The organism is Streptomyces sp. NPDC048270, from assembly GCF_040652335.1.
Lineage (GTDB): Bacteria > Actinomycetota > Actinomycetes > Streptomycetales > Streptomycetaceae > Streptomyces.
The window spans coordinates 1-57,201 of the sequence record NZ_JBEZLV010000029.1 but is presented as its reverse complement, the minus strand read 5'-3'; the positions used below and the strand labels follow the sequence as shown (position 1 = coordinate 57,201).

Genomic DNA, 57,201 nt, shown 5'->3' with positions numbered 1-57,201 from the left:
CAGCAGGGTCTCGGAGGGGACCTCCGGGCCGAGGTAGCGCACGACCGGGCCCATGTCGCGGTGCGTCAGCTTGTACCAGGCGCGGGCGAAGGCGTCCGCGAACTGGTCGGGGTTCTCGTAGAAGCGCCGCGAGATCTGCTCGTAGACCGGGTCGAAGCGCAGCGACAGGTCGGTGGTGAGCATGGTCGGAAGGTGCTTCTTCGAGGCGTCGTGCGCGTCGGGGACGATCGCCTCGGCGTTCTTCGCCACCCACTGGTTCGCGCCGGCCGGGCTCTGGGTGAGCTCGTACTCGTACTCGAAGAGGTGCTTGAAGAAGTCGTGGCCCCACTGGGCGGGGGTGGTGGTCCAGGTGACCTCGAGACCACTGGTGATCGTGTCGGCGCCCTTGCCGGTGCCGAAGGAGTTCGCCCAGCCGAAGCCCTGCGCCTCGAGCGGGGCGGCCTCGGCGTCGTCGCCGACGTGGTCCGCCGGGCCGGCGCCGTGCGTCTTGCCGAAGGTGTGGCCGCCGGCGATGAGGGCGACGGTCTCCTCGTCGTTCATCGCCATGCGGCGGAACGTCTCACGGATGTCGCGGGCCGCGGCGACCGGGTCCGGGTTGCCGTTGGGGCCCTCGGGGTTGACGTAGATCAGGCCCATCTGGACCGCGCCGAGCGGGCTCTCCAGCTCACGGTCGCCGGTGTAGCGCTGGTCGTCGAGCCAGGTGGTCTCGGGACCCCAGTACACGTCCTCGTCGGCCTCCCACACGTCGGCGCGGCCGCCGGCGAAGCCGAAGGTCTTGAAGCCCATCGTCTCCAGGGCGACGTTGCCAGTGAGGATCATGAGGTCGGCCCAGGAGATGGACTGGCCGTACTTCTGCTTGACCGGCCACAGCAGGCGGCGGGCCTTGTCGAGGTTGACGTTGTCCGGCCAGGAGTTCAGGGGGGCGAAGCGCTGCTGGCCGGCGCCGGCGCCGCCGCGGCCGTCGCTGATGCGGTACGTGCCCGCGCTGTGCCAGGCCATACGGATCATGAGCGGCCCGTAGTTGCCGAAGTCGGCCGGCCACCAGTCCTGCGAGCTGGTGAGCACCTCGGCTATGTCCCGCTTCACGGCCGCGAGGTCGAGGGCCTCGAAGGCGGCCGCGTAGTCGAACTCCTCGCCGAGGGGATTGGCCACGGCGGGGTTCTTGGCGAGGATCTTCAGGTTGAGGCGCTCGGGCCACCACTGGCGGTTTCCGCCGCCCTGGGTGGGGTGCGGGGCGCGCTCGTGGGCGACGGGGCAGCCTCCCGTGCCCTCCGTTTTGGCGTCTACGACGATTGCATCGTGGTTCTCAGTCATGGGAATCCTTCCGGACCAGGCGGACAGCGGTGCTCGACGCCGAGTGGTCACCGTCCCGGACGGTCTCGAATGACTCCTGCCGCTTTGGGGTCATTCATCCTCTTGGCTATCAACGAAACCGATCCTACGATGGACAGAATCCAAGTCAAGACGGACACCAAGCCAATATCCCATCGGATCTCCGACGCACCCGCGACCACGGACATCCCGCCGAGCCTGAAAAGGGTGAGCCGATATGAGTGATCTGCTGGAACGGCTGCGGAGCCGCGGCTGGCGGATGACGTCCCAGCGGCGTGTCGTCGCGGAGGTCCTCGACGGCGAGCACGTGCACCTCACGGCCGACGAGGTGCACGCCCGCGCGGCGCGGCTGCTGCCCGAGATCTCCCGGGCGACCGTCTACAACGCCCTGGGCGAGCTGGTCACCCTCGGTGAGGTCGTGGAGGTCTCCACCGACGGCCGGGCCAAGCGCTACGACCCGAACGCGCACCACCCGCACCAGCACCTGGTCTGCTCCGGCTGCGGCCTCATCCGCGACGTCCACCCCACGGGCAGCCCGCTGGCCGGGCTCCCCGCGGAGGAACGATTCGGCTTCACCGTGTCCGGGGTCGAGGTCACCTACCGGGGGCTGTGTCCGGCCTGCGCGTAGCGGCGCCGTCGGCCGCCACGGCGACCGGCAGCTCCCGTACGGCGTGGAACCTGAAGCTGGTCGACCAGGGCACCTCCTGCGCCGGGCAGGCGAGCCGGAGGGACGGCAGGCGGCGCAGCAGCGTGCCGAGGGCCAGGGTGACCTGCATCCGGGCCAGCGGCGCACCGAGGCAGTAGTGCAGCCCGTGGCCGAGCGCGAGGTGGGCCTTGTCCTCCCGGTCGAGGTCGAACCGGTCCGGTGCGGGGTAGCGCGCCGGGTCGCGGTGGGCGGCGGCGAGGGAGAACAGCACCGTGTCCCCGGCGGGGATCCGCACCCCGCCGATGTCGACGGGCTCGGTCGGGAACCGCCGGATCGCGGTGTGGTTCGGGTGCGAGTGGCGCAGCAGCTCCTCCACGGCCTGCGCCATCAGCTCGGGGCGGTCCCGCAGCGCCGCCAGCTCCCGCGGGTGCGTGAGCAGCGTGAGCAGGCCGTTGCCCAGCAGGTGCTGGACGTTCTCGCTGCCGGCCATGAGGAGGAGGAAGGCCAGCGACACCAGCTCGTTCTCGGTGAGCCGGTCCTCCTCGTCCCGGGCCGCGATCAGGTCCGAGAGGATGTCGTCACCGGGCCGGGCGCGGCGCCGGGCCACCAGGTCGAGCAGGTAGCCGTGGATGGCCCCGATCGCGGAGACGAGGTCCTCCTGGGACGCCGGGGCGAGCATGGCCCCCACCCAGTCGGAGAACGCCCCCCGCTCGGCCTCGGGCACGGCGAACAGCTCGCCGATGACCGTGAGGGGCAGGGGCCGGGCGAACTCCGCGACCACGTCGGCCCGGCCCTCGGCCGCCAGGCGCTCCGCCAGCCGGTCGACCCCGGCGTCCACCGCCGCCTGGACCGAGCCGCGCAGGGCTTCCACGTGGCGGGGGGTGAACCCCTGGGACACCAGGCGGCGCAGCCGCAGGTGGTCCTCCGCGTCGATGTTCAGCAGGTTCGCGTCGAGGGCCGGGGGCAGGGCGAAGCCCTTGAAGCCGGTACCGGAGTGCCGCTTGTTGACGGACAGCCGGGGGTCGACGAGGCCCTGGCGGACATCGGCCTCCCGGGTCACCAGCCACACCGGCGAGCCGTCCGGCAGGGCGACGCGGTGCACGGACCCCTGCTCGCGCAGTCGTGCGTACATGGCGTGCGGGTCGGCCGGGAAGCCGGGCCCGAAGGGCTGGGGGAGGGCCGTGGGGGCGGTATTCAGGGTCATGCGGGTTCCTTGGGTGGTGTTGCGGGGGACTTGGGGCCGCCGGCGTGGCGGACGGCGAGGGGGGAGGACATGGCGCGGGCCAGCCTGCGCTGGAAGGCGAGTTCGGCCGCGAGGTCGCCGGGGGCCGCTGCCATGGGCGTCCTGGGCCGGCGCTGGGGCGGGAGGTCGCGGCGCTTCGCGTCGATCGCGTTGCTGAGCTGGGCCGCCTCCACCACGGCCGCCAGCTCCTCGCCGCGCAGGCCGGCCCGCTCGGCGTCGTGCCGGGCCAGCTCGGCCACCTCCGCGTCCATCCAGGTGCGCAGGGCCCACTGCGCGTCGCGGATCTCGATCACCATGCGGTACAGGCGGGTGCGCAGGTCCAGGGCTCGGGTGAACGGCAGGACCGGTTCCGGCACGTGCTCGGTCAGGCTCCGGTGCAGGGGGCCCAGCGCGCGCAGCGCGGTCCGGTGTCCCAGCCGGTCGCGCAGGGAGGTGAGGTGAGGGCCCCAGTCCGGCAGGATCCAGCCGATCGTCTGGACGATCACCGCGATGGCCACCCCGATCTGGGCGACGGGCTCCCAGGCGCGTCCGTCGTGCCCGAGCTGGGCCGCGACGACGTCGGCGGTCCGGGCGCCGGTGTAGACGAGCGCGAAGGGCAGGGTGAGGGCGACCATGCGCAGGCCGCGGCGCAGCCACGGGGACGGCGCGATCCTCGCGTACCGCGCTCCCATGACGCCGACCTGCACCTGGTTCGCCGTGAACGCGGCGAGGTAGACGAGCAGGTAGGCCGGGGTGAACCCGGCCCGGGCGACCGCGAAGTCGTGCGGTGCCTCGCCGTGGGCCGAGGCGGCGAAGAACAGCACCGCCATGGTGACCAGGACCAGTCCCAGGGCGATCACGCGGGGGACCGCCTTGCGGCGGGCCGCCTCCGGCCCGTGCCGGAAGTGCAGCAGTACGAGCTGCTGGCAGACGGTCATGACGACCACGCAGCTCTGGGTCAGCAGGCCGGAGAAGTTCTCGATGCCGGCGAGCTCGCTGACCCGCACCCAGACGGACGGGGTGGACACGGTGAAGATGACGAAGAGCAGCAGGAAGTTGGCGACCAGGGCGACCTGGGGGACCGAGCGGTCCGTCCTCAGGACCCGGGCCTTGTAGCCGAGGGCGATCAAAGCGACGGCCGAACACAGCGGATAGAGAAGGGTGTTCACGCCGGGCCCCGTGCCGCGGGGGACTCCAGCGAGCTCAGCCGCTCGGCGATCTCGCGGGCTTGCGGCGGCACGGTCCAGGTGGGTTGGACGTTCCAGGTGCCGATGATCCCGCCGATCAGCGAGCCCACCAGCTCGGCCTCCTGCTCGGCCTCGGAGTCGCCGTGTTCACGGCCCATGACCCGCCGTACGAGCGCGGGGTCGAGCGAGGGCATCAGCAGGCGCGAGGCGTCGGCGCCCATCACGGGCGAGGTGTCGTGGTCGCACACGACATGGCCGATCTCGTGGAGGATCACCTGCTGCTGGTGGACGGGCACCAGGCGCTCCTCGGCGAAGATGTAGTCACGGGTCTCGGTGGCGACCCACAGGCCGTGCGGCCCGGCAGAGGGGAGCGGGAGGGTGACGATGTGCACCTGCCGGTCGCGCAGGGTGCCGACGTGGGCGCACAGTTCGCCGATGGACAGTTTCTCGCCCGGCGGCAGACGCAGGCCCCGCACCTTCTCCCGGCACCGCTCGGCCAGTGGGTTGGCGGCCGGGCCGCCGCGTCTTGATCGCCAGCGCACGACGATCACAGCACGTCGACGCTGAGTGCCGCACCGCTGGACATCCTGATCCCCCCGAGTGATCGTCAGGATTTCTACCCCAGCACAGTTGCCCCGGCTGGTACAGGCGGGTTTGCGCCAGTAGGACCCGTCGAGGTCTTCGAGAGGGGTCGTGCGTCAGCCGCCGACAGGGCTCCCGGCTTCCGGCGGCTGCTCCGCAAGGCCCTCCAACTCCCGCACTCGCTCTATCAGTTCGTTGATCGACCGCATGCTCCTCTCCGACAGACCGGCGGTGCGCAGCGCGACCCGCTGGACCTGGGCGTCGCGCATGGCCGCCAGGAGGGCCAGCTCGGAGTCGACGGTGGCGGTCACCTCGTCGTCGAAGAAGTAGGCGGGCGGCACGCCGAAGAACCTCGCGAGCCCCTCGATGTGCCGCAGCGTCGGATTGTCGCGCTGGCCCTTGCGCAGCAGCCAGATGTAGCTGCCCGAGATGGGGACGCCGGACGCCGTGATGGCACGGGCGACCTCCTCGCCCGTGTAAGGCCCGCGGCCGGCCGGGGCCGTGGTGTCGAACAGGTGGTTCAGCTTGTCGGCCAGGCTGCCGGTCGGCTTGTCGTCGGGGTTGGTCATGCGCCGTGCCTCCATCTTCGAAGGCGCATTTTACCTTCGTACCTGAGGGGTCATCCGGTCGCCGGGGTCCGTGCGCCCGCGGCGGGCCCGTTGGCCACCGGCCAGGGGGAGTTCCCGCTCATGGTGGTCGCGGCCGACCTGGCTAGCCGAGAACGGCTTCGCCGAGGTGGGTGAGGCGGTGGACGACGAGGTTGCTCGTGCGCTCCGTCGCCACCAGCCCGGACCGCCGGAGCACGCTGACGTGCTTGCTCGCGGACGGCTTCGAAATGTGCAGGCGGCGCGAGATGTCGCCGGTGGAGCCGGGCACGCGGACGCTTTCGAGGACGCTCGCCCGGGTGTGCCCGAGCAGCTCCCGCAGGGCGGCGGCCCCGTCCTCCTCCGCCTGCCACAGGGCGGAGGCCGCCTCGGTGTCGAGCGGGACGTTGTAGACCAGTGTGGTCAGCCCCTGCCGGCCGGCCTCCGGGTCGAGGACGAGCGGGCGGCTGGCGAACAGGGAGGGGGCGAGGGCGATCCCGTCGCCGGTGAGGCGTATCTCCCGGGCGTTCTGCCCGTTGTCCACCCGTAAGCAGGGCGCGTCCCAGTCGATCGTCGGGTGGAGCCGGCTGAGCGCGCTTTCCACCCCGCCCGCCAGGGCCGTGCGCCCGAACAGCTCCCGCTCCGTCTCCAGATGGCTGCGGATGCGCCCCCAGAACGGCTCGACGGCCATGGCGTGGAAGTACCCGCCGGCGGGGGAGGGGCCCGCCGCGGCGATCGTGGAGGTGCGGTGCAGTCTTCGCTTCACCTTCCGGCGCCACTCGCTGAACTCGTCCTGGAGCGGCTCCGCGTATCTCTGCTCGGCGAGGCGCGATTCGAACTCCGCCCCCAGCGTGCCGATGAAGCGTATGCGCGACAGGTCCTCGACGGTCAGTCGGAGGGTGACCAACGCATTCCTCCTGATGTCAAAGCCAATGCACGCGGCTCCCCGCGCGCCCCCCTACCGTGCCCATCCACATGAGTTGATGGCTGTCGGCCAGCCTACAGTGATCAACCGGCCTCGGGGCAGGGCGCTTTCGAGCCCAGCCAGGTCCGGTACCCCGGGAGGACGGCGCGTGACCGGGCTCAGCACGGCCGACCGGGCGATGGCGCCCAGCGGCGCCGAGCAGGCCGGCGGGGTGGCGGGCCGTCCACACAAGTCGAAGGCCACGCCCCCGGCGGGCCGGGCCGGGCCCTGACGGAGGCCGGCGGCCCAGCGGAAGATGGCCATCGCCCGGACCTCCAGGACGCCTTCGTCGGGTTCCACTCCCGGACCTTGCCCAGGCAGCGGGCCGAGAAGGTGCGCCGGGGGACCGGTTGCGCAGCCCTCCGTGGAGTGGCTGACGATCTCGTGGAGCGGCTGACGATCTCGGTGTTCTCCCCGCGGCCGCCGTCCGCGCGACGCCGAAGGCCTGCGCGCGGACGGCGCCGTCCTTGCCGCCGCTGGACTGCGATGCAAACGTGGGGAGTTGCCTCAGCGGTCGGCGTCCTCCGGCCATCCGTACCCCGTGCGGGGCGCGGGAGGCACCGCGCCCATCGCGGTCAGGTCCCGGTCGGCGGCCCGCATCAGCCGGTCCGCCAGGTCGCGCATCGCCCGGCCCGCGGCGAGCTCGTCACCGATCGCGGGAACCTGCGGGTCCTCGGGGTTGCGCCGCGCGGCGCCGCGGCCGACCATCGTCGACGTGCCGTTGTCGAGCACGGCCCGCGCCTTGGTCGTACCGCCCTCCTCGATCAGGTAGACGCCCACCTGCCATTCCTCGGCGTGGGTCATGACGTACCTCCTCACACCCCGGCGCTGCCCCTGTCTCCAGGATGCCTCCGCGTGCGCGGTACGGGCCACCGCGGCTCCTCGGCGGCCTCCACCGCGGCCGGGACCGGCCGGGAGCCGAACAGGACGTCGCTGTGCGGGGAGCGGGCCTTGACCGGCGCCGCGACGGCCGGGCCCGGGCCGCCCGCACGGTCCGGGTCCGCGGCGCCCGCCGGGTCCGGATAGAGCAGGGCGTGGCACCGGCGGGCCTCGGCGTCGGCGTCGGCGCGGGCCACCAGGACGTGCTCGGCCCGGCCGTCCGCGTGCACCGTGGTGACCAGGCAGAGGTCGTCGTGGCGCCGCGCGCCGCCGAGCCGCGCCGCCGTGCCCCGGTCCCCGGCCGGCACCACCAGGTAGGGGCCGCTTGCCGAGTCGAACTCCGTGGTCCGCAGCCCGTCCGCCAGCAGCCCCCGCGCCGCCGCCCGGCGCTCCGGCCCGGACCGGAAGCGCCATACGTCGCTGCCCTTGTGCGCGACGACCGCGGCGGCCTCCGGGCCCTCGCCGACCACGGTCCCCGCCCCGCCCGCCCCGCCCGCACCGCCGGCCCAGGGGAACGGGCGGCAGTGCAGCCGCACGCCCCCGCGCTCCGCCCAGTCCACGGCGCTCTCGTGGACGACCTTGGCGCCGTGGCGCGACATCCGCCGCACGCCCTCGTAGCTGATCTCGTCCAGGGTGCGCGCGGCCGGCACCAGGTAGGGGTCCGCGGTGCACACGCCCGGCACGTCGGAGAAGAGCACGCAGGTACCGGCGCCCAGCGCCCCGGCCATCGCCGCCGCCGACAGATCGGAGCTGTTGCGGCCCAGCATGACGGTCCGGCCGGCCGCGTCGACCGCCTGCCCGCCCGGGACGACCAGGACCGGGCTGTCCTCCAGACCCGACAGCAGCACCGCCGGATCGGCCCGGACCAGCCCCGCCCGGTCGGCGGGCCCCTCGCCCAGCAGTCCGGTGCCGGCGGCCGTCAGCGGCAGCGCGGGCACGCCCACGGCGTCCAGGGCGGCCGCGAGCAGGGCGACGCTCACCGTCTCGCCGCTGGTCAGCAGCATGGCGGCGACCGGTGCGGGCGGATCGTCGGCCAGCGCCCCCAGGGTCTGCTGGAGCCGCCCGGTGGTACCGGACATCGCACTCACCACGACGACCACGGGGCGCTTCTCCTGCGCGGCCCGACGGGCCGTGTACCGGGCCACCCGCGCGAAGCCGTCCAGGTCGGCGAAGGCGGATCCGCCGAACTTCATCACCAGCGGACCCCGGTCCGGCCCGGGGCCGCCGGACGGCCCGCCGCTCACCCCAGCCACCCGTTCTTGACCCCGAGTTCCACGATCTGCAGGGCGTTGAGCGCCGCACCGACCCACAGGTTGTCCGCGACCACCCACACCGCCACGGCCCGCGGGTCCTCCGGCTCCACCCGGATGCGCCCGACGTGCACCAGCGCCCGGTCCTCGGGCCGGGCGAAGACGGAGCGCGGCATCGGGTACGAGGGGCTGTCCGACCGGGTGTAGACCCGCAGCCCCTCGGTGGCCGCCAGCGCCTTCTCGACCGCGTCGGCGGTGACCGGCTCGCGCAGCCTGACGTGCACCGCCTCGGAGTGGCAGTGGAAGACCGGCACCCGCACCGCCGTGGCGCTCACCCGCAGCTGGGGCAGGCCGAGTATCTTGCGCGGTTCGCGGACGAGTTTGCGCTCCTCGTGGGTGAGCCCCTGGTCGTCCTGGAGGCCGATCTCGGGCACGAGGCTGAAGGGCAGCGGCTGCCCGAACCGCCCGCCCGGCGTGCCCTGCGCCCCGGGGTCGTCCAGGATCCTGCGCGATCCCTCGGCCAGCTCCTCCAGCCCCCGCACTCCGCCCCCGCTCGCGGCCTGGTAGGTGGCCACCACGACGCTGTCCAGCGTGGCGAGTTCGTGCAGCGGCTGGAGGGCGCGCACCATCTGGATGGTCGAGCAGTTCGGATTCGCCACCAGGTTGGAGGCCGGCCGGACCGCGAGGGCGCCCGGGTTGACCTGGGGGACGACGAGCGGCACGTCGGGCCGCATGCGGAACGCGGAACTGTTGTCGACGATCAGCACCCCGGCCGCGGCCAGCCGCTCCGCCTCCCGGCTGCTGACGTCCGCCCCCGCGCAGAAGACGGCCACGTCCAGATCCTGCGGGTCGAGTTCCTCGACGGTCACCAGCGGGGCCAGCGGCAGGGAGAGCGCGAGCTCGGCGCCCAGGTCCCGCCCGACGCTGCGCGCCGACCCGACCGGTACCACCCGCTCCACCGGCACGATCCCGCTGTCGAGCAGGGCCAGGCACTCCCTGCCCACGGCGCCGGTGGCGCCGACTATCGCGATGCGCAGCATTCCCGTCCTCCTGTTCGCGCCCACGTGGGCGCGGCGTGTGTCGGTCAGGTCAGAGAACCCCGGAAGGCACGCCGGTAGGCGTTCGGGGTGGTGTTGAGCGAGCGCACGAACTGGTGCCGCAGGGCTGCCGCGTTGGGGAATCCCGTACGGGCGGCCACGGCCTCCATCGTCTCGTCCGTGTTCTCCAGGAGCCGCTGGGCGCTCAGGACCCGCTGCGCCAGCAGCCAGCGGTACGGGGTGGTGCCGGTCTCCATCCGGAAGCGGCGGGCGAAGGTGCGCGGCGACATGCAGGCCAGGGCCGACAGCTGCTCGACACTGATCTCCTGGTCCAGGTGCTCCTCGGCCCAGGCCAGCACGTCGCGCACCCCGTCCTCCCGGTACTCCGCCACCGGCCGCTCGATGTACTGCGCCTGGCCGCCGTCCCGGTGCGGGGGGACGACCATGCGCCGGGCGATCGCATTGGCGACGTCGCTGCCCTGGAGCTTGCGCACCAGGTGCAGCGCGGCGTCGATGCCCGCGGAGGTGCCGGCCGAGGTGAAGACCGGATCCTCGTCGACGTAGAGCACGCCCGGTTCGACCTCCGCCTTCGGATACCGCTCGGCGAGCGCGGCGGCGTACCGCCAGTGCGTGGTGCAGCGCCGCCCGTCGAGCAGCCCGGCCGCCCCCAGCACGAAGGCCCCCACGCAGACGCTGAGCACCCGTGCGCCGCGCGCCACCGCCTGGCGCAGGGCCTCCAGGAGGTCCGGTGGGAAGTCCCTGGTGTGGAAGTCGTCCCCGACGGGGATGGCGATGAGATCCGCGTCCGCGAGCCGGTCGAGGCCGTACGGCGTGCTGATGGTGAATCCCGGGACCGCTCGCACGGACGCGGATTCCGCGGCGACCAGCGCGAAGTCGTAGGCCGGCAGCCCCTCCTCCTGGCGGTCGATCCCGAACACCTCGCATACGACGCCCAGCTCGAACGGGTGGACGTTGTCGAGTAGCACAGCGGCTACGTTCTTCAGCATGGGATCCAATGTGGCAGGGATTCGTGGTGTTCTGACAGTCCCACCACTGTCAGGTGGCCAAAAGCTCCCGCACACTGACGGCATGCATCCCGCAATCACTCGCCGATCGAGACGATACCGCCGCGGATTCCCATGACGACGGCCTGTGTCCGATCAGAGGCGCCCACCTTCGAGAAGACGGCGGACAAATGATTCCGCACCGTCTTCTCCGATATGCCGAGCGAACTGGCCACCCGCCGGTTCGATTTGCCCTGCGAGACGAGGACGAGGATCTCCCGCTCGCGCGCCGTCAGGGAGGAAAGGGGTTCCCGGGACGTCGGATCCGCGGGGATGCCCACGGGGTCGGGTTCCGTCCGCTGCTCGTCGCCGGTGTCCGTACGCAGGTCCTCGATCATCTGCTCCTGCGCTTCCAGCGCGTCCTGCACCTCGCCGAGGGCCTTGTGCATCCTGTCGACCGCTTCGGCAAGCGCCGTGACGGGCTGCGGTGGCGCACCGCAGGATTCACAGCACCTCTTGCCACTCAACTTCACGACTCGCCTCTGCACGACACGTGCCATCAGGTGCACTCCCTTAATGCAGATAATGCAGATGTGATAACCGAACCGCTCTTTTCTTTTCGGTGATGGCTCAAGAAGGAAGCTGCGTGTGGATGGCGACGGTCTTGCACCGCGTGTATTCCCGCAGCGCCTCCAGCCCTTTCTCCACGCCTATCCCCGAGCGCTTGTATCCCCCGAAGGGGAGCTCCACGCCGCCGGCCGCGCTGTAGTTGTTCACGAACACCTGCCCCACCCGCAGCCGCTGGGCGAGCCAGTGGGCGGTGGTCACGTCGGACGTCCACACTCCGGCCGCCAGCCCGTAGGTGGTGTTCTCCGCGAGCTCGACCGCCTCGTCCAGGGTGTCGAAGACCGACACGCACAGGACCGGGCCGAAGATCTCCTCGTGGAACACCCGGTGCTCGGGTGTCACGTGGTCCAGGATGGTGGGTTCCACGTAGAACCCCCCGGCGTGGGCCGCGCCCCCGGGCGCCTTGCCGCCGGTGCGGACCACGGCGTGCCTGCTGCCCTCGGCCAGGTAGCCGAGCACCCTGTCGCGCTGCTTCGCGGAGATGAGCGGCCCCATGTCGGGATCGCCGGTCCCCGGGCCGACGCGCAGGGCGCGGAACGCCTCCGTGAGGGCCGCCACGAGTTCCCCGTGCACGGACCGGTGGACGAGCAGCCGGCTGCCGGCCGAGCAGTTCTGCCCCGCGTGCTCGGTGATCGAGTCGACGATCTGCGGCACCGCCCGTGCGGCGTCGGCGTCGGGAAGGACGATGTGCGGGGACTTGCCCCCGAGCTCCAGGGTGACCGGCACGATGTTGCGCGCGGCCGCGGCCATCACGGCCTCGCCGATCTCCCGCGAACCCGTGAAGGCCAGCCGGTCCACGCCGGGGTGCGCGGCCAGTGCTGCACCTGCCTCCTCTCCGTAGCCCGGCACGACGTTCAGCGCGCCCGCCGGAAGTCCTGCTTCCAAAACGATGTCCGCCAGGCGGAGCGAGGTCAACGGCGCGTCCTCCGCCGGCTTGAGCACACAGCAGTTTCCGGCCGCGAGGGCGGGTGCGACGGTCCTGGCGGCGATCTGCAGGGGGTAGTTCCACGGGATGATGTGCCCGCACACCCCGTAGGGCTCCCGCAGGGTGAAGGCGAACCGGTCCGCTCGGTGCAGGATCGTTTCGCCACCCAGTGCCTCCACGGCACCGGCGTAGAAGTCGAAGTAGCGGGCGGCGACGTCGGCGTCGACCAGCGACTGGCTCAGCGGCTTGCCGGTGTCGAGGGTCTCCAGTCTGGCCAGTTCCGAGCGTTCGGCCCGGATCGCCGCGGCGATCCGGCGGCAGGCCCCGGACCGCTCCGCGACCGTGGCGAACCGCCAGGCGGACTCGTACGTGTGCCGCGCTGCGTCCACGGCGTCCGCCACCTCGGCCGCGCCGCAGCGGGCCACTCGGGCGAAAGGCCGGCCGTTCGACGGATCGAGGACGTCGATCCACGCAGTCGCGGGGACCTTCTTTCCCGCGATGACGGCCGTGTACTCGGTTAAGTCTGCTTCGCTCACGGGGGCCTCAAGCTCCTTGCGTGGGGGACCGCAACACTCGTCGTCAGCCGGTCATCGAACCGCCGAGAATTCTCTTCAGATCACGAGCGGCGACATCGCGCGGGCAGCACACCAGAAGGCGCTGCTGTTTGAGCGCACCATCGACAAGTGCAGGGAGATCCTTGCCCGAATAGCCGAAGGACGCAAGGCCGCCCGGACCGCCGGTGTCCGCAACCAACTGCTGCAATGTGGCCGGAAGTACATCCGCACCGTGGGCCGTCGACACTCCGCGAAGATCGGCGCCGAGCAACTCGGCCGCGCGCAGGTGCCGTTCGGGAGATGTCGGATAGGTGAATTCGAATGCGGCCGGAGCCGTCGAGACGACCGCGGCGCCGTGCGGCACCATTGCGTGATCGACCGCGTATCCCTCCGGCCGGTAGTCCCGCACGAGTCCGGCTATCGGATAGGCGCAGGCGTGTGGAATATGGGTTCCGGCATTGCCGAATCCCATTCCGGCATAGCTCGCCGCCTGGCTCATCCCGATCCGGGCTTCCAGATCGTCGGGATTGAGCACGGCCCGCCGCAGGTAGCGGCCGACCAGCCGCAGCGCCTGCTCCACCCACACGTCGCTGATCGGATTGGCGCCCACGTACAGCGGCCGGTCGCCGGGCGCGGGGTAGGGCGGGCGCCGGTCGTAGGGGCGGGCGGTATACGACTCGCAGGCGTGCGTCAGCACGTCGTACCCCGAGGACGCGGTGACCTCCGGCGGCAGGGTCAGGGTGTTGGCCGGATCGATCAGGGCCAGCGACGGCAGCAGCCGCAGGTCGCTGATCCCCGTCTTCACGTTCAGGCCGCTGACGCCGAGGGCGACCATGGCGGTGCACTCGCTCCCGCTGCCGGCCGTGGTGGGAACCGCCACCAGCGGCTTCAGCGGCCCGGGGATCCGCGCCCCGACGCCGATCGGCGCGTTCAGGTAGTCGCGCACCGGCCGGCCGGGGTAAGTGAGCAGCAGGTTCAGCATCTTGGCCGTGTCGATCGCGCTGCCGCCGCCGAGGCCGATGAAGCCGTCCACCCGGAGGGACGCCAGTTCGCGGGCGGCAAGGGTGACGCTCTCGTCGGTGGGCTCCACCTGGGTGCGGTCGAAGACCGTGACCGCGATCCCCTCCTGCTCGACGAGTTTGGCGACCCGGGCCGGCAGGCCGAGGCCGGCCAGGGTCCGGTCGGTCACCAGCAGGACCGACCGGACCCCGGCCCTGCGCAGTTCGTAGCCGATTTCCCGCGTGGCGCCGACACCGAATTTCAGTGGTGGGGCCTGCCAGCCGATGATCCTCTCGTGCTCTGGAGAACTTCCTCCGACCCACGCAACCGGCTCCACCGTCTGCCCTCGCCCTCTTGACCGATCGGCAACATTACGTTGCATATTCATTCCGAATTTGATCAGGTGAGGGCCACACTAGTCCGGCCAATTCCCCCTCACCATAGGACTCTCGTCCCATACGGGAAGGGGCGGGGTGTCCGAATTCCCACCCCGCCCCTTCCCGCCCCGCCCCCCTCGGGCCCCCCTGTCAGGCGGGTTCCACCGTCAGCTGTGCCTCGATCTCCTTGACACGCACCGTGTCCGCGTCAACGGATTCCTGACTCGGGCCCGCGAGGATGACCCAGCCCAGGCTGGTGAACAGGTCCTCGGTACACGGCACCAGCTCGCCGTTGGCGTACGGCACGCCCAGCCGCTGGAAGGTGGGCAGGGCCCGGACCGCGTCCAGGGCCTCGGCGTTGCGCAGGATCCCCTCGCGCGGGCTGGACAGCCACACCACGCGCACCGGCTGCACGATCTCGTACCCGGGCGTGAACGTCCCGTCGAGGTGGTGGCGCACCGTGCGGTCGATCTGGCAGTCGCCGGTGGCCAGGCGCGCCGAGTACTGCAGGCAACTCCCGGCCAGCCGCGCGGCCGTCTCGATGAGCCGCGGGCCGTCGGCCGTGAGCATGACCTCCGTGTGCGTGCAGCCGGTACGGATGCCGACCGCCTGCGCGACCTGCCGGGTGTACTCGCCCAGCAGCACCGCGACCGGGTCCTGCGGGGCCAGGTAGTCGACCGCGTCGTAGATCCCGATCCGGTCGTTCTTCGCCGACTTGCTGTAGCGGCTGACCGAGACCAGGCCGAACTTCCCGTCGACCGAGTACGTGTCGACGATGTACTCCGTCCCCTCGGCGAACTCCTGCACCAGGACGGTGTCGTTGCGGATGTCGAAGCGGTTGACCGAGCCGAGGAGCCGCTCGAAGTACGGCCGCCAGTCCTCCCGCGCGCCGACCTTGTGCACGTCGTCCGTGCCCCCGCTGCGGCGGGGCTTGAGCACCAGCGGCCGGCCCTCGAGGCCGTTGTCGCGGATCCACGCGGCGACCTCTTCGGGGTCGTCGGTGGCGATCTGGCGCAGATGCGGGATGCCGGCGGCCGCGACCGCCTGGCCCATGGGCCATTTGTCACGGCGGGCTTCGGACAGCTCGAACACGTTGCCCGTGCCCGGCATCAGCCGCTCGACCAGGGCGTCCACCAGCATCACCGCGGACTCGTTCCCCGGGACGATGGCGACCGGGTCGTAGCCCTTCACCGTCCGCAGGAGCTCCTCGAAGTCGCCGTCGTGATGGTGCGTACGGAAGAAGGCGTCCGGATTCCACGTGCGCCGGTAGGAGTTCAGCGGTCCGGGCGTGCTGAGCACGGCCACCGGTTCGATGTCTCGCTCCCGGAAGGCGTTCGCGTACTCGGCCGCGCCGGAGTAGGGGTCGACGAGGATCGCGTAGCGGGGCATTTCATTTCCTCCTGAGTAGTGCGCGGGCGCTGCCTGCCTCACTTGCCGACCGTGGCCTCCGCGCCGGTGCCGAGGCCCTCGCCGGACCCCGCCCCGCCGTCCGGCTCCGCACGCGGCGGCTTGCGGTCCGCGGCGCCGGTGGGACGCACGCCCAGCCAGGCGGCCCCCACCGCGAGCAGCCCGACGGCCCCGCAGCCGAGCCACAGGCCGTCCCCGAACCGGTTCCAGAGCATGACGCCGAGGAACGGGCCCACCGCGGTGCCGAGTCCGTACAGCGAGTTCGACGCGCCCAGGTAGCGGCCGCGCAGCTCGGGCGGTCCGGCCTGCGCCGGGTAGGCGAAGAAGAGCGTCGGATAGCCGATGATCTCGCCGAGCGACCAGACGAGGGTCGCGATCACCAGCGCGGCGATCCCCCAGGGCAGCGCGTACAGGCTCATCCCGATGCCGGTCAGCGCCACACCGGCGATCACCGCGATCCTGGCCGGCCAGCGCTGCACCACCTTGGCGACCAGCAGTTCGCAGGTGATGACCAGCGCGCCGTTCAGCGCGACCATCGCCGCGTACACGCCGGTGCCCAGGCCTTGGTGCTTGACCGTCAGGGGAAGGGTCGAGACGTACTGGATGTAGATGACCGAGCTCGCGAACATCGCCAGCAGGAACAGCACGTACCGGCCGTCCGACAGCACCGCGAGATAGCTCGGCTTGCGGCCCGCGGCCGCCCCGGACCCCGCGCCGCCCGCCGACTCCTTCTCCCCGGACCCGGCCGGCGCTCGGGGCAGGGTCACCCCGGCCACGGTCGCGAAGACCAGGATCGCCACGGCCTCGCCCCAGAAGAGGAAGTCCCACGACACCTGGACCAGAGCCGCGCCCAGCAGCGGGGCCGCGGTCGTGCCGAGGTTGATGGCCAGCCGGACCATGGCGAAGATCATGACCTGGCGCTCGGCGGGGATCAGCTGGCTGATCATGCTCGTGGAGGCGGGACGGTACGCCTGGCTCAGGGCCGCGCCGGCTCCGATGACCACCAGGATCGCCGCGTAGCTGTCCAGGTAGAGGACCGCGGGGAACAGCAGCGCCGAGCTCACCAGCGTCGACATGATGGTCAGCCGCGGCCCGACGCGGTCGGACATCCAGCCGCCGGTGAGCACCCCCAGCACGGTCCCCGCGCCGTAGACGCCGAGTGCGATGCCGGCCTGGGTGTCGGTGAACCCGCGCTGCGTCATGTACAGCACCATGAAGACCTGGATGAAACCGCCGAGTCTGTTCACCGCGGTGCCGACGAGCAGGGACTTCACCGCTGTCGGCGACTCACGCCAGACCGTCTTGACCCCGACGTGGGCGGGCTGTGGCTCCGTCTCGTTCACTGCGGAGGGGGAATCGCTGCTTGCCATGGGATTACTCTGCGATGGTGCAGGCCAGGGCGACAGTGGCCAGACTGACGTCCGTCCACGATTTCCTGCCACGCGCCGTCATCGCGCGTCCCCCGGCTTCGCGTCCGCGAGCCCGGCGAGGGCCTGGCCGAAGACCTCGCGCGCCCGCCGGGCGGTCTTCTCGCGCCACACCGCGTCCTCGGCCGGGCAGAACGCCGCACGGATCAGCTGCTTGAGTTCGGAGCGCACCGCCTCGGCCGGCCCGTGCCGGCGGTGCAGCCAGGCGTCCGCGCACAGCGCGAGCAGCACCTCGGGGCCGGGCTGGGTGCCGAACTCCAGGGTGATGGCCGTGAGCAGGCCCGCGGGCCCCAGGCCGTCGGCCACCGCGGTCGCGGTGTTGCCCACGATGGGCGTGGACGAGGAGGTGCCCAGCTCCGAGGCGGTGAGCGCGTCGCCGTACCAGCGCCGGGCGCGCTCGTGGGCCTCGGCGTCGCGGCCGCCGCGGAAGATGGGTTCGCCGACACCGCGCTCGCCCAGCCCCGTGTGCAGGTCGATGTAGGCCACGTGCGCGGCGCCGGCGATCTGCTCGGCCACCACCGTCCGGAAGACCCGCTGGGACCACGCCGGCCGCACCCCGCCGTAGAACAGGCCGTCGGGGTGCCGGTACTGGCCGCGGGTGACGGCCTCCTGCAGGGTCTGCGGGCCGAGCCGGTCGCGCAGCGCGTTCAGGCCGGCCACCAGCTCGGCCGGGGCGAAGGCGGGGGAGTCCGGCGGCACCAGCGCCGCGTGGACGGCGTCGTACGCGTCGTTGTGCGGCGGCGTGGAGTGGTCGACGAAGTTCCGGTTGAGGTCGACGTTGTCCTCGTTGACCCGCCGCAGGTACGCGAAGCCGTACGGGTTGAGGGCGTGCACGAGCAGCACGCCCGTCCCCGGCCCGGCCTCCTCCGCCATCCCCTCCCGCAGCAGGATCCCGGTCTGGCACGCCGAACCGCAGAAGCCCTCGATGCCGTGCGTTCCGGAGACCGTCACCAGCAGCTTCCGCGGCCCGGACGGTCCCACGTAGGCGGTGTCGACGCAGAGCTCACCGCCGTCCGGCCCCCGGTGCCCCGGCAGGGCGAACGACCGCAGCCGGGCGCCCGCCGCTTCGGCGGCGCGCAGGAAGTCCGCGCGGGCCTGCGCGTAGTCGGAGGGGAAGGGGACGTCTGCCATGGCTGTCTCGCGTTCCTTGAGGACCGAATTCCGAATTCCGTGTTCCGGGTCCGGTACGGGCCTCAGCCGCGCCCGGAGGGCAGCGGCACACCCAGGGCCGCGAGGATCGAGTGAGCCCCGTCCCGGGTGGGGACGTGCAGCATGCACAGCACCCGGTCGCCGGGCGCCGCGTGCCGTTCGAAGTATGCGTTCGCCTCCGGCACGTAGCTGGTGGGCCGCTCCCGGTAGAGGTCGCGCGGACGTCCGATGCCCGGGAAGACGCCGAGGGCCGCGTCGAAGGCGGCGCCGGGCGCGAGCGCCCCGGCCACCTCGGCGGCCAGCGCCTGCTGGCTGTCGTCCTTGCCCGCCAGATCCGGGTACAGGGCGATGTCCGGATGCCCGCTGAACGCCGACATCGCACAGTGCACCACGGGGTTGTACGTCTTGAGCGCGATCACCTCGGGGAACGGGCGGCCGTCGGCCAGCAGCCGGGCGAAATGGACGGACCAGCTCTCACCGAAGACCGGGCCGTTGCGGTACTTGTCGCCCACGAACTGGATCATCACGTGCAGGCAGGAGCGCCCCGACGGGATCTGCGCCCAGTGCGACGTGAGCAGCGAGACCACGCGGTCGCGCTCCCGGTCCACCCCGACGACGACGTAGTCGGCCTCGGTCAGCATGTCGCGGCGGAGCGTGAACAGCTGGCGGGCCTGCAGGCCGGGCATGGTCTCCACCAGGCCGTCCACGATCCACTTCTCGGTCTCGGTGGGCAGCTCCCGGCCGGGCGGCAGGGCCATCACCTCGACGGCCTGCCGCCCCTTCGGCCCCGCGGCCCGGTCGTTGTCCGGCACGGACGGCCCCGCTCAGACGTCGGCCGAGGTGGGCAGCGGGATCTGGGCCCCGGTGCGGCCGAGGACGGTGAGCTGGTGCAGCTCGACGAAGTAGAGCTTCCACAGCCAGTAGACGTGGTTGAGGTGCTCGACGACCTTCTGCTCGTCCGCGTCCGAGGTGACCAGGGTGCTCATCACGCGCCACACGAAGTCGTCGTGGTCGTCGTCGAGGTCGGTGTTGACGTGGGCGCGCGCGCCCTTCACGTTCTCCTGGCCGAGGACGCTCTCCAGGTTGTCCAGCCACTCGGGCTGGGTGCGCGTGGTCACGTACTCCACGAAGTACACGCTGGTGATCAGCGCGAGCGGGCTGTCCTCGAACTCCATGCCGTACTGGAGGTAGCCGGTGAGCAGCTTCGTGGAGAGCATCGGCTCGGTGGAGTAGATCTGGTCCTTGGTGACGCCGACCTTGGCGAGGTCCGCCGCGAACAGCCGGTCGTGCAGCATCTCGTCGTCGGTGTAGTGCGCCCAGGCCTTGGCCTGCACCGGGTCGACCTTGGTGAAGTACTTGATGGCCAGCGCGTCGATGGTGCGCTTGCGGCGCAGCCGCAGGATGGTCTCGATGTTGTGGCGCTTGTAGTAGTCCAGGTTGAGTTCGGCCGCGCTCTTCTGGTGCTGGGCGAACGGGACCGTCTCGTAGAAGTCCTTGATGAAGGTGTCGAGGATCGCGTCGACCCGCTTGCGCAGTTCCGGGTTGATGGTCATGGGCTTGCTTCCCTCCTGTGGGGTCAGTGGCAGCCGCAGCTCGCGCTGGACACGCGCTGCATCCGGCCGCGGCGCACCGCCTTGCGGGCGCCGAGGACGGCGGTTCCGTCCGAAGTCAGCAGCGAGCTGCGGGGGCAGAGGAAGGCCAGGGCGAAGCGCGTGGCCGGGGTGATGCCGAGGCCCAGGTTGACCACGCCGCCGGTGGCGCCGTACACCTCGTTGGGGCCGCAGTTCGCCGGGATGACCTCTGTGGTGGTGTTGATCCCGAAGCCGAGTTCCCAGATGACGCGGTAACGCGGATCGTCGGTGAGGAGCTTGTCCAGCTCCGCGGCGGCCGGCGCGGCCCCCGAAGTCTGCGGGGTGACCCCCTCGATGCTGCCGGCGGTGACGTGGAGCGTCACGGCGTGCGAGACGAGGGGGGAGAGCGCCTCGAACAGCCGCTGCTGCTCGGCGCCGTCGGCGGGGTCCGCGTGCCGGTGCACGATCGGCCACCCGCGCAGCGTCAGGTCCCCGTGGAGACCGAGCAGCCGGGCTTCCGGCTCGAAGGTGGTGATCTCCGCGGCGGTGACGCTCAGCTTGCCGGAGGGGAAGATCTGCTGGTCGCCCGGCTCCAGGACGCCCGCCTGCTGGTTCCATACGCAGTCGCCCACGGTGTGGTCGAACTCGGCCTCCGTGCCGGAGGCGTCGTCCACGATCGTCAGCCGGTCGCTGTCCCCGACGAGGTCGAAGAACTCCTCCGCGGTGGCCGCCTGCTGGGCGATGTCGGTCTTCGCCGCGCTGCGCAGGAAGTAGCGGACGTACTCGTCGGTGAGCGGGGTGGAGCCGGCGGGCAGCACGGCCAGCTTGCGGGCGCCCAGCTCCTGCGGCGTCGGCGAGTCGAGGAAGCGGCCGGGACAGACGGCCAGCACGTGCGCGTCCGGCGGAACGCTCCGCTCGATGAGGGAGCCCAGGCGCGTACCGCGCGGCAGCGTCAGGTGGACCACGCGGGAATTCCCGTCACCGGGCAGCAACGAGAGGGACTTGCCGCCGTCCTCACTCGTGATCAGACAGAAAGTCTCGGCCGGCTCGCCGAACTGACCGAAGTCATGGGTGGTGAGATCCAGCGGTGACACGGGCGAACTCCCTACGGTGAGAAGACGAGAACCCCGTGGCGGGGCATTCGCATGCCCCGCCACGGGTCGGTACTCAGCCCAGGAGCGTGCCCAGGTAGTTGCGGTTCTTCTGCACCTTGATCTTCTTCATGACAGTCACCTCCTGTTTGAATCGGATTCTGTTGCATTCACCCCGAACGGTCCGAAGGTCGAAATCCGCTAGTCCGCGGAGACGACCCTCTCCACCGTGGGGTGGTCCGGGTGGCCGATCAGCGCCAGTCCATTGCTCGTGAGGACGCGCGTGTCGGGCGAAATGATGTCCAGGTGGTATTGGGTGTACGGAGTGAGCCCGAGGCCGTAGTGCAGGCAGCCTTCCGTGCCGCCGTACACCTCGTTCATGGCGTGGTTGCCGGGCAGGATGTCGAGCGAGGTGTTCAGCGCGTGGCCGATCTCCCACACGATCCGGTAGCGGGAGTCCACCGCGAACATCTGCTCCAGCATCGCCACGGCCGGCGCGGCTCCCGGGTCCAGCGCCTCCAGGCGCGTGATCCTGCCGTCCTCGACCTTGGCCTTGATGGCGTTGTCGCGCATCGACCAGAGCTGGGAGTGGATGCGGGCCTGGTCGGTCCGGGAGAAGGACGGGGTGCCGTTGTGCAGGATCGGGTAGCCGCGCAGCGTGATCTCGCCCTCCAGCGGCAGCTTCAGGGCCTCGTCGAACTCCCTGATCTCCACCGGCAGCACGCTGATCTCGCCCGACGGCACGATCTGCTGGTCGCCCCACTCGAGCGGTCCGGCCTGCTGGTTCCACACCAGGCCGTCGCGGAGGTGGTCCAGTACGGCCCGGGTGCCGTGCACGGGGTCGGCGTACACCAGGTGCTCGGCCTCTTCGGCGAGCTCGAAGAAGGTGTCGCAGAACGCCGCCTGGTCGGCCGACGAGGTCCGCTCCATGACCCCGAGGAAGTGCCGGATCTCCTCGAGGGTGGTCGGCGTCGAGTTGCACGCCATGCCCATGATCTTCCGCTGCCCCACCAGATCGGGATCCGGGGACGCGAAGAACCGGTGGGGTGAGACGACCAGGATGTGGGCCGGTTCCGGGATCCGCTTTTCGAGGATGTCCTCGAAACGGTCGCCCGTGCCCATCGGGATCGTGAGATAGCTCTTGTACGCGGCGGATTCGACGATCTCGAACTGATCGACCAATTCGGGGTTCGTGACCAGGCAGAAAGTGCTTCCGGTGGCCTCGCCGAACTGGCTGAAGCGTCCGGGATCTATGGATATCCGAGTCATGATCACTCCCTCGTGGCCTGTGCCGCTCGCCCTCGCCGTGGTCACTACTTTGGCCGCCGGGGGTCACCGCTCGCTATAGGACCAATGTCCCGGAGGGGCTTCGCCCCTGTTCAGGGCGTTGTGGAGCCGTGCGGGCGGGGTTTTATCCCAGGTTTAGGGGCGTGTCAAGTCCCGACTTTCCGGAACGTGACCCGGATGTACCAGCCGGGGCTTACTTGTGGTGCGGGCCTCACCGGAAACGAAATGAGGCGACAAACAACCGCACCGCCCCAGTCCCGGGGAACTCCGATCCATCACTTTGAATAGCTTGGGAGAAAATCATGAACCGCAAGATTCGTATCGCCACGCTGATCGCTTCCGCTGCTGTGATCGGCGGAGGGATCGCCCTCCCCGCCTCCACGGCCATGGCGGCTCCGATGCCCGGGCACGTCGTCTCCCTCGTGGAGGACGGTGGGGCCGGAGGCAAGGGCGGCAAGGGCGGGGGCGGCGGCCTCGTCGGCGGCGGCGGTGGTTCCGGCGGCGCCGGCGGTGGCAGCGTCAACGGCACCGGCGGCGCGGGCGGAGACGGTGGCGCCGGTGGCGACGGACTCCTCGTCGGCGGTGGCGGCGGTGGCGGCGGCGGTGGCGGCGAGGGCCGCATCGGTGGCGCCGGCGGCGACGGCGGCGAAGGCGGCTTCGGCATCTTCGAGGGTGGCGAAGGCGGCGGTGGCGGCGGTGGCGGCGACGGCAGGCTGGTCGGCGGCGTCGGCGGCGACGGCGGTGACGGCGGCTTCAGCATCTTCCAGGGCGGCAAGGGAGGGGACGCCGGCGACGGCGGCTTCGGCGGCCTGATCGGTGGCCTCGGCGGCGACGCCGGGAACGGCGGCGGCGCCCTGTTCTAAGAGGTTCCAAGAGAAGCGCCCGGCCCCACGGGGGAGGCCTCACGGCCTCCCCCCACCCCCACCCCCACCCCCACCCCTTCTTGATCACACCTACGGAGAACCCCATGTTCACGATTTCCTGGCAGCGTCCGCTCGTCCTGGCCGCGACCTCGATCGCTCTGGTCACCGGTACGGCCGTCGCGGCGCAGGCGTCGGTGCACCACACTCCGGCGGGCGTCACCGCGGCTGCCGTGGCCGACGTCTCCACCTGCATCGGGGGCGGCAAGGGCGGGGAAGGCGGCAAGGGCGGCGAGGGCGGCAAGGGCGGCCGGCCCGGCCAGCCGGGCGAGCCCGGCAAGCCCGGCGGGGTGGGCTGCGTCCTCGGATTCGACGAACTGCCCGACAAGGAGAAGTCGGACCTGACGGTGGTGGACAAGGTGCGCATCGTGTTGACCCTGCTGGCCGACGACTCGGACGAGACGAAGGAGAAGATCGCCAAGAAGTACGACATCTCGGAGGAGCAGCTCGACACCTGGAAGCGCCAGTACGTCGACGGCGACTGGTTCGCCCTGATGGGGAGCGGCCTCACCGACTCGTGAGGCAGGGGGACGGGCCGGCCGGCCGACAGACCGCCGGCCCGCCTCTCGAAACCGATATCCAGCCAAGGGAGAATCACATGCGCATCCGTCGTTCCTGGAAGTTCCGCCTCGGTCTCGTCGTCTCGACCACCCTGCTCGGCGCCGGCGCCATGACGCCCGCTGCCATGGCGGCCCCGGCCCCGGCCCCGTCCGCCCAGACCGCCCCGGCCCTCGGCGCCCAGCAGTACGGCTCCGCGTACAGCGGCGACGACCGGCCCGGCGGCAGCCGCTCCGGCTCCTTCGGCAACGTCAACGTGGGCAACGGCAGCGTCCGCGTCGGTGACAAGGTCTGTGCGGGCAAGTGCGACGGATCGGTGAACGGCACCAACGGCAAGGGCACCGCCGGCGGCGTCTGCGCCGGGATCTGCAACGGCAGCGCCAACGGCGGCACCGGAGCCACCGGCCCCACGGGCGGCACCGGCCAGACCGGAGGCAGGGGCGGCGTCTGCGTCGGAGTGTGCAACGGCAGCGTCAACGGAGGCAACGGCGGCAACGGCGGGGCCGCGCGACCCGGCGGCGACGGCGGTGCGGGCGGCCTCGGCGGCGACGGCGGAATCTGCATCGGCGTCGGCTGCCAGAACAGCGGCTTCGGCGGCCGCGGCGGCGACGGCGGAGCCGGCTGACCCCCCCGTGACGCGCGGAGCGCGCCCCACCCGTGCCCGTCACCCGCTCCGGCGGGTGGCGGGCACGGCTGTGGACCACTCGATAGACTTCTCGGTACGGCTGGTCGCGGACGATCGAGGACGGGGTCGGCATGACGGCACCGAACCTGAGCAGCTACACGGGCCGGCCCTCCGCCCTGATCGGGAAGCAGATCGCGGGCTACCGGGTCGAGCGCATGCTCGGCCGCGGCGGCATGGCCGTCGTCTACTGCGCCAAGGACCTGCGCCTGGACCGTACGGTCGCCCTGAAGCTGATCGCCCCGGAGCGGGCGCGCGACGACACCTTCCGCCGCCGCTTCACCCACGAGTCACGGGTCGCCGCGTCGATCGACCACCCGCACATCGTGCCCATCTTCGAAGCCGGCGAGACCGACGGCGTGCTGTACATCGCCATGCGCTACGTCTCCGGCCTGGACCTGCGCGCCCTGCTGGACCGGGAGGGCCCGCTGCCCGTCGCGACCGCGCTGCGCATCGCCGCCCAGGTGGCCTCCGCGCTCGACGCGGCCCACGAGCACGACCTGGTGCACCGGGACGTCAAGCCCGGCAACATCCTGGTCGCCGCGGGGACCGACAGCGAGCACCCCGAGCACATCTACCTCACGGATTTCGGACTGACGAAGAGGGCGCTCTCGCTCACCGGGTTCACCCACACGGGAGAGTTCGTCGGCACGCTCGACTACATGGCGCCGGAGCAGATCTCCGGCCGGCCGGTGGACGGCAGGTGCGACCTCTACAGCCTGGCCTGCGTCGTCTACGAAACTCTCGCCGGCGGGCCGCCCTTCGAGCGCGACGACGCCGCGGCGCTGCTGTGGGCACACCAGTACGACCAGCCCCCTCTCCTGACGGAGCGGAGGCCGGACGTCGAGCACGCGGTGGACGAGGTGATGGCGAAGGCGCTGGGGAAGGTGCCCGAGGACCGCTACGGGTCCTGCCTGGAGTTCGTGGCCGCCCTGCGGGCCGCCGCCGGGAAGGGGGGCGGCCACCGCGGCGGTCCTTCGCCCGCGCCGGATTCCCGGTCCCCCGGGACCTCGGACGCCGGGCCCCCGCCGGAGCCCCCCGCCTGGGCCGGGCCGGTCTTCCGCGGCCCGCAGACGACGGGCTAGTACCCCACGAGGGTCTGCTCGGCCCAGATGGTCTTGCCGATCGGGGCGTGCCGGGTGCCCCAGCGGTGGGCGAGCTGGGCGACCAGCAGCAGGCCCCGCCCGCCCTCGTCGAAGGTCCGGGCGCGCCGCAGGTGCGGGGCGGTGTTGCTGGAGTCGGACACCTCGCAGATCAAGGTGTTGTTCTCGTGGATCAGCCGCAGCTGGATGGGCGGCTGGCCGTAGCGGATGGCATTGGTGACCAGTTCGCTGACCACGAGCTCGGCGACGAAGGCGGCCTCGTCCAGGCCCCAGGCCGTCAGCTGCTCGGTGGTGTACCGGCGGGCGCCGGCGACGACGGAGGGGTCGGAGGGCAGGTCCCACACCACCACCTTGTCGGCGTGCAGGGCCCGGGTGCGGGCCACGAGCAGGGCGACGTCGTCCTCGGGAGGGTGGGTCAGCATCGCCGTCAGCACCCGGTCGCAGACCGTGTCCAGGGTGGTCGCGGGCCGGGCGAGGGCCGCGAACATCCCGTCCAGGGCCTCGTCGATGTCGTGGTCCCGGGCCTGCAGCAGGCCGTCGGTGTACAGGGCGATGACGCTGCCCTCGGGCAGCTCGACGTCGACCGGCTCGAACGGCAGCCCCCCCAGGCCCAGCGGCGGGCCGGCCGGGACGTCGAGGAGGTACACGGAGCCCTCGGGGGAGACCACCACGGGCGGCGGGTGGCCGGCCCGGGCGACGGTGCAGTGCCGGGTGACCGGGTCGTACACCACGTACAGACAGGTGGTGCCGATGCCCCCGGCGGCCTCCCCGGCCGCGTCCCGGTCGGCCTCGTCGGCGGCCAGGTGGATGATCAGGTCGTCCAGGTGGGTGAGCAGCTCGTCGGGCGGCAGGTCGACGTCGGCCAGCGTGCGCACCGCCGTGCGCAGCCGGCCCATGGTGGCCGCGGCCCGCATGCCGTGGCCGACGACATCGCCCACGACCAGCGCCACCCGGGCGCCGGACAGCGGGATCACGTCGAACCAGTCGCCGCCCACGCCCGCGTCGGTACCGGCGGGCAGGTAGCGGGAGGCGGTCTCGAGGGCCGCGTGCGCGGGCAGCGTCTGCGGGAGCAGGCTGCGCTGCAGGGTCATGGTGCTGGTGTGCTCCCGGTTGAACCGGCGCGCCTTGTGCATGCTGACGGCGGCCCTGCCCGCGAGCTCCTGGGCCAACCACAGGTCCTCCGGCTGGAAGGGCTCCTGGCGCTGGTGCCGGCCGAAGAGGGCCAGGCCCAGCGTGGCGCCGCCGGCCCGCAGCGGCACCACCATCATCGAGTGGGTCCCGCACTCCCCGATCCAGGCGGCCCCGGGATCCTCGGCCGTCCACCGGGCGACCGCCGCGTCGGCCGTCGCGTACACGGCGCCGCGGCCCGCGGCCAGGCACTCCACCGGGGGTGACAGCGGCGGATAGACGGTCGTCCCGCCCGCGGCGACCGGCGACTCCGGATTTCCCTCCAGGACCGACCGCGCGGCCGCCCGGGACACCGTGACCGGCCCCGCCACCGGTCCGGTGGCGGGCTCCTCGCCCCGCCCGGAAGGCTCCAGCAGGTCCACGACCGCGAAGTCCGCGAACCGGGGGACGGCCGCCTCGGCCAGCTCCTGCGCGGTGCGGGAGCTGTCCATCGTGGTGCCGATGCGGGCGCCGCCGTCGTCCGGCAGCAGCATCAGCTGCTGGTCGCCCTCGATGCCGGTCCTGTCGTGCGCGGCCAGGAACACCCCGTGCACCCGGCCGTCCCGGTCCCGCAACGGAGCCAGCGAGGTCGCCCAGCCGTGCTCGGTGCTCGCCCCCGTGGGACGGACGAACGCCTGCACGTCCTGCGGCTCACCCGTCTCCAGCACCAGGCGCATCCTGCGCTCGGTCTCGTCGCTCACCGGATCCGGCGCGATGTCCGGCAGGCGCAGCCCGCGCATCTCGGCCTCGCTGAGGGCCAGCGTGCGCTCCATGCCCGCGTTCGCCCGCACCAGCCGCAGATCCGCGTCGAAGACCGCCAGGAAGCAGGGGGACTGGGTGAACGCCGACTCCTCGAGCCGTCCGCCCCAGGCCGAGCCGGGATCGCCGCCCGGCACCGCCGACACCACGAACCACTTGGCCGTCCCTCCGGTCGACGTCCAGCGGTGCGCGAGCAGCCCCACCTCCAGCCGCCGGCCGTCCCGGTGCCGCAGCGCCACCGTGCCGCTCCACCGCTCCTGCCCGGCCGGCATCCGCCACCCCGTGTCACCCGTGCCGTCGGCGAGCAGGCGGGCAGCGGGCAGCCCCACCACCTCGGAAGCCGGGTAGCCGAGCAGCCGGGAGGCCTCCTCGCTCCACTCGGTCACGACGCCCTGCTCGCTGAGGGTGGCCGTGGCGGTGTATGCCGGCTCATGGGAGGCGTCGGTCATCTCACCCTCGCTATTCCTGCCGCTGATCCACGGCAACCTGCACGGCCAGGGGCTCCACTGACAAGCATGATCCGGCCTGGCAAGGAGCACCAACGCAGTGGCGTCACGGCCGCGCGGCCCCGTGCGCGAGAACGAGCGCGAGGACCGCGTCCCCCGCCTGCCACACCATCGCGCGGCGCGGCCCGCCGAGTACGGGCGGCCACAGGCCCAGGATCGGGACGCCGCGCGGGGCGGCGCCGAAGATGCCGCTGCGGTCGGCCTTGACCGCGGCCTCCTTCAGCGCCCAGGCCCCGGCCAGGGCCTCGGGCCGGTCCGTACCCGTCAGCGACAGTTCCCGGGGAGACAGCACGTGGTCGGCGACCCGGCGGACCGCCTCGGCCGAGGCGGTCTCGCACAGGTCCACTCCGACCGGCTCCGGCGCGAGGGCCGCGGCCACGTGATGGGCGGTGTGGCTGAGGGAGACGTGCGCGGCGGGCACCGGGCGGCCGCCGACGCGGACGTACGGGCTGCCGTCGCCGCGCGGGAGGACCTCCACGTCGTCCGCCGGCACGGCGAGGAGCTCCCCGGCCAGGCGCTTGGCGAGCAGCCGGCCGGCCACCCACTCGGCCCGCCGCCGGGCCGGCAGCGCTGCGGCCACGCGCCGTTCGGCGGGCGAGAGCCTGACCGCCCCGCGGAGGTCGCGGCGCCGGGCCACGGTGAGGAGGGCTCCGCCCCACCGGTGCGGATGTCCCGGCGCGATCGGCTGGAAGCCGTGGTGCACGGTGTCCATGACGGCGGGCTCAGGCGGCGGCGGGGATCGCGTCCAGGCGCCGCAGTTCGCGCTCCAGCGCGGTCACGGTCTGCCGGATCTGGTCGGGCGTGTGGTCGCAGGTGACGAAGAAGCGCAGCCGCGCCATCTCCTCGGGCACCGCCGGGTAGAGGATCGGGTTGACACTGATGCCCTGCGCGAACAGGGCCTCGGCGAGCCGCAGGGTCTTCAGCGAGTCCCCGACGATGCACGGAACGATCGCCGTGTCGCTGCTGTCCCCGATGTCGATCCCCGCGTCGCGCGCGAGCCGGACGAACAGGGCGGCGTTCCGCGCGAGACGCGTGACGCGCTCCGGCTCGGCACGCAGCACGCGCAGGGCCGTCAGGGAGGCGGCGGTGTCGGCCGGGGTCATGCCGGCGCTGAAGACGAAGCCGGGAACGGTGTAGCGCAGGTACTCGACGACCGGGCGGCTGCCGGCCACGTAGCCCCCGCAGCTCGCCATCGCCTTGGACAGCGTGCCCGACCACAGTTCCACCGCCGAGCGGTCGATGCCGAAGTACTCGCCGACCCCGCGCCCCGTCGCACCGATCGTCCCGATGCTGTGCGCCTCGTCGATCATCAGCAGCGCGCCGTGCCGGTCCTTGACCTCGACGAGGGCGGGCAGGTCGGCGATGTCGCCGTCCATGCTGTACACGCCCTCGATGACGACGAGCACCCGCCGGTACTGGTGGCGGACCTGCGTGAGGACGGCGTCCAGGGCCGCCGCGTCGTTGTGGGGGAACGGCCTGCGGGTCGCGCCGGAGAGCTTGCAGCCCTGCAGGATGCTGTCGTGGGACAGGGAGTCGTGGATGACCAGGTCCCCGGGTCCGACGAGGTGCCCGATCACCGTCACGTTGGTGGCGTGCCCGTTGGCCAGGGTGATCGCGGCCTCGCAGCCGAGCAGGCCGGCGAGTTCCGCGTCGAGCTCCAGGTGGAGGGGCCGGCTGCCGGACAGCAGCCGGCTCGCGGACACCGATGTGCCGTAGCGCTCGATCGCCTCCTTGGCCGCCGCGCCCACCGCGGGGTGGGTGGCCATGCCCAGGTAGTTGTAGCTGGAGAACGAGAGGAGCTCCCGGCCGTCGACGACGGTGGTGTCCGTCATGCCGCCCTCGTGGACGAGGAAGTACGGGTTCGGCAGCCCCATCCCCTGGAGCGAGGCGATCCGTTCGCCGTGGGCGGCCACCTCCGGGAAGCTCTCGATCCGCGTGTGCTCCTCGGGCAGCGGGGCGGCGGCGGGGACCGGCTCGCACGCCCGCGGGGCGTCGGCCGGCTCCTGCGCCTCCTGCGGGGCCCCGCCGGTGTGGACGGCTCGCTGCGGGGGGACGGCCGCCGGTGCGCGGTCCGGGGAGGGGCCCGCGATCGCCGCGGCGATCCGGCCGGCCGTCGGCCGGTCGGCGGTCGTGTCGTCGAAGGTCCACGACGGCCACTGCCGTTTGAGGGAGGTGAACAGGTCGGTCAGCATCAGCGAGTCGAATCCGAGCTCGTCGACCAGGAGCTGGTCCCCGCGCAGCCGGTCCACCGGGAACGCGCTGATCCGGGCCACGTGCGCGAGCACCGCCGCGGTGACCTCGCCGATGTCCCCGCCCGGGCACGCCTCCTCCGGGGCCGAGCCCTCGCCGGGGACGGCCGGGGCCGCCGGCGCGGGCGGGGCGAGGGGGGCAGCCGGGGCCGCGGGGGCCTCGGCAGCCGCCGGAGCCGGGGCGACCGGGGCTGCCGCCGGGAGTGTCTCGGTGAGGCGGGTCAGCAGGGTCAGCTGCTGTCGGGCCAGCTCGAGCAGTTCGCTCACCGGAAGGTTCGCGGGGTGGGCCATCGGGGACTCCTGTGCGGGTGCGGGTGCGGGTGCGGGTGCGGACCGGCGCGGAGCCGGGCCGGCGGGGGCGTCCTGCCGCGCGGGGCCCCGGGCGGCCACCCAGTAGGACTGGGTGTCGAGCCGGGCCGCCGGCAGGTCCAGCTGACGGCGGTCCTCCCGGGCCACCAGGGCGCGCGGGTCGACCGGGGCGCCCAGGACCGCGAGCCGGGCGAGGGCCAGTACCAGGCCGCGCCCGTTGTCCGGGGCCGTGCCCGCGGCGGGCACGACGTGCACGTCCCCATGGCCCGCGAGGCCGCGGCGGACCGAGGTGAGGAGCGAGCTGCCGCCGCTCACCTGGACGAAGACGCGGGCCCCCTGGTCGTGGGCGGCGGCGACGGCCTCGCCGAACCGGACCGGCGCGGACGCGTGCCGGGCCCACAGCTCGCGCAGCCGCCCGGGGTCGGCGCAGAGCGCCGCGTCCACCGACGAGACGAACGGCAGCACGGGACCGCTGATCCGCCGCCGGGCGAGGTCCGCGCGCATCGTCTCGTCGGCGTGGGCCAGCAGCGGTGAGTGGAAGGGGTGGGAGACGTCGAGCGCCGCGGTGACGATCCCCGCGTCCGCGCAGGCCTGCCGCACGGCTGCGAGCCCGCGCGGCGTACCGCTGACCACGACCTGCCGCTGCTGGTTGAAGCAGGCGGGCCACACCTCGTCGATGCCGTCCAGGAGCCCACGGCAGGTCTCCTCGTCGCTCTGTACGGCGAGCATTCCGCCCTCCAGGCCCGCCCCGGCCTCCCGCAGTGCCGCCCCCCGGTGGACCAGGAGCCGGACGGTGTCCTCGTCGGAGAGCGCGCCGGCCGCCGCGGCCGCCGCGAACTCGCCGACGCTGTGGCCGAGGACGAGGTCGGGAGTGACGCCGCAGTCGGCGAGGAGGCGGGTGGCCGCGATCTGGACCGTGCCGAGCAGCGGCTGGCACACCTCGGTGGCGGCGAGCCGCCGCCCGAGCTCCTCGGGGTCGCCGGCCGCCGCCCCGCCGAACAGCAGATCGGCGAGGTCGAAGCCGCTGTCGCGCCGGGCCACGGCGCCGAGCGAGTCGACGGCCGACCGGAAGGCGGTGAAGCGCTCGTACAGGTCCCGCATCATGCCCGGCCGCTGACTGCCCTGGCCGGGGAAGAGGAAGGCGATGCGGCGCTGCTCGGCAGGCAGCGGAGCGTCGGCGGCGAAGGCGCCCTCGCCGAGGTCGCCCCCGGTGCCGTCGCCCGGGCCGCCGCCGGCTCCGTCGGCGAGCTGCCGGCGCGCGTACCGCAGCCGCTCGGTGAACCCCTCCGTGTCGTCGGCCACGATCGCGAGGCGGGCCGTCAGCGGACGGCGCCCGCCCAGGGTGTGGGCCACCGCCGCGAGCGGAGCGCGGGGCGAGCGGTCCAGGGTGTCGAGCACCTCGCCGATGTGCCGGTCCAGCAGCTCGCGGCTGCCTGCCGACAGCAGGACGAGGTGGGGTGCGGCGGACTCGGTGCGCACCGAGAGGCGGCGCCGGGCCGGGGCCGGCTGCTCCTCCAGCACCACGTGCACGTTCGTGCCGCCGAATCCGAACGAGCTGACGGCGGCGCGCCGCGGCAGGGCAGCGTCGGGCCAGGGCCGCGCGCTGTCGGCGATCCGCAGGCCCGCGGCGGAGATGCCCAGGTCCGGGTGGGGGCTCGTCCGGGGCTGCGGGACGATCGTGCCGTGGTGCACCACCAGGGCCGTCTTGATCAGTCCCGCGACGCCCGCCGCGGACAGCGAGTGCCCGATCAGGGCCTTGCCGGCGGCGAGGTAGCACAGGGAGGGGTCGTCGTCGGGGTACTCGGTGCGCAGCCGCCGCAGCGCCTCGGCCTCGGCGCGGTCGCCGACCGAGGTGCCGGTGCCGTGGGCCTCGATGAAGCCCACGGAGGAGGGGGCGACCCCCGCGTCGTCATAGGCCCGGCGCATCGCGCGCAGCTGGCCCTCGGGGGTGGGCACCAGCGGCCCGGGGGAGGCGCCGTCGTTGGCCGAGCCGATGCCCTTGATCACCGCGTAGACCCGGTCGCCGTCGGCGAGCGCGTCGGCCAGCGGCCGGATGACGACGGCGCCGGCGCCCTCACCGAGGACGAACCCGTCGGCCCCCTCGTCGAACGGGCGGCACACCCCCGTCGGGGACAGGGCGCGGAGCCTGGAGAAGCCGACCAGGCTGTCCGGGGTGAGGTTGAGGTACACGCCGCCGACGACCGCGACCCGGCAGGTGCCCTGGCGCACCTGGGCCATGGCCTGGTCCAGGGCGACCAGCGAGCCGGAGCAGGCGGCGTCGACGGCGAAGCTCGGGCCGCCGAGGTCGAAGTGCCGGCTGATGGTGCCGGACGCCATGTTGAGCAGGCTGCCCGGCAGCGTGAAGCTCTGGACGGCGCCCAGCCGGCCCGCCTGCTCCCGCACCGAGTCGAGGCCGGCGCGGTCGTCCTCGGCGAGGGCCTCCTCCGCCAGGCTGATGGCCCGGATCGGGGCCGCCATCAGGTCCTTGTAGTCGGACACCGACAGTCCGAGGAAGACCCCGGTGTTCTCCCGGTCGAAGTCCCCGCGGCCCATCCCGGCGTCGTCGAGGGCCTCACGGGTCACGTCGAGCATCAGCCGGTGCTGCGGGTCCATGGCCCGGGCGCGGGCCGGCGGCACCCCGTAGTGCAGGGCGTCGAAGCGGTCCACGTCCTCCAGGAAGGCCACCTGGTCGGTGTACGCGGCATTGGGCGCCGACCGGTTGCCGGGCTCGTGGAAGGTCCCGTGGTTCCAGCGCTCCTTCGGTACGGCGGAGAACTGCCGCTCCCCGCGCAGCAGGAGCTCCCAGTAGGCGTGGACGTCCGGGGCGCCGGGGAAGCGGCAGCCGAGCCCGGTGATGGCGATGTCAGACATGACGGGTCTTCCTTGTCGGGTGGGTGGGGGTGCGGGTGGTTGGGGGGCGGGGTGCCGGGGGTCAGCGGCGCGCCGGGGCGCGCGGGCAGCGGGGCGCCGGGGGGTGGGCGCACAGGGGGGTGCGGACCGGGGTCCGGCCCCGCGCCGGGGGGCACCTCCCCGAGAGACCGGGGGGAGGCGCCGGAGCCGGGGCCCTGAGCCTCAGCAGCCGCGGGGCCCACCAGTTCAGGTCGCCCGCCAGACGCATGAGCGCCGGTACGAGGACGCCCCGCACGAGCGTGGCGTCGAGGAGCACGCCGAGGCCCGCGCCGATGCCGAAGAACTGCAGGAGGGAGACCTGGGAGGTGCCGAAGCTCAGCAGGGTGAAGGCGAGCAGCGCGCCGGCGGTCGTGACGATCCCGCCCGTGTGGGCGATGCCCGAGACGATCGAGGAGGTGTTGTCCTGCCCGGCGTCGTGCGCCTCCTTGATGCGCGCGAGGACGAACACCTCGTAGTCCACCGACAGCCCGAAGACGATGCAGAACAGCAGCACCGGCATGGTCGTGCTGAGCGGTCCGGGCGTGAAGTCGAGCAGCCCGCTCAGATGGCCCGACTGGAAGATCCAGACCATGGCGCCGAGGACGGCCGCCAGGCTCAGCGCGTTCAGCGCGATGGCCTTGAGCGGCAGCAGCAGACTGCGCGTGAAGCCGAGCAGCAGCAGGAACGTGGTGACGGTGATGACGGACAGGGCCAGCGGGAGCCGGTCTGCGACCGTGGCCTTCGCGTCGACCAGCACCGCGCTCGGTCCGCCGACCAGCACCTCGGTGCCCTCGGGAGCCGGAGCCTCGCGGATGTCGTGCACGAGCCGCTGGGCGGCGCTCGACCGGGGGTCGACCCGCGGCACCACGGAGATCCGGGCCGGGCCGTCGCCGGCCGGCGCAGCGACCGGCGAGACCTGGGCGACGTTCGGGAGCGCGGACAGCCGGCGGGCGTACTCCTCGCGCGCCGACGGGGACGCCGCACCCGTCATGACCACCGTGAGCGCGCTGGAGCCCTTCATGTCGAAGGCGCCGCGCACCAGGTCCCCGGTCTGCCGGCTCGAGGCGCTGACCGGCAGCGCCCGGTCGTCGGGGGTGGCGAAACCGGCGTGCGCGAACGGCCCGGCGAGCACCACCAGCAGGCCGACCACCGGCAGCGCCGCGAGCAGCGGGCGCCGTACGACGATCCGCGCCAGCCCGTCCCAGAAACGGGACTTCGAGCCCTCCTGGGCCCGGCGGCGCCACGGCACGGCCCAGGCGTTCACGCGGGTGCCCAGCAGCGCGAGCAGGGCGGGCAGCACGGTCACGGCGCTCACCGCCGCGATGGCCACCACCGCGATGCCCGCGTAGGCGAAGGAGCGCAGGAAGTACGGCGGGAACACCAGCAGCGTGGCGAGCGCGGCGGACACCGTCGCGGCACTGAAGCCGATGGTGTGGCCCGCGGTGCGCACGGTCCGGATGGCCGCGTTGCGCGGCCGGTACCCGGCGGCGAGCTCCTCGCGGAACCGCGAGACGATCAGCAGCCCGTAGTCGATGCCCAGCCCCAGCCCGAGGGCGGTGGTGAGGTTCAGGGCGAACACGGACACGTCGGTGACGGCGCCGAGGACGCTCAGGACCAGCAGGGTCCCGGCGATGGACAGCACCCCGATCAGCAGCGGCAGCGCGGCGGCCACCACACTGCCGAACACCAGGACCAGCAGGATCAGGGTCCCCGGCAGGACGACGGCCTCGGCGCGCTTCAGGTCCGACTCCGCGATGTCCTGGAGTTCGGCGTCGACGAGCGCCGACCCGCCGACCCGCACCGTCAGGGGAGTGCGCGAAGCGCCGGCGGCCGGGGTGGCCAGCTCGTCGCGCAGCTGCCTGACCCGCTCCGCGAGCCGCTCGCCCTCGCCGTCCACGTGCGCGACCAGCATGGCCGCCCCGCCGTCCCGGCTGCGCAGCTCCGCCGCGCCGCCGGTCCAGTACGAGCTCACGTCGGCCACACCCGCCTGGGCGGCCAGGCGCCTGGTCAGGGCCTCGCCCTCGGCGCGGGCCGCCGGGTCGTCGACGGAGCCGCCGGGGGCCTGGGCGACGAGGACCAGGTTGGGGGACTCCCCCAGGTGCTCGGCCGCCACGCCGGCGGCGCGGCTGGACTCGGATCGCGGATCGTCGTACCCCTGGCTCTTCAGGCGTCCGGTCGCCTCCGCGCCGAACACGACGGACAGCACCAGGAACGCGAGCGCGGCCAGGAGGACGAGCCGGGGGCGGCGGGTCACGAAGACCCCTGCGCGACGGTCCATCGGGGGACTCCGTTCCGGGTGGCGGGCCGTTCCCGCCGTGCTGCGGGACGATCGACTTCCACCGTGCCGGGCGCAGGGGCGGCGCCGTAGCCCCGGCTGTTCGTCACTTGACAACCGGTTGTCCACAGGTCCGGGCGGACGGATCGGGGGTGTCGGCGGGAGCCGTTAGGCTTCGTGAATGGCCCTTCCGGACGCGTCCCCCGAGACCACCGACGCGCTGCAGGTACTGCACCGCGTCTTCGGTTACAGCTCCTTCCGCGGCGAGCAGCAGGAGATCATCGAGCAGGTGGTCGGCGGCGGTGACGCCCTCGTGCTGATGCCGACCGGCGGCGGCAAGTCGCTCTGCTACCAGATCCCGGCGCTCGTCAGAGAAGGCACGGGCGTGGTGGTCTCGCCGCTGATCGCGCTGATGCAGGACCAGGTGAACGCGCTCACCGCCCTCGGGGTGCGGGCCGGGTTCCTCAACTCCACGCAGGACCCGTACGAGCGGCAGGCCGTCGAGCAGGCGTTCCTCGCGGACGAGCTGGACCTGCTCTACCTGGCTCCCGAGCGGCTGCGCACCGAGAGCGCGCAGCGGCTGCTCGACCGGGGCAAGGTGTCGCTCTTCGCGATCGACGAGGCGCACTGCGTCGCCCAGTGGGGGCACGACTTCCGGCCCGACTACCTGGCCCTGTCGATGCTGCACGAGCGGTGGCCCAAGGTGCCGCGGATCGCGCTGACCGCCACGGCCACCGAGGCCACCCACGCCGAGATCGTGGCCCGGCTCGGTCTGGAGGACGCCCGGCACTTCGTCGCCAGCTTCGACCGGCCGAACATCCAGTACCGCATCGTCCCGAAGAACAACCCGCTCAAGCAGTTGCTGGACCTGATCCGGACCGAGCACGAAGGCGACGCCGGGGTCGTCTACTGCCTCTCGCGGGCCTCGGTGGAGAAGACCGCGGCCTCCCTGGTGGAGCACGGCATCGACGCCGTGGCGTACCACGCCGGCATGGACGCCCGCACGCGCGCCGCGAACCAGGCGCGCTTCCTGCGGGAGGACGGGGTGGTCGTGGTGGCCACGATCGCCTTCGGCATGGGCATCGACAAGCCGGACGTGCGGTTCGTCGCGCACCTGGACCTGCCCAAGTCGGTCGAGGGCTACTACCAGGAGACCGGCCGCGCCGGACGCGACGGCGAGCCGGCCACGGCGTGGCTGGCGTACGGCCTGCAGGACGTGGTGCAGCAGCGCAAGCTCATCGACGGCTCCGAGGGGGACGAGGCGCACCGCCGCTCCCTGGGCATGCACCTGGACGCCATGCTCGCGCTGTGCGAGACGGTCGACTGCCGCCGGACGCGCCTGCTGGAGTACTTCGGGCAGTCGGGCGAGCCGTGCGGCAACTGCGACACGTGCCTGACCCCGGCCGAGTCCTGGGACGGGACGGTGGCCGCGCAGAAGCTGCTGTCCACGGTGTGGCGGCTGGCGAAGGAACGGCGCCAGAAGTTCGGCGCCGGCCAGATCATCGACATCCTGCAGGGCAAGAAGACCGCCAAGGTCATCCAGTTCGACCACGACGCCCTGTCGGTGTTCGGCGTCGGAGCGGACCTGGGCACGGCGGAGTGGCGGGGGGTCGTGCGCCAGCTGCTGGCGCTGCGGCTGCTCGCGGTGGAGGGCGACTACGGGACGCTCGTGCTGACGGACGACAGCGCCGAGGTGCTGGGAGGACGCCGCAGCGTCTCGATGCGGAAGGAGAAGGCGGTCGCCGCCCCGGCCCGCAAGGACTCGGCGTCGGGCAAGGGGAAGGGCTCCCGCGTCCCGGCCGACCTGCCGCCGGCCGCCGTACCGGTCTTCGAGGCCCTGCGCGCCTGGCGGGCCGCGACGGCGCGCGAGCAGGGCGTCCCGGCGTACGTGGTCTTCCACGACGCGACGCTGCGGGAGATCGCGACGCGCCTTCCCGGCACGGTGGAGGAGCTGGGCACGATCGGCGGGGTCGGCGAGGCCAAGCTCGCCAAGTACGGCGAGGGCGTCCTCGACACGCTGGCCGAGTCTCCCGCGACGGTCCCGGCTCCCGCGCCGGCGCCCGCGGCGGAGTCCGTCCCGGCCCGCGCGGCGGTGCCCGCGGCCGGGGCCGTGCCCGCCGCCGCGGCGGCGTCCGGGTCCGCGGCCCCGGACGACGAGGAGCCGCCCTTCGACCTGGACGAGATGGACCCGCCGTGGGACGACTGGCAGTAGCCGGTCCGCCCCACCGGGATGACGCCGCCCTCGGCGGAGCCGGCCTGGCGCGGGCCGGAGCCTTGGAGGGCCCACAGCAGGGAGGACTCGCACACGGTTGCCGCGGCGGAACGGAACATCACGTTTCTGTCTCGGCCCGCACGGGGGTGAACCCCGCCCGGAGGAGCCGCGTGGCTCGGGTGTCCGAGTCGTACGCCGAAGCCGCGGCCGCCAGGGCCGGGCCCGTCCGCCAGGGGGCCTCACCATGTTCCAGCACCGCGCCGCCACGGCCGCCCTGATCGCCCTCGCGCTCACCCTGGTCCTCGCCGCCTCCGGCTGTGTCTCCCCGCGGCTGCCGGCCGCCTTCACCAACCCGGTCGTCCCGGGGCTCTGGACCCCCGACCGGATGGCGGGAGCCGCCCCCGCCGACACCCCGGTGACCGGCGGCCTCGGCGAGGACGCGGACGCGGACGTGACCGACCCCGAGCCCGCCCCGGTCGCGGCGAAACCGGAGGCGACCTCCTACCACGAGCACGCGGCCGTCGTCGGGAAGCTCTTCTTCGACACGGACGAAGGGCCGAGCGTGTGCTCCGCCACCGCCGTACGGGATCCCGCCCGGCCCGGCCGGTCCGGGCTGGTGTGGACGGCCGGGCACTGCGTGCACGGCGGTGCCGGGGGCCGGTGGTTCCGCAACATCGTCTTCGTGCCCTCGTACAACAACGAGGGGCTGACCGGGGCGGCGCGGGCCCGCGCCGCCGCGGCCGCCGTGGCCCCCTTCGGGACCTGGTGGGCGGACCGTGCCCGGACCGCGCCCGAGTGGATCGCCCAGGGCGCCCCGAGCGGCGGCGGCGGTGCCCCCTTCGACTTCGCGGTCCTGCACGTCAAGCGCCCGGGCTCCGGCGCCTCGTTGGAGGAGACGATCGGGGCGGCGGCGCCCGTCTGGTTCGGTGCGGCGTCGGCGTCGGCGTCGGCGATCCCGGCGGTGGGGGCGTGGGGGTACCCGGCCGAGGCACCCTTCGACGGGGAGCGGATGTTCTCCTGCGCCGACCGCCCGGGCCGGCTCGCGGTCAGGCGCGGACAGCCCGTCCTCTACCGCATCGGCTGCACCATGACCGGAGGCTCCTCGGGCGGCGGGTGGTTCGCCCGCGACCCCGCCGGTTCCCTCGCGCTGGTCAGCAACACCTCCATCGGCCCGGCCGGCAACACCTGGCTCGCGGGTCCCAGGCTCGGTGAGCGGGCCCGGGAGGTCTACGCGTCGGTCAGCAGGGCCTCCTGACCGGCGGTCAGCCGAGGTCGTAGAGCCGGAACAGCCGCAGCCGCCCCGGGGCTTCGCCGTCCCCCGCCGCGAGGGCTGCCCAGCAGCGTGCGGCCAGGGCGCGGGCCCGGGCGCCGGGCCAGGGCTGCGGGAGCAGCTCGGGGGGCAGCAGGGGGTCGGGCTCCATGGCGTCGGTGAAGGCCGCGGCCAACTCGATGGCGAATGTCAGCCGCTCGGTCCCGGTGGGCAGGCCGGGGCCGGCCAGCCGCTCGAGGCGGGCCGCGGCGAGCGCGGCGAGCGCCTCGTGGCGTGCCGCGATCTGCCGGAGCGGCCAGAGCACGGCGGCCAGCCGGGCCGGGTCGGCCTCCCCGCCGACCCGTAGGTCGCGGCTGGTGAGGCGGGTGAGCGAGGCCGGGACGCCGAGGTGCCGGGCGTGGGCCTCGACGATCTCGCCGATCGCGTTGGCGCTGACGTACAGCCCGCCCTGCAGGGGTGCCGCGCCGAGGTGGAGCAGCGTGTCGCGCAGGGCGTCGCGGGCCTGCCGGGCGGTTTCGGGGATGGCGAAGGCGAACAGGTGCCAGGTCCCGTCCCAGGGGGCGAGGCCCTGGTCCTGGCGGTAGGCGTGGCGGACGTACTCCGCGTCGGGCGCGATGGCGCCGGTGGGGTCCGCGGCGGCGTGCAGCCGGGCCTTGCGGCCCCGGCCCTCCTGGGTGAACCGGCCTTCGCCGACGAGCCGTTTGACGCACAGCCTGACCTGCTGGTCCGTCATCCCGAGCGCCTCGGCGACGGCGTACAGCTCGCCCGCGTCGACGGTGCCGTCCTCACGGACGAGGGCGAACACCAGGGTCCGGGTCCCGATCCCGGTCGGGGCGTCCTGCGCCGCGGGTGCTCTGTCCACGATGTCTCCTCGCGCTCTTCGTATGAACATAGTACGGTCGAATCAGAAACGAGCGTTGTGCATCCGATAGGTTCCTGTCCGTCGACGCCGAAGGGGCGAACGATGACCACCCGACCCACGCCAGGGCCCGCGCAAGGCGCGCACGGACCCACGGCAGCACCGGCAGCCGCCTTACCGGCCGGTACACCCGCCCCACGGCGCCTGTCGCACGTGGACGCCCTGCGCGGCTTCGCCCTCCTCGGCATCCTCCTGGTCAACATCACCTTCATGGCCTCGGCCTACCAGGGCACCGGTGTGGCGGAACCGGCCTTCCGCTCCGCGTTCGACACCGCCGTCCGCTACCTCACCGAGATCCTCCTCGAGACCAAGTTCTACCTGCTCTTCTCCTTCCTCTTCGGCTACAGCTTCACCCTCCAGGCGGCCTCCGCGGCCCGCGACGGCGCCGCCTTCCTGCCCCGCTTCCTGCGGCGCTGCGCGGGCCTGTTCGTCCTCGGGCTCTGCCACGCGGTCCTGCTCTTCCCCGGCGACATCCTCACCACCTACGCCGTGCTCGGCCTGGTCCTGCTCGCCGTGCACCGGATCCGGCCGCGCACCGCCGTCATCACCGCGGGCGTCCTGCTCGCCGCGATAGCCGCCGGCTATCTGCTGCTGGCCTGGGCGGTCGCCGCCACCGGCAGCGGCGGCCTCGACACCGCCGCCGTCACCGAACAGGGCCGCCAGGCCACCGAGGCGCTGCGCGGCGACGCGGCATCGGTGGTCGGAGCGCATCTGCGCCAGCTGCCCGACATGCTGTTCATCCTGGCCTTCTTCCAGGCACCGGCCGCCCTCGCCGCGTTCCTGCTGGGCCTGGCGGCCGGCAAGGGCGGCGGGCTCACCGACCCCACCCGGCACGAGCGGTTCCTGCGCCGCCTGCAGTGGACCGGATTCCCCGTCGGCCTCGCCGGCGGCCTGGTCTGGGCGTACGCCACCCAGGAGCACTCCGGAACGGCATTTCAACTGGTGGCCGTGGCCGTCGACGTGCTGACCGCGCCGCTGCTGGCCGCCGCGTACGCGGCCACGGTCCTGCGGACCCTGGCCGGCCCCCGCGGCCCGCGCCTGGCGGCGGTACTGGCCCCGGCCGGCCGGATGACCCTGACCAACTACCTCGCCCAATCCCTGCTGCTGGCCCTCGTGTTCACCGGGTACGGCGCCGCCCTGGTGGGCCGCCTCGCACCGGCGTACGTCACCCTGACCGCCCTGGCCCTGTTCGCCGCCCAGCTGGTCTTCAGCCGCTGGTGGCTGGCCCGGCACCCCTACGGCCCCGTGGAGTGGGCGCTGCGCGCCGTGACCCTGGCCCGCAGGCCGCGCTGGAAGGGCCGGGCGGACTGAGGCCCGCCTGAGTCCGGCCCCGGCCCCGGCGGCCGGCCGGGACCGCGGTCAGCCCGCGGCGCCGTCCAGGGCGCTGTCGGGGACCCAGGAGCCGTGGACGCCGGCCGACACCCGGTGGGGCAGGTGGACGGTGGCGATCCGGTCGAGGCCCGAGGCGTCCAGGACCAGCAGCTGCGAGGCGTCCTGCTTGAGGTCGGAGACCACCGTCAGCAGGTAGCCGTCGTCCTCGCACGTGGCGCGGGCGGCGGGGACGAAGACGGCCTCGCCGGGCAGCCTGGCGTCGCCGGCCCGGTGGATGCGGCGGGCTCCGGTCGTGCGGTCGTACTTGACGATGCCGTAGCCGCCGAAGCCCTTCTCGTCGGGGAAGGAGACGGCGTACTGGTAGCGGTGCTCGGCGCCCAGGTGGCGGGTCGGCGGCGAACTCCTCGGACAGGACGCTGACTTCGGGACTGGCCACGGGCATGGGGGAGACCTCTCGGCGGGCGCGGTGCGGACGGGGCCGACCCCCGCACCGGCCCGCCCGCGTGGCAGGACGAGCGAACTGCGGTCCAGGTTGCGTCGGTTGCCGACTCGAGTCGGGCTCCCGGAGTCCCACGGCCCCGCTGCGCCCGACTTCACCCGGACGGTGCGGCACCGGCGCCCACGCCGGCCCGCAGGGCCGGCCCGGCGCTCCTCGCCGGCCGGTGGGCGGCAGCGGACCGGTGAGCTCCTCGGCGATGTCTGGGACGGATCGGGCGGGGCAGGCGGAGGGCATGAGCGAATCCGTTGCGCACACGTCCAGCAGCTACTACGTCACGGTCCGCGGGGAGCGTTTCACCTGCGGTGAGGTCACGGGCCTCGGCCCCCAGGGGGACCTCGGCCTGCCCGGGCAGGAACTCACCCTCACCCTCGGCGACTGCGTCCTCACCGACGTCCCCGGCGCCGCGGACTGGGCCCTGTCGGCGGAAACCGCCGCCGAACCCTGCCACGTCAAGATCGAGGAGATGAGGCCCGACTCGGCCGCCCCGGTCACCACGTGGTACCTCAGCGACGCCAGGCCCGACGTGATCACCGACCAGAGCACGACCGCGACCAGCCACGAGACGCGGATCGGGCGGCTCACCGTGCACGCCGCGAAGATCTCGCCGGACATGCCGCAGTGATCCCGTCCCCCCGCGGGGCCCGCCCGAAGGGCCCGGGACCCGGTCTGCGGCCGGTCAGTCCAGCCGGATGGCCAGCAGACAGGTGTCGTCCTCGTGGGTCTGGGGCGTGTACGCGGCCATGATGCGGTCGAGGGCCGCCTGCGCCGTGAGCCCGTCGCACGCCACCAGCTCCGCGCGCAGGGCTTCGATGCCCGCGGTGATGTCCTCCCCGCGCCGTTCGACCATGCCGTCGGTGTACAGCAGCAGGAGATCGCCCGGCCGCAGCGCCAGGGTGGCCGTGGCGTACTCGTAGCCGGGCAGCATGCCGAACAGCGGCCCGCGGTGGCCGGTGTCCAGGGCCGTCGCCCGGCCGTCGCGCAGCAGCAGGGGCGCCGGATGGCCCGCGCAGGCCCAGCGGAAATCGCGCCGGGCGTCGACATGGCCGATGATCCCGGTCGCGGTCTGGGCCGCCGGGTCCCCGCACAGGAGTTCGTTGAGCCAGGTGGTCAGCTCGCCGGCGTGGGTTCCCGGCGCGTGCGCGAGACCCGCCAGGGCGTGGCGCTGCTGCGCCATCCGCGCGACGGCGCCCAGTCCGTGCCCGCAGGCGTCTCCGATGGCGAGCAGGCCCCGGCCGTCGGGCAGCAGGCGGCACTTGTACCAGTCGCCGCCGACGGCGGCCTCCGACTCCGCGGGGACGTAGGCGGCCGCCACGGACAGCCCGAGCCCGGCGAGCTCCGCCGAGTGGGTGGGCAGCAGCGCCTCCCGCAGCACCGAGGCCACCCGCCGCTCGGCCGCCGCCTCCTCGCGCAGGCGCTCCGTCTGGCGCCGGGTCGCCGCGAGCCGCTGCCGGCTGCGGACCTGCGCCGTGAGATCGCGGGCGATCAGGTGCACCGACCAGACGAGCCCGTCGGTGGAGAGCACCGGACGGCCCACCAGGTGCAGGGTCCGCAGCTCGCCGAGCACGGTGAAGCGGACCTCGGCCCCGGGCGGCTCCTCCCCGTCGAGCAGGCCCAGCAGCAGCTTCCCGAGGCGGGGCACGTCGTCCAGCAGGGTGGCGTCGCACAGGTCCGACAGCGACAGGGGCCGGCTCGGGTCGGTGCGGAAGAGCGAGCACAGCCCCTCGGACCAGATGGTCTCCCCCGACAGCAGGTCCCAGGTGCCCCAGCCCATGGACGCGATGTACTGCGCGTCGCGCGACAGGAGTTCCGCACGGTTGTGGGCGGGCCGCCAGGTCGCCAGTACGTTGTCCCCGCAGGACGCGGCCTCGTAGAGCAGCTGGGTGCGGTGCAGGCCGTCGCCGCGCCGCTCGGTGTAGTCCACCGCCAGCGCCTTCAGGGCGCGACCGGTGCGGAGCACCTCGGCGAGCGCGTCGACCAGCCCGCCGGCCGCGGCTCCCGGCTGGACGTCCCCCAGCCTGCGGCCCACCTGGCGGTCGGGGGAGTCCAGCCACCGGGCCGGCCGGACGTGGTTCCCGGCCCTGACGGTGAAGTCCACGGTCCGGCCGTCCTCGTCGCGCACGGGGACCAGCAGCGCCGCGGACACCGGGATGGCGGGCAGCGTGGCGCAGACGCAGGCCCACGGATCGTGCCCCTCCGGCTCGTCGCCGCAGGAGTGCCCGGAGCCGCCGCCCCCGCCGCACGCACAAGCCTGCGCCGGAGGGTCCGCCGGGTCCGGCGCGGGCGCCCCGTCCTGGTCCAGCCGCACGCCGGCGGCGCCGACGGCGGCCTTGCGCAGGGCCGCCACCTCGCGCGCGAGGAGTTCCTTCAGCGAGTCCGGGTCCTGCGGGATCAGAGGCGGCATCGTTCCTCACGAAGGGGGAAGGGGGAAATCGGCCCTCTCGAGGACTTTGTCACTTTTTGCGGCTGTCGGCCGTCCGAGAGCGTGCGACGGCGCGTCCCGCGCCGCCGCCGCGCGGGGCGGGCTCAGCTGTCCCGGTTCGCCTGGTTCGTGCGGCGCAGCAGCTCCTCGTGGAGCATGCGGCCGGCGACCGCGCCGCCGAACACCACGACGCCCACGCCGACCAGCCAGGTCTGGATCACCAGGACGGTGCCGAAGGGTCCGTAGGTCACGGCGCTGGACGCGATCAGCGGCGAGAACACCAGCCGGGAGAAGATCCGCAGCCCGAGCAGCCCGACCATGGTGACCGCCGCCCCGGGGAACAGGGCGGTCCACGGGACCCGCCCGCCGAGCAGCAGCCGCTGGGACCACCAGAAGAACAGGGTGCCGATCACGAACGTCACGTAGCCGCGGGCCGGAGAGTCGCGCCACAGCGGCGTGAAGGCCGAGAGGTAGAGGAACCCGATGAGCACGGCCAGCCACAGCACGTGCCGCCACCTGGCCCACCAGCGGGCCGGCAGCAGGTCCCAGATCCTCTCGTAGCCGTTCTGCAGCATCGTGGCGAAGGAGAGGCCGAACACGGCGAGCAGGGCGAGACCGAACGCCGTGGTGCTGCGCCACGCCTGGCCCGGCAGGGCGAAGAGCTGCTCGATCTCCAACCGGGCGGACGCGGACACCCCGAGCCCGTCCCCGAGCCATTGCGCGAACCCCTGCCCGCCGGAGGCGTCCGCCGCGGAGACGACGATCAGCAGCGGTACCAGCGTCAGGAAGCCGAGCGCGGCGAACCCCAGCGCGCGCTGCCACAGGTCCACCTCCCGCACGCGCCCCCAGCGGCGTCCCGCCCGTACCCGGCGGACCGCGCTGCGCATCCGCCCCAGGGGCGACAGCGGCCCGGGCCCCTCAGACTGGAGCATCTCGGCAGCAGGCACTCGGGCGTCCCCGGCCGGGTCCGCGGGGGGCGGGCCGGCGGGACCGGCGGGAAGGGGACTGGTCCGGGGGTGACGTGGTGAGCATGGCCGCTCCAGTTGCCGCTGCTCCCACGGTAGGACTTCCCGGTCCGGGACTCCACGTCCCGGGCAGGTCCGGGCCGGTCCGCCCCCGGAAAACCACGGGCCGCCCCGCCGCACCGCCCGTTACGATCGGGCCCTCACCTTGATCGCGGCGGTCCGACGGAGGCACCGATGGCACAGGCCCCCGAGCGGATGCCCGCCCACCCCGAACGGCTCGAGCGGGGACACCCGTTCCGGCAGTGGAAGACCTGGCGCATACCCGGCACCGAGCTGACCCTCACCGGCTACTCGCGCGCCAACGACAAGACGTTCTTCCACATTCCCGAACTGCGCTGCGCGCTCGACGCCGGCCTCGCGGAAGGCCGTCAGCCGGAGACCGTCTTCCTCACCCACACCCACCACGACCATGCCAAGGACCTCGACTACCTCGCCGCCCGGCCCGCCGGAGTCGACATCCACCTGCCCGCCCCCGCCGTCCCGTACGTGGAGCGCCACCTGCGGGCCTCCGCCGAACTCAACCACGGCACGGCCTACGACCCCGCCCTCGCCGCGAACTGCCGGCTGCACGGGGTGCGCGGCGGCGACACGTTCACCTTCGGCCGCCGCGGACACCACGTCCGGGTGGTGGAGTGCGCGCACAAGGTGCCGTGCGTGGGCTACGCCTTCTCCGAGCGCCGCCGGGAACTGCTGCCCGAGTACGAGGAGCTGCGGCGCACCCTCGCCGGACAGGGCCGCGGCGGCGCCGAGTTCGGGCGCGTCCTCGCGCAGCGCCGCAAGGCGGGCGCCGAAGTGGAACACGAGGTGCTGAAGCCGCTGTTCGCGTTCCTCGGCGACACCCACGTCAGCGTCTTCGAGGACAACCCGTGGCTCTTCGAGTACCCGGTCGTCATCACCGAGTGCACCTACCTCGACGATGCCGAGCTCGACCGGGCCGACCGGGTCGGGCACACCGTCTGGAGCCGGCTGCGGCCCGTCGTCGAGGCCCGCCCGGACACCCTCTTCGTCCTCACCCACTTCAGCTTGCGCCACTCGGACCAGGACGTACTCGCCTTCTTCGGCGACGCCCGCCCCGACAACGTCGTGCTGTGGGCGCACCCCGACAGCCGGCTGCCCGAACAGCACCAGCAGGGCGGCGGTCGGCATGGCGGCTGACAGCGGCTGGGCGCCGTACCCCAAGATCCCCTCCAGGGCCCGGCTGGGAGAGGCGAGGGCGGCCCGGGAGTGGGTCGCGCTGGAGAAGGTCCACGGGGCGAACTTCGCCGTCGTGTGCGGCGGGGCCGCGGTACGCCCGGCCAAGCGCCGCGAACTGCTCGGTGAGAGCGGCCTCGACGAGTTCTTCGGCGTGGGGCGGATCTGGCCGTCCCTGGCCGTCGCCGCGGACCGCTGCGCCGCCGCCCTGCGCCGCGCGTACGGCACCGGACCCTCGGCGCCGGTCACGGTCTACGGCGAACTGGCCGGCGGGCGCTATCCGCACCCGGACGTGCCGCCCACGCCGGGCGCGGAGCCGGTGCAGACCGGCGTCTGGTACGCGCCGGGGCTGCTCTGGATGCCGTTCGACGCCACGGTCGAGACGGCCGGCGGCGCCACCCGCTGGGCCGGCGACCGGGCACTGCGGGAGGCCGCCGACGCGGCGGGCCTGCACTGCGCCCCGCTGATCGCGCGCGGAACGCTCGCCGAGGTGCAGGAGCGGACACCGGTGTTCCCGACCCGGGTACCGGCGCTGCTGGGCCTGCCCGAGCTGCCCGGCAACCTCGCGGAGGGGCTCGTCGTCAAGCCCGCCGAGGACTGGGAGGCCCCCGACGCAGTCGCCGCCGGCCCGGCCGGCCGCCCGGTGGCGAAGTTCAAGCACCCCGCCTTCGCCGAGGACGAGCGCTTCGACGGCTCCCGTCCCTACCGGGCACCGGCCGAAGGCGCGGCAGGGGTGCCAGGCTGGCTCCTCGGCCAGGTCGCCGCGCTGCTGACCCCGGCCCGGGCTGCGGCGGCCGTCAGCAAGCTGGGCCCGCGCACCCCGGCCGAGCAGGTCGCCGCCGAGATCGCCCGGGACGCGGTCGAGGAGGCCGCCGAGGCCCTCGGCGGCCTCGACGAAGGCCTCGCCCCGGCCCTGGAGCAGGCGCTCGGCGCCGGCGCGCTCGCACTCGCCCGCTTCGACGCGGCCGACCGCCGGGCCCCCTGACTCAGCGCCCCGCCAGCGTGTCGCGCAGCCGCCGGGCCTCCTCGAGCAGGCGGGACGACCCCGTCCGCCGGGCCAGGGCGGTCACCTCGGGCAGTTCACCGCGCGCACCCGACAGCCGCGCGGAGTCCGCCGCGACGGCCAGCAGCGCCCCGTGCGCCTGCGGCCGGGTAGCGGCGAGCAGGCCCGGGAGCCCGGCGGCCAGCACAGCCCACACCGGGGCGGCGCCCTGCGGGGCGGCGGCCGCCGACCGCAGCGACTCGGTCACCAGGGCGGCCTTCAGCGTGCCCAGCCCGACGAGCTCGGCGAGTTCCCGGCCCAGCAGGCCCCCGTCCAGCCTGCCCCGCGCGGCCAGCAGGAGCAGCGCCCGTACGGCGGCCTCCCGGTCCTCCTGGGGCACCGAGGCGAGCCCGTAGGCGACGGCGAGGTGCACGGCCGGCCCGGCCGGGCCGTCGGCCGCCGCGAGCGCCTCCAGGAAGGCGGGCGCGCCGCGGCCCCCGTCCTTGTCGGCCGCCGACGCGACCCCGGTCAGCAGCCGGGCCGCGGCGATCTCCGGGTGCCAGGGCAGCGTCGCGACCGTGTGCGCGTCCCGGAAGTCCGGCAGGGACCAGTGCGGACAGGAGAGGTCCGGCTCGAACTTCCGGAACAGGGACCAGAACCGCCGGGGGAACGCCCCGCGGCCCTCGATCGCCTCGTGCCCCACCAGGATCCGGCGGCCGGCGCGTGCCCCGCGGCGCCTGCTGGGGCGCTCGGGCGCACCGGACTCGCGCTCCCGCCATCCCGCCGGCTGCGGGAGGCCGCCCTGCCGCAGCCAGTCGGCCACCCGGGGCCCCTCCGCGAGATCCAGCTTCTCGGCGGCGCGCACGGCTTCGGCGTCGACCGGGCCGCCGACGCGCAACAGCGCCTGCCCCAGGTCCGCCGGGCCGGGCCGGACACCGAGGCGCCCGTACTGCGCGAGCCGCTCGACCAGATGGCGCGGCTCCACCGCACCGGCCGGCCCGCTCGGCACGGACAGCGGGAACGGGACCGGGTCACCGGCCCGCAGCCGTGCGTGGACCTCGCCCACGCGCGCGCCCGCTATGTAGTCCAGCGCCACGTGCTGGCACAGCTCGAGCCAGCCCGCCCCGGCCTTCTCCCAGGACTCCTCGGCCCGTACGGGCTCCACCGCGGCGCCGACCACCCCCGCGAGGCACGCCACCTGAGGGCTCGGCCGCACCGCGAAGGCGCGCGGGACGGGCCCCAGCGCCGCGGCCAGTGCCTCCCGGTCCCGGTGGGCGTGCACCACCACGGCGCCGAGCAGCCGTTCGAACGTCTCCACGCCCGGGTCGCGGCGGTCGGCCAGCACGGCCGCGACCTCGTCGGCGAGCGCACCGACGGACGGTGCGGCGTATTCCCCCTCGATCATGAGACGCAGGCTAGTGCTGTGGCCGACAGCGGTGGGAGCGAGGCTCAGTGCTCGCAGAGGGAGAACTCACGCTCGTAGAGCTGCTCGTTGTGTTCGTCGACGAAGAACTTCCGTTCCCGCATGAGTTGTTCGCGATGGTCCTTCGCCTGCTCGAGCGTCATGGTCGAGGTGTCGGCCCACGGCTGCTGCGGCGGCACATCGGAGGTCGAGACGATCCTCGCCGACGGATCGACCAGGAAGAACGCGAGGATCTTGCGGTGTCCCGGGCGGGTGGCGTCCGCGAGCCGGAAGGAGCCGACGCGGTGCTGCAGGATGTTCGGGAACGCCAGGCAGCGGCCCGCCGGCGTCGACGCCGACCCCAGTACCTGGTTCAGCGCGTCTTCGTCCTCCAGGCCGTAGACCTCACGCAGACCGTTGTCGTCGTTCTGCTCGTAGTTCGGGTCGTCGAGCGCGGCGCGGAAACTCAGCCGGCTCTCGGTGATGTTCTCGCTGTCCCAGTAGTAGAGGCCGGTCGAGACGATCCGCTCGTTCATCATCCCCTCGACGTGCCAGGAGCCCTCGGCGTACTCGGGCTTGTCCGGGGTGAGATGGATGGTGGCGAGCTTGACGATGACCTGCAGACGGCGGCCCCGCAGGTCGACACGGGCGGATGCGTCGGGCACCTGGGGCGGGGCGAAGGCCGGGGCGTCCGGGACGACCGGGCAGCGGTTCTCCCACCAGTCGTCCTGGGCCTGTTCCCAGGCGGTGAGGGCCTCCTCGTAGGCCCCCTCGTCGCCGTAGGAGGACTTGTCCGGGCGCTGCGGCTCCGAGTCGTACCACCCGTAGGGATCGGCCGCTATCCGCAGGGGCCGCGGATGACGCAGGTCGCACAGCACGTTCTCCAGCAGCGGGAGCATGCGCGCGAACAGCTCCGGCAGGACGGAGAGCAGCTCGCGGTGCCACTCGGGGTGGACGTTGTTCACGTACGAACGGAAGGCGACCTCGCCGTCGTCACTGACGTCGACGTCCGTGGGCAGCCACTGGAACTTCTCCGAGAACTCGTACCTCGAATAGCGGTCCGTCGGGTTGTGCCACGCCTGCTCGGGCGCGCCACTCGCCTCCCGCACCAGGCAGAACAGCGAAGGATGCACCAGATCCAGTACCTGGCCGCCGGATCCGGGATGCCAGTCCTTCTCCGCCTCGGGGACCTGCTCCAGGACCTGGACCGCCTCGCGCAGCCGGGACCTCAGCTCGTCCTCGACCAGAGCGTCCGACTGCCACACCCCGTCGACGGCGGACACCTCGACACCGGTCCGGCCGTCCCGCAGCGCGGCGTAGTGCGCGAGCTCGGCGAGCACGTAGCGGACTTGGGCCTCGGTGAGACCCTGGTCGACCGCTTCCCGAGTCCACCGGGCGACGATGCCGGCATCGTTCATCTTGTCGAACCACCCGGGCTTGGCCCGAAGGTGTGAGCTGCACTCCATCATCTCGAGTTCCCGCAGCGTTCGGGGTGTCGCGAACGCCAGGGAACGCGATGCGTGGAAGGGCAGCGGGAAAGCGGACAGGCCGGTCAATTCTCTGGGTCCTCCGAGTCGGTGTGCGGTGGCGGGAAGGATACGTCAGCGGTCTGACACCACAGCCGTGCTGCCCGCCGTCGCAGCCCCGGGAGCCGGGGCTTCGACGCACCCGCGTCTCACCGGGCGCTGCTCCACCCGGCCGTGCCGGAATACGAGTCGAGCAGGTCCACCACGAAGACCAGGGTCGAGCCCGCCGGGATCAACGGCGAGGGCGACTGATTGCCGTAGCCGAGCCGCGGCGGAACGATGATCTCCCGCCGGCCGCCGACCCGCATGCCCCGCACCCCCCGGTCCCAGCCCTTGATGACCCTGCCGGCGCCCAGGGCGAACTTGAACGGCTCCCCCCGGTCCCAGGAGGCATCGAACTCCTTCCCGGACTCGAAGGCCACCCCGACGTAGTGGACCCTGACCACCATGCCCGGCTTCACCTCGTCCCCGTCCCCGACGACCAGGTCCCGGACGGTCAGCTCGGTGGGAGCGTCACCCGTCGGAACGCGGACCTCGGGCCTCGTCGGTTCACTCATCGCAGCCTCGTCACTCTCCGTAGAAGGGCCCCGTGCGGACCACCCGCCCCAGGGACATCCCGCGCGGCGGATGGTCACGCTACCGAGAACGCCGCCCCCGGAGCACACCGCATCCGGCGGCCCACGTGAGGGTCCTCAGAAGAACCCGAGCTTCTTGGGGGAGTAGCTGACCAGGAGGTTCTTCGTCTGCTGGTAGTGCTCCAGCATCATCTTGTGGGTTTCGCGTCCGATGCCCGACTGCTTGTAGCCGCCGAACGCCGCGTGGGCCGGATAGGCGTGGTAGCAGTTCGTCCAGACGCGGCCCGCCTGGATCGCGCGGCCCGCGCGGTAGGCCGTGTTGATGTCGCGGGTCCAGACGCCCGCCCCCAGGCCGTACGCCGTGTCGTTCGCGATCCGCACCGCGTCGTCGAAGTCGTGGAACGAGGTCACCGACACCACCGGGCCGAAGATCTCCTCCTGGAAGATCCGCATGCGGTTGTCGCCCTCGAAGACGGTCGGCTGGACGTAGAAGCCGCCCGCCAGGTCGCCGCCGTGGTCGACGCGTTCGCCGCCGGTGAGGATCTTCGCGCCCTCCTGCCGGCCGATCTCCACGTACGACAGGACCTTCTTCAGCTGCTCCTCGGACGCCTGCGCACCGATCATCGTGTCCGTGTCCAGCGGATGCCCCGGCACGATCAGTTCGGTGCGGGCCACCGCCGCTTCGAGGAAGTCGCCGTACCGGCCCCGCTCGATCAGGGCGCGCGAGGGACTGGTGCACACCTCGCCCTGGTTGAGGGCGAACATGGTGAACCCCTCCAGGGCCTTGTCGCGCAGGTCGTCGTCGGCCGTCCAGATGTCGTCGAAGAACAGGTTCGGGCTCTTGCCGCCGAGCTCCAGGGTGACCGGCTTCAGGTGCTCGGCCGCGTACTGCATGATCAGCCGGCCGGTCGAGGTCTCCCCGGTGAAGGCGACCTTCGCGACGCGCGGGCTGGAGGCGAGCGGTTTTCCGGCCTCCTCGCCGAAGCCGTTGACGATGTTCACCACGCCCGGCGGCAGCAGGTCCGCGACCAGGCTCAGCCAGTAGTGGACCGACGCCGGGGTCTGCTCGGCGGGCTTCAGCACCACCGTGTTCCCCGCCGCCAGCGCCGGGGCCAGCTTCCACACGGCCATCAGGACCGGGAAGTTCCACGGGATGATCTGGGCCACCACGCCCAGCGGTTCGTGGAAGTGGTAGGCCACCGTGTCCTCGTCCAGCTGGCTCAGGGCCCCCTCCTGCGCGCGCAGCGCACCCGCGAAGTAGCGGAACTGGTCGATCGCCAGGGGCATGTCGGCGGCCAGCGTCTCGCGGACGGGCTTGCCGTTCTCCCAGCTCTCCGCGACCGCGAGGGCCTCCAGGTTCTGCTCCATCCGGTCCGCGATGCGCAGCAGGACCGCGGACCGCTCCGCCACGGAGGTCCGCCCCCACGCGGGCGCCGCCGCGTGCGCCGCGTCCAGGGCCCGCTCCACGTCCTCGGCGGTACCGCGCGCCACCTCCGTGAAGGTCTCCCCGGTGACGGGGGACGGGTTGGCGAAGTAGCCGCCCCGGGCGGGCTCGACGTACTCACCGCCGATGAAGTGCCCGTAGCGGGATGCGTACGACATGAGCGCGCCCTCGGTACCGGGCGCGGCGTAACGGGCCATGGATGTCCTCCCCTTGACGGACGCCGGCCACCAGCGGCCGGCGCTCGGGGGAACGCTAGGAGCGGGCGGGTTGCGGATACGTTGCACGCCTGCGGCCGCCGCCGGGCGGTCCGGGCGGCCGCAGGGGGAACCCGCCGGCGCCGAGCTCCCCGTCCAGGGCGCGGACCCGGGCCAGCGCGGCCGGGCGGTCCTCGGGCGGCAGCGCCGACGCGAGGGCCCGCCACGCCTCCCGGTCGTCCGCGCCCCACGGGCTGCACACCCAGTCGGTCAGCAGCCCGGCATCCGCGCGGGCGATCACCGCGGCCCGCGCCTGGTCCTCGATCCGCCGCCGGAGCCGGACGATGCCCGGCGCGGTGGAGGCGGGCAGGAGGGGCCCGGGGTAGCGGTGGAGGGCGGCCGAGACCGCCCCGGCGGCCAGCTGCCGGGTCAGCGCCGTGAAGTCGGCGTCCAGCGCGCCGGCGGTGCGGTAGGGCCGCGACAGCGGGGCGGCTGGCCCCAACAGGGCGCGCAGCCGGGAGATTTCGGCGCGCAACGTCACGGGTGAAACCGACTCGTCCTCGTACAGCGCGATCGCCAGCTCCTCGCCCGACAAGCCCGCCGGGTGGTGCGCCAGCAGGACCATGATCTCGCTGTGCCGCCGCCCCAGCCGCACCCGGCGGCCTCCCGCGACCAGCAGCGCCTCGTCCTGGCCGAGTGCGGTGAGCGTGTCGCCCGCCGTCGGCGGCCCGGGGCCGAGCAGCGCCAACTGGGCCTCCGCCGCCCGCGCGACCGCCCGCACGAAGGCCAGCGAATGGGGGTGGGCGAGACCGTCGCCGCCGGTGATGTCCACCGCACCCAGCAGCCCGCCCGTCCGCGGATCGCGCACCGGGGCCGCCGCACACGTCCACGGATGGACCCGCCGGCTGAAGTGCTCGGCTCCGAAGACCTGGACGGGCTCGCCGACCGCCACCGCCGTACCCGGCGCGTTGGTCCCCATCGCCGTCTCCGCCCAGTGCGCTCCCGGCACGAAGCCGAGCCCCTCCGCCCGCCGCAGCGTGCCCGGTTCGCCCTCCACCCACAGCAGCCGGCCCTGCGCGTCGCACACCGCCAGCAGGTGCGCCCCGTTGGCCGCGAAGGCGCCGACGAGGTCCCGGAACAGCGGCATCACCCGGGCCAGCGGGTGCTCCTCGCGGTACGGCCGCAGCTGCGCCTCGGCCAGCTCCAGCCGGGGGAGGCACTCCGGGCTGACCCGGGCCCGGGCGCACCGCCGCCAGGACCGGGCGATGACCGCGCGGACGGGGGCCTCGACCCGCCCGTCCCGGGTGAACGCGGCATGCGCACGCCGCAGTACGCGGGTGCGCTCGGCGGGATCGGTCCCGCCCGGCAGGGCCACCGAAGGATCGTCCATCCCATCCTCCCGTGGCGCCGCGGAACCCGGAACGCCCCATCGTCGCCCCGCTACCGGCCCCCGGCAAGCGGTACGTCGGCCAGTCCGCGCCGAAACCCGTGCGGAGGCGCGCCGGGCCGACGGGCTCCTACCCCGGGTCGGCCGCCAGGGCCGAGGCCGGGTCCGGGGCCGAGGGGCCCGCCGGGATCCAGCTGCCCGCCTCCCGGCGGTACGGCCACCAGCGGCCCTCCCGGCCCAGCCGGAGCTGGCGACCGGTGTCCGCCTCCGTCCAGCGGGCGCGGACCCGCCGCAGGACCGGAGCCTCCTCGTCCGCCCAGGCCGCGGCCAGCGCCGCCCGGGCCCGGGCCAGGGCGGACCGGTCCGGCGTCCAGTCGTCCTCCAGCGCGGCGAGGGCCGGGGCCCCGCCGAAGCCCCAGGCCAGTACGGCCCGTTCCATCTCGGCCCGCCCACGTCCGGCAGCCGCCGACAGGCGGGCGCGGAGCCGGACGTCACCGGCCTCCGCCGTGAGGCGTACGGCGTCTTCGGCGGCGGTGAGGGGAGCCGCGGGGGCGCGGTCGGCATGACCCGGAGCCAGCGCCCGCGCGAGCTGCCGGTACGCCTCCGACGCGGCCGCCTGCGCCAGGAACTCCACCGCGTCCACGTCCAGCCCGTCCGCCTCCGCCCCGGTGTCCAGCGCCGGCGGCTGGCCCGGCCCCTGCGGCAGCCCGGGCAGGGCGGGCAGCGGCGGCAGGACGGCCCCTGCCGCGAAGGCCTCCGCCGCCGGAACCCCCTCGTCGGCGGCCCCCTGCGGAGCTTCGGCTTCCGCGCTGCTGCGCTCCTCCAGCTCCCCGAGCAGCTCCCGCTCGCCGCGCCCCCGCAGGAGCAGCAGCACGAACGGGTCCTGGTCCAGCAATCGCGCCACCTGGTAGCACAGCGCCGCCGTGTGCGGGCAGTGGTCCCACTCGCCGCAGTCGCAGCGCGGGTCGAGGTCCCCGATGCCGGGCAGCGGATCCGCCCCGGCCGCCGCCGCGTCCTCGGCCAGCTCCGGAGGCACCTCGCGGTCCAGCAGAGCGGCGATGTACCCCGACTCCCCGGCCGCCAGGCCCAGCAGACGGTCCCATTGGCCGGCGGTGAACTCCTGCACCAGCACGTCCGTCCGGTGCGCCGTCCCGTCCCGGTCGCGCACCACCGCGGTCAGCCCGCCCGGGCGGACGGTGACCGCCCCGACGGCGCCCGCGCGCGCGAAGCGGCGGCCCTGCCGGACCTGCTCTCCGTCCAGAGCGCTGTCCTCCAGGGCGCTCAGCCAGGCGTGGCCCCACCAGGTGCGGGCGAAGCCGCGGGCGGGAGCGGGCGGGAGCGCCGGGAAGGTCTTCTCCCGCGGGTACGGGTGCGGGTCTCGGGTGCTCATCCGTCACTCCCCGGGGTCGGGCGCAGCGCCACGAGGTCGGCCAGTTCGGCGTCGGTCAGTTCGGTCAGCGCGCTCTCGCCGCCGGCGAGGACGGCGTCGGCGAGGGCCCGCTTGCGCTCCAGGAGCCGGGCGATCCGGTCCTCCACGGTGCCCTCGGCGATGAGGCGGTGCACCTGGACGGGCTGGGTCTGGCCGATCCGGTAGGCGCGGTCGGTGGCCTGTTCTTCGACGGCCGGGTTCCACCAGCGGTCGAAGTGGATGACGTGGCCGGCCCGGGTGAGGTTCAGCCCGGTGCCCGCCGCCTTCAACGAGAGCAGGAACACCGGGACTTCGCCCGCCTGGAACCGGTCGACGAGCTCCTCGCGGCGCGGCACCGGCGTCCCGCCGTGCAGCAGCTGCGCGGCGATCCCGCGCCCGGCGAGGTGCTTCTCCAGGATCCGGGCCATCGCCACGTACTGGGTGAAGACCAGCACCGAGCCGTCCTCGGCGAGGATCGTGTCGAGGAGCTCGTCGAGCAGGTCCAGCTTGCCGGAACGGGCGCCGGAGGCCTCCTTCGCGTACTGCGCGGGGTGGTTGCAGATCTGCTTGAGGGAGGTGAGCAGCTTGACGACCAGACCGCGCCGCTCCATCCCGTCCGACTCCGCGATCGCGGCGAGCGTCTCGCGTACGACCGCCTCGTACAGCACGGTCTGCTCGCGGCTGAGGGTGACGGGGTGGTCGGTCTCGGTCTTGGGCGGCAGCTCGGGCGCGATCCCCGGGTCCGACTTCTTGCGGCGCAGCAGGAACGGGCGTACCAGGGCGCTCAGCCGGGCCGCCGCCTGCGGGTCGCGGCCGCTCTCGACGGGCTCGGCGTAGCGGGTGCGGAAGGTGCCGAGGCGCCCGAGGAGACCGGGCGTGGTCCAGTCGAGGACGGCCCACAGCTCGGAGAGGTTGTTCTCGACGGGTGTGCCGGTGAGCGCGACGCGCGCCGCGGCCGGGATGGTGCGCAGCGCCTTCGCGGTCGAGGAGCGGGGGTTCTTGACGTGCTGGGCCTCGTCGGCGACGACCATGCCCCAGCCGGTGGCGGCGAGGACGGCCGCGTCCGCGCGCATCGTGCCGTAGGTGGTCAGGACGAAGCCGCCGCCGAGGCCGGCGAGGCTGCGGGCGGGGCCGTGGTAGCGGCGGACGGGCGTGCCGGGGGCGAACTTCTCGATCTCCCGCTGCCAGTTGCCCAGCAAGGACGCGGGACAGACCACGAGCGTGGGCTGGGGCCGAGGGCGGGCGGGGGCGCAGTCGCCGTCGGGGCGGTCGCGGCTGTCGTCGCGGTTGCGGTGCAGGTGGAGCGCGATCAAGGTGACGGTCTTGCCCAGGCCCATGTCGTCGGCGAGGCAGGCGCCGAGGCCGAGCGAGGTCATCCGGTCCAGCCAGCGCAGTCCGCGCAGCTGGTAGTCGCGCAGGGTGGCGCGCAGCTCGGGGGGCGGGAGCAGCGCGGGGCCGCCGGGCTCCTGCGGATCGGCGGCCAGGCGGGCCCGCAGGCGTTCGAGGGAGCCGGTGGCCGCCACGTCGACCCGCTCGCCCCCGATCTCCGCCGACCCGGTGAGTACGGCGGCCAGTGCGTCGGCGGCCGTGAGCCGGCTGCCCCGTCGGGCGAGGGCCCGGCGGGCCTCGGCCGGGTCGATCAGCACCCACTGGTCGCGCAGCCGCACCAGCGGGCGGTTCGCCTCGGCGAGGCGGTCGAGCTCGGCGCGGGTGAGGTCGTCCTGGCCGCCGAGGGCGTGGCGCCAGCTGAAGGAGAGCAGGGCGCCGGGGGAGAGCAGGCCGGAACCGAGGGCGGAGTGCGGGGAATCGGGATCCTGCCGGGAACCCGGCGTACCGGCCGGGGCCGCTGAGCCGGCCGGGGCCGCTGAGCCGGCCGGGGCCGCTGAACCCGGCGCGGC

At 73.5% G+C, this 57,201-nt stretch carries 47 protein-coding genes (1 of these 47 only partly in view); 12 read left to right on the top strand and 35 right to left on the bottom strand.

Annotation, left to right across the window (positions count from 1 at the left end; translation table 11 throughout):
* Positions 1–1,314: the 5' portion of a catalase/peroxidase HPI gene (gene katG, locus AB0D66_RS24205; RefSeq protein ID WP_362307152.1), read on the bottom strand. The gene continues 900 nt to the left of window position 1, outside the view; only the first 1,314 of its 2,214 coding nucleotides appear in the window; its start codon is at positions 1,312–1,314; its stop codon lies off the left edge, out of view.
* Positions 1,315–1,549: 235 nt separating this feature from the next.
* Between katG and AB0D66_RS24200 the strand changes: the two genes are divergently transcribed.
* Entirely contained in the window at positions 1,550–1,960 is a 411-nt protein-coding gene (locus AB0D66_RS24200) for a Fur family transcriptional regulator (protein WP_362307149.1), read from the top strand.
* Here the strand turns inward: AB0D66_RS24200 and AB0D66_RS24195 are convergent.
* The 5 genes from AB0D66_RS24195 to AB0D66_RS24175 form a co-directional block, all read right to left on the bottom strand.
* Positions 1,926–3,182 carry a cytochrome P450 gene (locus AB0D66_RS24195; RefSeq protein ID WP_362307146.1) on the bottom strand — a complete coding sequence of 419 codons (1,257 nt, stop codon included), beginning with the start codon at positions 3,180–3,182 and terminating at the stop codon, positions 1,926–1,928. The two genes, AB0D66_RS24200 and AB0D66_RS24195, sit on opposite strands and share 35 nt — an antisense overlap.
* On the bottom strand, positions 3,179–4,369 hold the full coding sequence (locus AB0D66_RS24190) for an MAB_1171c family putative transporter (protein ID WP_362307143.1): 1,191 nt from the start codon (positions 4,367–4,369) through the stop codon (positions 3,179–3,181). Before AB0D66_RS24190 ends, AB0D66_RS24195 begins: the two co-directional genes overlap by 4 nt.
* On the bottom strand, positions 4,366–4,929 hold the full coding sequence (locus AB0D66_RS24185; protein WP_362307140.1) for a hypothetical protein: 564 nt from the start codon (positions 4,927–4,929) through the stop codon (positions 4,366–4,368). Before AB0D66_RS24185 ends, AB0D66_RS24190 begins: the two co-directional genes overlap by 4 nt.
* A gap of 156 nt (positions 4,930–5,085) precedes the next feature.
* Positions 5,086–5,538 carry a helix-turn-helix domain-containing protein gene (locus tag AB0D66_RS24180; protein WP_362307137.1) on the bottom strand — a complete coding sequence of 151 codons (453 nt, stop codon included), beginning with the start codon at positions 5,536–5,538 and terminating at the stop codon, positions 5,086–5,088.
* A 142-nt stretch (positions 5,539–5,680) separates the two neighbouring features.
* Positions 5,681–6,460, bottom strand: a complete 780-nt coding sequence (locus AB0D66_RS24175; RefSeq protein WP_362307135.1) for a winged helix-turn-helix domain-containing protein — start codon at positions 6,458–6,460, stop codon at positions 5,681–5,683.
* Positions 6,461–6,626: 166 nt separating this feature from the next.
* On the opposite strand from AB0D66_RS24175, the gene AB0D66_RS24170 reads away from it, so the two are divergent.
* Positions 6,627–6,749: a hypothetical protein gene (locus tag AB0D66_RS24170; RefSeq protein WP_362307132.1), complete on the top strand. Its 123-nt coding sequence runs from the start codon at positions 6,627–6,629 to the stop codon at positions 6,747–6,749.
* A gap of 275 nt (positions 6,750–7,024) precedes the next feature.
* Here the strand turns inward: AB0D66_RS24170 and AB0D66_RS24165 are convergent, their stop codons facing one another.
* The 14 genes from AB0D66_RS24165 to AB0D66_RS24100 form a co-directional block, all read right to left on the bottom strand.
* A complete protein-coding gene (locus tag AB0D66_RS24165) occupies positions 7,025–7,321 on the bottom strand; it encodes a DUF1876 domain-containing protein (protein ID WP_362307130.1) in 297 nt (98 codons plus the stop codon).
* A gap of 11 nt (positions 7,322–7,332) precedes the next feature.
* Entirely contained in the window at positions 7,333–8,640 is a 1,308-nt protein-coding gene (locus AB0D66_RS24160) for a hypothetical protein (protein ID WP_362307128.1), read from the bottom strand.
* Positions 8,637–9,686 (bottom strand): aspartate-semialdehyde dehydrogenase, encoded by a 1,050-nt coding sequence (locus AB0D66_RS24155; protein ID WP_362307125.1) that lies wholly within the window; start codon positions 9,684–9,686, stop codon positions 8,637–8,639. Before AB0D66_RS24155 ends, AB0D66_RS24160 begins: the two co-directional genes overlap by 4 nt.
* A 44-nt stretch (positions 9,687–9,730) precedes the next feature.
* Complete coding sequence (locus AB0D66_RS24150; RefSeq protein WP_069919034.1) at positions 9,731–10,690, bottom strand: helix-turn-helix domain-containing protein; 960 nt, start codon at positions 10,688–10,690, stop codon at positions 9,731–9,733.
* Between the two features lie 95 nt (positions 10,691–10,785).
* Positions 10,786–11,247, bottom strand: coding sequence for a LuxR C-terminal-related transcriptional regulator (locus tag AB0D66_RS24145; RefSeq protein WP_362307121.1), 462 nt, complete (start codon positions 11,245–11,247; stop codon positions 10,786–10,788).
* Positions 11,248–11,317: 70 nt separating this feature from the next.
* Positions 11,318–12,775: an aldehyde dehydrogenase family protein gene (locus AB0D66_RS24140; protein WP_362307118.1), complete on the bottom strand. Its 1,458-nt coding sequence runs from the start codon at positions 12,773–12,775 to the stop codon at positions 11,318–11,320.
* 43 nt (positions 12,776–12,818) lie between these two features.
* On the bottom strand, positions 12,819–14,180 hold the full coding sequence (locus AB0D66_RS24135; protein WP_362307115.1) for a hydroxyacid-oxoacid transhydrogenase: 1,362 nt from the start codon (positions 14,178–14,180) through the stop codon (positions 12,819–12,821).
* 139 nt (positions 14,181–14,319) lie between these two features.
* Positions 14,320–15,558 carry an ATP-grasp domain-containing protein gene (locus AB0D66_RS24130; RefSeq protein WP_362307112.1) on the bottom strand — a complete coding sequence of 413 codons (1,239 nt, stop codon included), beginning with the start codon at positions 15,556–15,558 and terminating at the stop codon, positions 14,320–14,322.
* A gap of 38 nt (positions 15,559–15,596) precedes the next feature.
* Complete coding sequence (locus AB0D66_RS24125; RefSeq protein ID WP_362307109.1) at positions 15,597–16,946, bottom strand: MFS transporter; 1,350 nt, start codon at positions 16,944–16,946, stop codon at positions 15,597–15,599.
* 78 nt (positions 16,947–17,024) lie between these two features.
* The gene (locus AB0D66_RS24120; RefSeq protein ID WP_362307106.1) at positions 17,025–18,134 is read right to left on the bottom strand and encodes a M14 family metallopeptidase; all 1,110 of its coding nucleotides are present in this window, start codon (positions 18,132–18,134) and stop codon (positions 17,025–17,027) included.
* Positions 18,135–18,196: 62 nt separating this feature from the next.
* Positions 18,197–18,964 carry a hypothetical protein gene (locus AB0D66_RS24115; RefSeq protein ID WP_362307103.1) on the bottom strand — a complete coding sequence of 256 codons (768 nt, stop codon included), beginning with the start codon at positions 18,962–18,964 and terminating at the stop codon, positions 18,197–18,199.
* Between the two features lie 12 nt (positions 18,965–18,976).
* Positions 18,977–19,705: a hypothetical protein gene (locus AB0D66_RS24110; protein WP_361763442.1), complete on the bottom strand. Its 729-nt coding sequence runs from the start codon at positions 19,703–19,705 to the stop codon at positions 18,977–18,979.
* A gap of 23 nt (positions 19,706–19,728) precedes the next feature.
* A complete protein-coding gene (locus AB0D66_RS24105) occupies positions 19,729–20,817 on the bottom strand; it encodes a hypothetical protein (protein ID WP_362307098.1) in 1,089 nt (362 codons plus the stop codon).
* Between the two features lie 198 nt (positions 20,818–21,015).
* Entirely contained in the window at positions 21,016–22,083 is a 1,068-nt protein-coding gene (locus AB0D66_RS24100) for a hypothetical protein (RefSeq protein WP_362307096.1), read from the bottom strand.
* A 320-nt stretch (positions 22,084–22,403) separates the two neighbouring features.
* On the opposite strand from AB0D66_RS24100, the gene AB0D66_RS24095 reads away from it, so the two are divergent.
* From AB0D66_RS24095 to AB0D66_RS24080, 4 genes are all read left to right on the top strand, one after another.
* Positions 22,404–22,964 carry a hypothetical protein gene (locus AB0D66_RS24095; RefSeq protein WP_362307094.1) on the top strand — a complete coding sequence of 187 codons (561 nt, stop codon included), beginning with the start codon at positions 22,404–22,406 and terminating at the stop codon, positions 22,962–22,964.
* 104 nt (positions 22,965–23,068) lie between these two features.
* Positions 23,069–23,542 (top strand): hypothetical protein, encoded by a 474-nt coding sequence (locus tag AB0D66_RS24090; protein ID WP_362307091.1) that lies wholly within the window; start codon positions 23,069–23,071, stop codon positions 23,540–23,542.
* 77 nt (positions 23,543–23,619) lie between these two features.
* Entirely contained in the window at positions 23,620–24,204 is a 585-nt protein-coding gene (locus AB0D66_RS24085; RefSeq protein ID WP_362307089.1) for a hypothetical protein, read from the top strand.
* A gap of 131 nt (positions 24,205–24,335) precedes the next feature.
* Complete coding sequence (locus tag AB0D66_RS24080) at positions 24,336–25,346, top strand: serine/threonine-protein kinase (RefSeq protein WP_362307086.1); 1,011 nt, start codon at positions 24,336–24,338, stop codon at positions 25,344–25,346.
* On the opposite strand, the gene AB0D66_RS24075 is transcribed toward AB0D66_RS24080, so the two are convergent.
* From AB0D66_RS24075 to AB0D66_RS24060, 4 genes are all read right to left on the bottom strand, one after another.
* Positions 25,343–27,739, bottom strand: a complete 2,397-nt coding sequence (locus AB0D66_RS24075; RefSeq protein WP_362307083.1) for a SpoIIE family protein phosphatase — start codon at positions 27,737–27,739, stop codon at positions 25,343–25,345. The genes AB0D66_RS24080 and AB0D66_RS24075 overlap by 4 nt on opposite strands.
* A gap of 103 nt (positions 27,740–27,842) precedes the next feature.
* The gene (locus AB0D66_RS24070) at positions 27,843–28,508 is read right to left on the bottom strand and encodes a 4'-phosphopantetheinyl transferase superfamily protein (protein ID WP_362307080.1); all 666 of its coding nucleotides are present in this window, start codon (positions 28,506–28,508) and stop codon (positions 27,843–27,845) included.
* Positions 28,509–28,518: 10 nt separating this feature from the next.
* Positions 28,519–33,225 (bottom strand): aminotransferase class I/II-fold pyridoxal phosphate-dependent enzyme, encoded by a 4,707-nt coding sequence (locus AB0D66_RS24065; RefSeq protein WP_362307077.1) that lies wholly within the window; start codon positions 33,223–33,225, stop codon positions 28,519–28,521.
* Between the two features lie 61 nt (positions 33,226–33,286).
* Positions 33,287–35,521 (bottom strand): MMPL family transporter, encoded by a 2,235-nt coding sequence (locus AB0D66_RS24060; RefSeq protein WP_362307074.1) that lies wholly within the window; start codon positions 35,519–35,521, stop codon positions 33,287–33,289.
* Between the two features lie 178 nt (positions 35,522–35,699).
* Between AB0D66_RS24060 and recQ the strand changes: the two genes are divergently transcribed.
* On the top strand, positions 35,700–37,730 hold the full coding sequence (gene recQ, locus AB0D66_RS24055) for a DNA helicase RecQ (RefSeq protein ID WP_362307071.1): 2,031 nt from the start codon (positions 35,700–35,702) through the stop codon (positions 37,728–37,730).
* A gap of 244 nt (positions 37,731–37,974) precedes the next feature.
* The gene (locus AB0D66_RS24050; RefSeq protein WP_362307068.1) at positions 37,975–38,985 is read left to right on the top strand and encodes a hypothetical protein; all 1,011 of its coding nucleotides are present in this window, start codon (positions 37,975–37,977) and stop codon (positions 38,983–38,985) included.
* Between the two features lie 7 nt (positions 38,986–38,992).
* Here the strand turns inward: AB0D66_RS24050 and AB0D66_RS24045 are convergent, their stop codons facing one another.
* Complete coding sequence (locus AB0D66_RS24045) at positions 38,993–39,862, bottom strand: PaaX family transcriptional regulator C-terminal domain-containing protein (protein ID WP_362307066.1); 870 nt, start codon at positions 39,860–39,862, stop codon at positions 38,993–38,995.
* A gap of 210 nt (positions 39,863–40,072) precedes the next feature.
* On the opposite strand from AB0D66_RS24045, the gene AB0D66_RS24040 reads away from it, so the two are divergent.
* Complete coding sequence (locus tag AB0D66_RS24040) at positions 40,073–41,230, top strand: DUF418 domain-containing protein (protein ID WP_362307063.1); 1,158 nt, start codon at positions 40,073–40,075, stop codon at positions 41,228–41,230.
* Between the two features lie 48 nt (positions 41,231–41,278).
* Here the strand turns inward: AB0D66_RS24040 and AB0D66_RS24035 are convergent, their stop codons facing one another.
* Positions 41,279–41,848 (bottom strand): carotenoid oxygenase family protein, encoded by a 570-nt coding sequence (locus AB0D66_RS24035; protein ID WP_362307060.1) that lies wholly within the window; start codon positions 41,846–41,848, stop codon positions 41,279–41,281.
* A gap of 134 nt (positions 41,849–41,982) precedes the next feature.
* Here AB0D66_RS24035 and AB0D66_RS24030 point away from each other — a divergent pair, with 134 nt between their 5' ends.
* A complete protein-coding gene (locus AB0D66_RS24030; RefSeq protein ID WP_362307057.1) occupies positions 41,983–42,372 on the top strand; it encodes a hypothetical protein in 390 nt (129 codons plus the stop codon).
* Between the two features lie 54 nt (positions 42,373–42,426).
* Here AB0D66_RS24030 and AB0D66_RS24025 read toward each other — a convergent pair whose 3' ends face one another.
* Positions 42,427–44,151: a PP2C family protein-serine/threonine phosphatase gene (locus AB0D66_RS24025; RefSeq protein WP_362307054.1), complete on the bottom strand. Its 1,725-nt coding sequence runs from the start codon at positions 44,149–44,151 to the stop codon at positions 42,427–42,429.
* Between the two features lie 122 nt (positions 44,152–44,273).
* A complete protein-coding gene (locus AB0D66_RS24020) occupies positions 44,274–45,056 on the bottom strand; it encodes a YhjD/YihY/BrkB family envelope integrity protein (RefSeq protein WP_362307240.1) in 783 nt (260 codons plus the stop codon).
* 312 nt (positions 45,057–45,368) lie between these two features.
* On the opposite strand from AB0D66_RS24020, the gene AB0D66_RS24015 reads away from it, so the two are divergent.
* The gene (locus tag AB0D66_RS24015; RefSeq protein WP_362307051.1) at positions 45,369–46,349 is read left to right on the top strand and encodes an MBL fold metallo-hydrolase; all 981 of its coding nucleotides are present in this window, start codon (positions 45,369–45,371) and stop codon (positions 46,347–46,349) included.
* Positions 46,339–47,370, top strand: coding sequence for an RNA ligase family protein (locus AB0D66_RS24010; RefSeq protein ID WP_362307048.1), 1,032 nt, complete (start codon positions 46,339–46,341; stop codon positions 47,368–47,370). Before AB0D66_RS24015 ends, AB0D66_RS24010 begins: the two co-directional genes overlap by 11 nt.
* Position 47,371: 1 nt before the next feature.
* Here AB0D66_RS24010 and AB0D66_RS24005 read toward each other — a convergent pair whose 3' ends face one another.
* From AB0D66_RS24005 to AB0D66_RS23975, 7 genes are all read right to left on the bottom strand, one after another.
* Complete coding sequence (locus AB0D66_RS24005) at positions 47,372–48,772, bottom strand: hypothetical protein (RefSeq protein ID WP_362307045.1); 1,401 nt, start codon at positions 48,770–48,772, stop codon at positions 47,372–47,374.
* A 44-nt stretch (positions 48,773–48,816) separates the two neighbouring features.
* Entirely contained in the window at positions 48,817–50,325 is a 1,509-nt protein-coding gene (locus AB0D66_RS24000) for a DUF4246 domain-containing protein (RefSeq protein ID WP_362307042.1), read from the bottom strand.
* 119 nt (positions 50,326–50,444) lie between these two features.
* Entirely contained in the window at positions 50,445–50,852 is a 408-nt protein-coding gene (locus AB0D66_RS23995) for an FKBP-type peptidyl-prolyl cis-trans isomerase (RefSeq protein WP_362307040.1), read from the bottom strand.
* A gap of 135 nt (positions 50,853–50,987) precedes the next feature.
* On the bottom strand, positions 50,988–52,511 hold the full coding sequence (locus tag AB0D66_RS23990) for an aldehyde dehydrogenase family protein (RefSeq protein WP_362307037.1): 1,524 nt from the start codon (positions 52,509–52,511) through the stop codon (positions 50,988–50,990).
* A gap of 55 nt (positions 52,512–52,566) precedes the next feature.
* Positions 52,567–53,898: a GAF domain-containing protein gene (locus AB0D66_RS23985; protein WP_362307034.1), complete on the bottom strand. Its 1,332-nt coding sequence runs from the start codon at positions 53,896–53,898 to the stop codon at positions 52,567–52,569.
* A 127-nt stretch (positions 53,899–54,025) separates the two neighbouring features.
* Positions 54,026–55,285: an SWF or SNF family helicase gene (locus AB0D66_RS23980; RefSeq protein WP_362307031.1), complete on the bottom strand. Its 1,260-nt coding sequence runs from the start codon at positions 55,283–55,285 to the stop codon at positions 54,026–54,028.
* On the bottom strand, positions 55,282–57,201 hold a 1,920-nt coding region (locus tag AB0D66_RS23975; protein ID WP_362307028.1), incomplete at its 5' end, for an SNF2-related protein. The genes AB0D66_RS23980 and AB0D66_RS23975, both read right to left, overlap by 4 nt.

Excerpts from the sequence above, each read along its gene's own strand:
- AB0D66_RS24200 (WP_362307149.1), top strand. The coding sequence starts at position 1,550 with ATGAGTGATCTGCTGGAACGGCTGCGGAGCCGCGGCTGGCGGATGACG.
- AB0D66_RS24195 (WP_362307146.1), bottom strand. The coding sequence starts at position 3,182 with ATGACCCTGAATACCGCCCCCACGGCCCTCCCCCAGCCCTTCGGGCCC.
- AB0D66_RS24180 (WP_362307137.1), bottom strand. The coding sequence starts at position 5,538 with ATGACCAACCCCGACGACAAGCCGACCGGCAGCCTGGCCGACAAGCTG.
- AB0D66_RS24165 (WP_362307130.1), bottom strand. The coding sequence starts at position 7,321 with ATGACCCACGCCGAGGAATGGCAGGTGGGCGTCTACCTGATCGAGGAG.
- AB0D66_RS24155 (WP_362307125.1), bottom strand. The coding sequence starts at position 9,686 with ATGCTGCGCATCGCGATAGTCGGCGCCACCGGCGCCGTGGGCAGGGAG.
- AB0D66_RS24150 (WP_069919034.1), bottom strand. The coding sequence starts at position 10,690 with ATGCTGAAGAACGTAGCCGCTGTGCTACTCGACAACGTCCACCCGTTC.
- AB0D66_RS24145 (WP_362307121.1), bottom strand. The coding sequence starts at position 11,247 with ATGGCACGTGTCGTGCAGAGGCGAGTCGTGAAGTTGAGTGGCAAGAGG.
- AB0D66_RS24135 (WP_362307115.1), bottom strand. The coding sequence starts at position 14,180 with ATGAATATGCAACGTAATGTTGCCGATCGGTCAAGAGGGCGAGGGCAG.
- AB0D66_RS24130 (WP_362307112.1), bottom strand. The coding sequence starts at position 15,558 with ATGCCCCGCTACGCGATCCTCGTCGACCCCTACTCCGGCGCGGCCGAG.
- AB0D66_RS24125 (WP_362307109.1), bottom strand. The coding sequence starts at position 16,946 with ATGGCAAGCAGCGATTCCCCCTCCGCAGTGAACGAGACGGAGCCACAG.
- AB0D66_RS24120 (WP_362307106.1), bottom strand. The coding sequence starts at position 18,134 with ATGGCAGACGTCCCCTTCCCCTCCGACTACGCGCAGGCCCGCGCGGAC.
- AB0D66_RS24110 (WP_361763442.1), bottom strand. The coding sequence starts at position 19,705 with ATGACCATCAACCCGGAACTGCGCAAGCGGGTCGACGCGATCCTCGAC.
- AB0D66_RS24100 (WP_362307096.1), bottom strand. The coding sequence starts at position 22,083 with ATGACTCGGATATCCATAGATCCCGGACGCTTCAGCCAGTTCGGCGAG.
- AB0D66_RS24095 (WP_362307094.1), top strand. The coding sequence starts at position 22,404 with ATGAACCGCAAGATTCGTATCGCCACGCTGATCGCTTCCGCTGCTGTG.
- AB0D66_RS24090 (WP_362307091.1), top strand. The coding sequence starts at position 23,069 with ATGTTCACGATTTCCTGGCAGCGTCCGCTCGTCCTGGCCGCGACCTCG.
- AB0D66_RS24085 (WP_362307089.1), top strand. The coding sequence starts at position 23,620 with ATGCGCATCCGTCGTTCCTGGAAGTTCCGCCTCGGTCTCGTCGTCTCG.
- AB0D66_RS24080 (WP_362307086.1), top strand. The coding sequence starts at position 24,336 with ATGACGGCACCGAACCTGAGCAGCTACACGGGCCGGCCCTCCGCCCTG.
- AB0D66_RS24075 (WP_362307083.1), bottom strand. The coding sequence starts at position 27,739 with ATGACCGACGCCTCCCATGAGCCGGCATACACCGCCACGGCCACCCTC.
- AB0D66_RS24070 (WP_362307080.1), bottom strand. The coding sequence starts at position 28,508 with ATGGACACCGTGCACCACGGCTTCCAGCCGATCGCGCCGGGACATCCG.
- AB0D66_RS24065 (WP_362307077.1), bottom strand. The coding sequence starts at position 33,225 with ATGTCTGACATCGCCATCACCGGGCTCGGCTGCCGCTTCCCCGGCGCC.
- AB0D66_RS24060 (WP_362307074.1), bottom strand. The coding sequence starts at position 35,521 with ATGGACCGTCGCGCAGGGGTCTTCGTGACCCGCCGCCCCCGGCTCGTC.
- recQ (WP_362307071.1), top strand. The coding sequence starts at position 35,700 with ATGGCCCTTCCGGACGCGTCCCCCGAGACCACCGACGCGCTGCAGGTA.
- AB0D66_RS24050 (WP_362307068.1), top strand. The coding sequence starts at position 37,975 with ATGTTCCAGCACCGCGCCGCCACGGCCGCCCTGATCGCCCTCGCGCTC.
- AB0D66_RS24030 (WP_362307057.1), top strand. The coding sequence starts at position 41,983 with ATGAGCGAATCCGTTGCGCACACGTCCAGCAGCTACTACGTCACGGTC.
- AB0D66_RS24025 (WP_362307054.1), bottom strand. The coding sequence starts at position 44,151 with ATGCCGCCTCTGATCCCGCAGGACCCGGACTCGCTGAAGGAACTCCTC.
- AB0D66_RS24020 (WP_362307240.1), bottom strand. The coding sequence starts at position 45,056 with ATGCGCAGCGCGGTCCGCCGGGTACGGGCGGGACGCCGCTGGGGGCGC.
- AB0D66_RS24015 (WP_362307051.1), top strand. The coding sequence starts at position 45,369 with ATGGCACAGGCCCCCGAGCGGATGCCCGCCCACCCCGAACGGCTCGAG.
- AB0D66_RS24010 (WP_362307048.1), top strand. The coding sequence starts at position 46,339 with ATGGCGGCTGACAGCGGCTGGGCGCCGTACCCCAAGATCCCCTCCAGG.
- AB0D66_RS24005 (WP_362307045.1), bottom strand. The coding sequence starts at position 48,772 with ATGATCGAGGGGGAATACGCCGCACCGTCCGTCGGTGCGCTCGCCGAC.
- AB0D66_RS23995 (WP_362307040.1), bottom strand. The coding sequence starts at position 50,852 with ATGAGTGAACCGACGAGGCCCGAGGTCCGCGTTCCGACGGGTGACGCT.
- AB0D66_RS23990 (WP_362307037.1), bottom strand. The coding sequence starts at position 52,511 with ATGGCCCGTTACGCCGCGCCCGGTACCGAGGGCGCGCTCATGTCGTAC.
- AB0D66_RS23985 (WP_362307034.1), bottom strand. The coding sequence starts at position 53,898 with ATGGACGATCCTTCGGTGGCCCTGCCGGGCGGGACCGATCCCGCCGAG.
- AB0D66_RS23980 (WP_362307031.1), bottom strand. The coding sequence starts at position 55,285 with ATGAGCACCCGAGACCCGCACCCGTACCCGCGGGAGAAGACCTTCCCG.